Source organism: Marichromatium sp. AB32, from assembly GCF_003718675.1.
GTDB classification, from domain to species: domain Bacteria; phylum Pseudomonadota; class Gammaproteobacteria; order Chromatiales; family Chromatiaceae; genus Marichromatium; species Marichromatium gracile.
Window position 1 is genome coordinate 1 of sequence record NZ_RHFJ01000019.1, and the last position, 56540, is coordinate 56540.

At 69.1% G+C, this 56540-nt stretch carries 48 protein-coding genes (1 of these 48 running past the window's edge); 21 read left to right on the forward strand and 27 right to left on the reverse strand.

The window, feature by feature from the left end:
• Positions 1-22: 22 nt before the first annotated feature.
• Complete coding sequence (locus EBL85_RS07785; RefSeq protein ID WP_223806095.1) at positions 23-475, reverse strand: RDD family protein; 453 nt, start codon at positions 473-475, stop codon at positions 23-25.
• A gap of 99 nt (positions 476-574) precedes the next feature.
• On the opposite strand from EBL85_RS07785, the gene EBL85_RS07790 reads away from it, so the two are divergent.
• Both EBL85_RS07790 and EBL85_RS07795 read left to right on the forward strand, forming a co-directional pair.
• Positions 575-3127, forward strand: coding sequence for an ATP-binding protein (locus EBL85_RS07790; RefSeq protein ID WP_123142591.1), 2553 nt, complete (start codon positions 575-577; stop codon positions 3125-3127).
• Positions 3117-3737, forward strand: a complete 621-nt coding sequence (locus EBL85_RS07795) for a response regulator transcription factor (protein ID WP_062271942.1) — start codon at positions 3117-3119, stop codon at positions 3735-3737. The genes EBL85_RS07790 and EBL85_RS07795 overlap by 11 nt, the downstream gene beginning before the upstream one ends.
• A gap of 511 nt (positions 3738-4248) precedes the next feature.
• Here the strand turns inward: EBL85_RS07795 and EBL85_RS07805 are convergent.
• Together EBL85_RS07805 and EBL85_RS07810 are read right to left on the reverse strand one after the other, a co-directional pair.
• The gene (locus tag EBL85_RS07805; protein ID WP_123142592.1) at positions 4249-4962 is read right to left on the reverse strand and encodes a class I SAM-dependent methyltransferase; all 714 of its coding nucleotides are present in this window, start codon (positions 4960-4962) and stop codon (positions 4249-4251) included.
• The gene (locus EBL85_RS07810; protein ID WP_123142593.1) at positions 4959-6155 is read right to left on the reverse strand and encodes a DUF3419 family protein; all 1197 of its coding nucleotides are present in this window, start codon (positions 6153-6155) and stop codon (positions 4959-4961) included. The genes EBL85_RS07805 and EBL85_RS07810 overlap by 4 nt, the downstream gene beginning before the upstream one ends.
• Before the next feature lie 239 nt (positions 6156-6394).
• Between EBL85_RS07810 and EBL85_RS07815 the strand changes: the two genes are divergently transcribed.
• Positions 6395-7378 (forward strand): aldolase catalytic domain-containing protein, encoded by a 984-nt coding sequence (locus EBL85_RS07815; RefSeq protein ID WP_062271937.1) that lies wholly within the window; start codon positions 6395-6397, stop codon positions 7376-7378.
• Between the two features lie 248 nt (positions 7379-7626).
• Positions 7627-8913: a citrate synthase gene (locus EBL85_RS07820; protein ID WP_123142594.1), complete on the forward strand. Its 1287-nt coding sequence runs from the start codon at positions 7627-7629 to the stop codon at positions 8911-8913.
• A gap of 43 nt (positions 8914-8956) precedes the next feature.
• Here EBL85_RS07820 and fdxB read toward each other — a convergent pair whose 3' ends face one another.
• The 9 genes from fdxB to uvrA form a co-directional block, all read right to left on the reverse strand.
• The gene (fdxB, locus tag EBL85_RS07825) at positions 8957-9265 is read right to left on the reverse strand and encodes a ferredoxin III, nif-specific (protein WP_123139639.1); all 309 of its coding nucleotides are present in this window, start codon (positions 9263-9265) and stop codon (positions 8957-8959) included.
• 103 nt (positions 9266-9368) lie between these two features.
• The gene (locus EBL85_RS07830; protein ID WP_062271915.1) at positions 9369-9578 is read right to left on the reverse strand and encodes a CCE_0567 family metalloprotein; all 210 of its coding nucleotides are present in this window, start codon (positions 9576-9578) and stop codon (positions 9369-9371) included.
• Positions 9579-9607: 29 nt separating this feature from the next.
• The gene (locus EBL85_RS07835) at positions 9608-10081 is read right to left on the reverse strand and encodes a NifX-associated nitrogen fixation protein (RefSeq protein WP_123139640.1); all 474 of its coding nucleotides are present in this window, start codon (positions 10079-10081) and stop codon (positions 9608-9610) included.
• A gap of 34 nt (positions 10082-10115) precedes the next feature.
• A complete protein-coding gene (locus tag EBL85_RS07840; RefSeq protein WP_123142595.1) occupies positions 10116-10535 on the reverse strand; it encodes a SoxR reducing system RseC family protein in 420 nt (139 codons plus the stop codon).
• On the reverse strand, positions 10523-11002 hold the full coding sequence (locus tag EBL85_RS07845; protein WP_123142596.1) for a NifB/NifX family molybdenum-iron cluster-binding protein: 480 nt from the start codon (positions 11000-11002) through the stop codon (positions 10523-10525). Before EBL85_RS07845 ends, EBL85_RS07840 begins: the two co-directional genes overlap by 13 nt.
• A gap of 790 nt (positions 11003-11792) precedes the next feature.
• A complete protein-coding gene (locus EBL85_RS07855) occupies positions 11793-12767 on the reverse strand; it encodes an ARPP-1 family domain-containing protein (protein WP_123142598.1) in 975 nt (324 codons plus the stop codon).
• 330 nt (positions 12768-13097) lie between these two features.
• Entirely contained in the window at positions 13098-13685 is a 588-nt protein-coding gene (locus EBL85_RS07860; protein WP_123142599.1) for a pseudouridine synthase, read from the reverse strand.
• A 4-nt stretch (positions 13686-13689) separates the two neighbouring features.
• Positions 13690-15876, reverse strand: a complete 2187-nt coding sequence (gene recQ, locus EBL85_RS07865; RefSeq protein ID WP_123142600.1) for a DNA helicase RecQ — start codon at positions 15874-15876, stop codon at positions 13690-13692.
• 58 nt (positions 15877-15934) lie between these two features.
• Positions 15935-18760 (reverse strand): excinuclease ABC subunit UvrA, encoded by a 2826-nt coding sequence (gene uvrA, locus EBL85_RS07870; protein WP_123142601.1) that lies wholly within the window; start codon positions 18758-18760, stop codon positions 15935-15937.
• 95 nt (positions 18761-18855) lie between these two features.
• Between uvrA and EBL85_RS07875 the strand changes: the two genes are divergently transcribed.
• The 7 genes from EBL85_RS07875 (at position 18856) to EBL85_RS07905 (ending at position 26201) form a co-directional block, all read left to right on the forward strand.
• Entirely contained in the window at positions 18856-20274 is a 1419-nt protein-coding gene (locus tag EBL85_RS07875; protein ID WP_123142602.1) for an MFS transporter, read from the forward strand.
• Positions 20275-20441: 167 nt separating this feature from the next.
• Positions 20442-21017, forward strand: a complete 576-nt coding sequence (gene ssb / locus EBL85_RS07880) for a single-stranded DNA-binding protein (protein ID WP_123142603.1) — start codon at positions 20442-20444, stop codon at positions 21015-21017.
• A gap of 22 nt (positions 21018-21039) precedes the next feature.
• Positions 21040-22095, forward strand: a complete 1056-nt coding sequence (rfbB, locus tag EBL85_RS07885) for a dTDP-glucose 4,6-dehydratase (protein WP_123139650.1) — start codon at positions 21040-21042, stop codon at positions 22093-22095.
• A 10-nt stretch (positions 22096-22105) separates the two neighbouring features.
• Complete coding sequence (gene rfbA / locus EBL85_RS07890; RefSeq protein ID WP_123142604.1) at positions 22106-22984, forward strand: glucose-1-phosphate thymidylyltransferase RfbA; 879 nt, start codon at positions 22106-22108, stop codon at positions 22982-22984.
• Positions 22984-23547 (forward strand): dTDP-4-dehydrorhamnose 3,5-epimerase, encoded by a 564-nt coding sequence (rfbC, locus tag EBL85_RS07895; RefSeq protein WP_123142626.1) that lies wholly within the window; start codon positions 22984-22986, stop codon positions 23545-23547. The genes rfbA and rfbC overlap by 1 nt, the downstream gene beginning before the upstream one ends.
• The gene (gene rfbD, locus EBL85_RS07900) at positions 23544-24455 is read left to right on the forward strand and encodes a dTDP-4-dehydrorhamnose reductase (RefSeq protein ID WP_123142605.1); all 912 of its coding nucleotides are present in this window, start codon (positions 23544-23546) and stop codon (positions 24453-24455) included. The genes rfbC and rfbD overlap by 4 nt, the downstream gene beginning before the upstream one ends.
• Positions 24456-24779: 324 nt before the next feature.
• Positions 24780-26201 carry a PLP-dependent aminotransferase family protein gene (locus tag EBL85_RS07905; protein WP_123142606.1) on the forward strand — a complete coding sequence of 474 codons (1422 nt, stop codon included), beginning with the start codon at positions 24780-24782 and terminating at the stop codon, positions 26199-26201.
• Between the two features lie 6 nt (positions 26202-26207).
• Here the strand turns inward: EBL85_RS07905 and EBL85_RS07910 are convergent, their stop codons facing one another.
• From EBL85_RS07910 to tal, 7 genes are all read right to left on the reverse strand, one after another.
• A complete protein-coding gene (locus tag EBL85_RS07910) occupies positions 26208-26831 on the reverse strand; it encodes a class I SAM-dependent methyltransferase (RefSeq protein ID WP_123142607.1) in 624 nt (207 codons plus the stop codon).
• 295 nt (positions 26832-27126) lie between these two features.
• Positions 27127-29142, reverse strand: a complete 2016-nt coding sequence (gene betT / locus EBL85_RS07915; protein WP_123139655.1) for a choline BCCT transporter BetT — start codon at positions 29140-29142, stop codon at positions 27127-27129.
• A 187-nt stretch (positions 29143-29329) separates the two neighbouring features.
• Positions 29330-31006, reverse strand: a complete 1677-nt coding sequence (betA, locus tag EBL85_RS07920) for a choline dehydrogenase (protein WP_123142608.1) — start codon at positions 31004-31006, stop codon at positions 29330-29332.
• A gap of 114 nt (positions 31007-31120) precedes the next feature.
• Positions 31121-32587 carry a betaine-aldehyde dehydrogenase gene (gene betB, locus EBL85_RS07925; protein WP_123142609.1) on the reverse strand — a complete coding sequence of 489 codons (1467 nt, stop codon included), beginning with the start codon at positions 32585-32587 and terminating at the stop codon, positions 31121-31123.
• A gap of 389 nt (positions 32588-32976) precedes the next feature.
• On the reverse strand, positions 32977-35427 hold the full coding sequence (lon, locus tag EBL85_RS07930; RefSeq protein WP_123142610.1) for an endopeptidase La: 2451 nt from the start codon (positions 35425-35427) through the stop codon (positions 32977-32979).
• Between the two features lie 38 nt (positions 35428-35465).
• Positions 35466-36275: a 16S rRNA (adenine(1518)-N(6)/adenine(1519)-N(6))-dimethyltransferase RsmA gene (gene rsmA, locus EBL85_RS07935; RefSeq protein ID WP_123139659.1), complete on the reverse strand. Its 810-nt coding sequence runs from the start codon at positions 36273-36275 to the stop codon at positions 35466-35468.
• A complete protein-coding gene (gene tal / locus EBL85_RS07940) occupies positions 36269-37234 on the reverse strand; it encodes a transaldolase (RefSeq protein WP_123142611.1) in 966 nt (321 codons plus the stop codon). Before tal ends, rsmA begins: the two co-directional genes overlap by 7 nt.
• Before the next feature lie 236 nt (positions 37235-37470).
• Between tal and EBL85_RS07945 the strand changes: the two genes are divergently transcribed.
• Positions 37471-39033, forward strand: a complete 1563-nt coding sequence (locus EBL85_RS07945; RefSeq protein WP_123142612.1) for a CHAD domain-containing protein — start codon at positions 37471-37473, stop codon at positions 39031-39033.
• A 120-nt stretch (positions 39034-39153) separates the two neighbouring features.
• Here EBL85_RS07945 and cysG read toward each other — a convergent pair whose 3' ends face one another.
• Positions 39154-40575 carry a siroheme synthase CysG gene (gene cysG / locus EBL85_RS07950; RefSeq protein WP_123142613.1) on the reverse strand — a complete coding sequence of 474 codons (1422 nt, stop codon included), beginning with the start codon at positions 40573-40575 and terminating at the stop codon, positions 39154-39156.
• Between the two features lie 95 nt (positions 40576-40670).
• Between cysG and EBL85_RS07955 the strand changes: the two genes are divergently transcribed.
• The 3 genes from EBL85_RS07955 to EBL85_RS07965 all read left to right on the forward strand — a co-directional run bounded on the left by EBL85_RS07955 (position 40671) and on the right by EBL85_RS07965 (position 41916).
• Positions 40671-40991 (forward strand): rhodanese-like domain-containing protein, encoded by a 321-nt coding sequence (locus EBL85_RS07955; protein WP_062271873.1) that lies wholly within the window; start codon positions 40671-40673, stop codon positions 40989-40991.
• A 146-nt stretch (positions 40992-41137) separates the two neighbouring features.
• Entirely contained in the window at positions 41138-41368 is a 231-nt protein-coding gene (locus EBL85_RS07960) for a sulfurtransferase TusA family protein (protein ID WP_062271871.1), read from the forward strand.
• Between the two features lie 68 nt (positions 41369-41436).
• Positions 41437-41916: a DsrE/DsrF/DrsH-like family protein gene (locus tag EBL85_RS07965; RefSeq protein WP_123142614.1), complete on the forward strand. Its 480-nt coding sequence runs from the start codon at positions 41437-41439 to the stop codon at positions 41914-41916.
• A gap of 105 nt (positions 41917-42021) precedes the next feature.
• On the opposite strand, the gene EBL85_RS07970 is transcribed toward EBL85_RS07965, so the two are convergent.
• On the reverse strand, positions 42022-43314 hold the full coding sequence (locus EBL85_RS07970) for an OmpP1/FadL family transporter (protein WP_123139664.1): 1293 nt from the start codon (positions 43312-43314) through the stop codon (positions 42022-42024).
• A 413-nt stretch (positions 43315-43727) separates the two neighbouring features.
• On the opposite strand from EBL85_RS07970, the gene EBL85_RS07975 reads away from it, so the two are divergent.
• The 5 genes from EBL85_RS07975 to EBL85_RS07995 all read left to right on the forward strand — a co-directional run bounded on the left by EBL85_RS07975 (position 43728) and on the right by EBL85_RS07995 (position 48295).
• On the forward strand, positions 43728-44645 hold the full coding sequence (locus EBL85_RS07975; RefSeq protein WP_123142615.1) for a LysR substrate-binding domain-containing protein: 918 nt from the start codon (positions 43728-43730) through the stop codon (positions 44643-44645).
• A 79-nt stretch (positions 44646-44724) separates the two neighbouring features.
• A complete protein-coding gene (locus tag EBL85_RS07980; protein ID WP_123142627.1) occupies positions 44725-45111 on the forward strand; it encodes a hypothetical protein in 387 nt (128 codons plus the stop codon).
• 11 nt (positions 45112-45122) lie between these two features.
• Positions 45123-46196, forward strand: a complete 1074-nt coding sequence (locus tag EBL85_RS07985; protein ID WP_123139666.1) for an AI-2E family transporter — start codon at positions 45123-45125, stop codon at positions 46194-46196.
• 69 nt (positions 46197-46265) lie between these two features.
• Positions 46266-47423 carry a S1C family serine protease gene (locus EBL85_RS07990; protein WP_062271861.1) on the forward strand — a complete coding sequence of 386 codons (1158 nt, stop codon included), beginning with the start codon at positions 46266-46268 and terminating at the stop codon, positions 47421-47423.
• Complete coding sequence (locus tag EBL85_RS07995) at positions 47423-48295, forward strand: DMT family transporter (RefSeq protein ID WP_123142616.1); 873 nt, start codon at positions 47423-47425, stop codon at positions 48293-48295. Before EBL85_RS07990 ends, EBL85_RS07995 begins: the two co-directional genes overlap by 1 nt.
• Positions 48296-48317: 22 nt before the next feature.
• On the opposite strand, the gene EBL85_RS08000 is transcribed toward EBL85_RS07995, so the two are convergent.
• The 5 genes from EBL85_RS08000 to ilvB all read right to left on the reverse strand — a co-directional run bounded on the left by EBL85_RS08000 (position 48318) and on the right by ilvB (position 53982).
• On the reverse strand, positions 48318-48578 hold the full coding sequence (locus EBL85_RS08000) for a zinc ribbon domain-containing protein (protein WP_123142617.1): 261 nt from the start codon (positions 48576-48578) through the stop codon (positions 48318-48320).
• A gap of 51 nt (positions 48579-48629) precedes the next feature.
• Entirely contained in the window at positions 48630-49196 is a 567-nt protein-coding gene (locus tag EBL85_RS08005; protein WP_123142618.1) for a protein disulfide oxidoreductase, read from the reverse strand.
• A 41-nt stretch (positions 49197-49237) separates the two neighbouring features.
• Positions 49238-49579, reverse strand: coding sequence for a TusE/DsrC/DsvC family sulfur relay protein (locus EBL85_RS08010; RefSeq protein ID WP_123142619.1), 342 nt, complete (start codon positions 49577-49579; stop codon positions 49238-49240).
• A gap of 196 nt (positions 49580-49775) precedes the next feature.
• On the reverse strand, positions 49776-51959 hold the full coding sequence (locus tag EBL85_RS08015) for a malate synthase G (protein ID WP_123142620.1): 2184 nt from the start codon (positions 51957-51959) through the stop codon (positions 49776-49778).
• A gap of 286 nt (positions 51960-52245) precedes the next feature.
• Positions 52246-53982: a biosynthetic-type acetolactate synthase large subunit gene (ilvB, locus tag EBL85_RS08020; RefSeq protein ID WP_123142621.1), complete on the reverse strand. Its 1737-nt coding sequence runs from the start codon at positions 53980-53982 to the stop codon at positions 52246-52248.
• Positions 53983-54505: 523 nt separating this feature from the next.
• Between ilvB and EBL85_RS08025 the strand changes: the two genes are divergently transcribed.
• Positions 54506-55183, forward strand: coding sequence for a hypothetical protein (locus EBL85_RS08025; protein ID WP_123142622.1), 678 nt, complete (start codon positions 54506-54508; stop codon positions 55181-55183).
• Between the two features lie 28 nt (positions 55184-55211).
• Here EBL85_RS08025 and EBL85_RS08030 read toward each other — a convergent pair whose 3' ends face one another.
• Positions 55212-56540: the 3' portion of an amylosucrase gene (locus EBL85_RS08030; RefSeq protein ID WP_123142623.1), read on the reverse strand. Its footprint extends 645 nt past the window's final position; the window shows 1329 of its 1974 coding nt (coding positions 646-1974); its start codon lies beyond the right edge, outside the window; it ends in the stop codon at positions 55212-55214.

Genomic DNA, 56540 nt, shown 5'->3' on the forward strand with positions numbered 1-56540 from the left:
GCGCGGCGCCCGGTGCGACGCTTCACTGCTTGGCGACCAGCACCAGTCGGGTCTGCGACTTGCGATCGTGCCAGGCGAGCTTGTCACCGTCGAACAGGCTCCACAGCAGCCCCAGGCCGACCGGCAGCAGGCTGACGAAGGCCCAGCCGAAACGCTTGATCGCCGCGCCGGTGGTCAGCGGCTGGCCCTCGTCGGTGAGCACGCGCAGGCGCCAGGCGCGCATCCCCAGGGTCTGACCGCCGTGGGTCCAGAAATAGACGAAGAAGGCGCCGACCACGGCCACCAGGATCAGGCGCATCAGGTTGAGCGCCAGGGCGTTGTGGTAGTAGTCGCTGCCGGTGATCAGCCCATAGGGGATGGAGACGAGCCCGGTGGCGATCATCAGGATGCCGACCAGCAGCAGGCCGTCGTAGCAGATCGCGCCGAGACGTCGCAGCAGGGAAGGGGTCTGGGCGCGGGTGATATCGAAGTCCATGGTGTCCATTGGTGTGTTTTGGTTGTTTGAGTTGAGTTGCCAAGCTTGAAGCGGATCGTCATTAAACCATTTTTGTTCCGTCTGTTGCGACGCGTGCCGATGCCACTGATCTCGATCGTGGTGGGGCTGACGGCGGGGCTCGTGGTGTGGGCGATGCTCGAGCAGATCCAGAGTCGGCAGGTCAACAAGATCTTCGGCCAGGAGCTCGAGGCACAGCTCGAACTGCGCGCCCGCGAGAGCCTGATCCGCTTCGATCGCTATCTCTCGAGCTATGCCGCCACCACCCGGCTGCTGGCCAACTATCAGCGTCTCTCGGAGTATCTGGAGCCCTTGTTCTGGTCGCGCGAGACGACCGACCCGCCAGTGCTCTACAAGGAGTTCCGCCCGCACTGGCTGCCCGACTTCTTCGAGCGCGACGCCCTCAGCCCGCCGAGCCATGTGCTGCTCACCGATGTCGAGGGTCGGGTGCGCGAGCTCTATCAGGCCGGCGAGCGCCCGGTGCCCGAGCGTCTCGCCGTACAGGTGCCCTCCAACCTGCTCGACACCCGCGAGGTGCGCACCGTGATCGATCGTCTCGGCGAGCAGCTCTATCTGATCGTCAGCGACTCGGTGATCGACGCCGGGGGCTACGACATGGGACATCTGGTGGTGCTGGTGCCGGTCGACGACGACTTCCTCGCCGCCTCGCAGCGCGGTGTCGACGTCGGTCGCGCCGCGGTGGCGCTGGTCGACGGCGACGACCAGCGCATCGTCGCCAGCCTCGATACCGCGAGCCTGCCGCCGGGCACCACGCTCGATCGTTGGCACGCGCTCTACGTCATCACCTCCCAGACCCTGCCCGAGTACGAGGGCGCCGATTCCAATCTGCTGTTCGCCACCTTCGTCTCGCAGGCGGCGGTGGAGAAGATGTCGCGCCACGTGAGCATCTTCGAGCGGCGCCAGCGCGGGATCGCCGCGGCGGTGTTCATCATCGTCTTCACCGCGGTGATCTATCTCGTCTCCTCGAGGCTGAACAAGGTGCTCAAGCGGATGACGCGCTTCTCCCAGCGCGCCCTCGGCATCGCCGAGCCCGGCTTCGACTACCATGGCGGCAACCAGCTGGTGCTGCTCGAGGAGTGGATCCAGCACTTCAGTCAGCTGGTACTGGCCGCGCGCGACGAGATGAACCGTCGTCATCAGGCCGAGATGCGCGAGAGCGAGGCGCTCAAGGCGGCGATGATGGAGGCCTCGCTCGATGCCATCGTCACCCTCGACCACGCCGGTCACGTCATCGAGTTCAACCCCGCCGCCGAGCGTCTGCTCGGCCATCGTCGTCAACATGCGTTGGGGCTGGTGTTCGTGCGCGACTGTCTGCCCGAGACCGCACGCGAGGGCTTCAGCGTGTTGCTCGAGCGCTCGCGTCGTCCCGACGCCGGACCCCAGGGGCGCGGCGAGCTGCGCGCGCTGCGCGCCGACGGCGAGCAGGTGCCGGTGGAGATCTCGATCGCCCCGATCGTGCTCGAGTCCGAGCGGTTCTACACCCTCTATATCCACGACATCACCGAGCGCAAGCAGGCCGAGCAGGAGATCAAGGGGTTGGCGCGCTTCGCCAGCGAGAGCCCCAACCCCATCCTGCGCGTCACCGCCAGCGGGCTGCTGGTCTATGCCAACAACGCCTCGCGTCCGCTGCTCACCGCCTGGGCAGCGCAGCCCGGCGACCTGCTCCCCGAGCCGTGGCGCGCCGAGGTCGCCCAGGCGCTCGATGACGCCGAGCAGCGCGAGTGCGAGCTCGAGGTCGCCGGTCAGCTGTTCTCGCTGCTGTTCGCGCCCATCGCCGACCTCGGCTATGTCAACATCTACGCCCGCGACATCACCGCGGTGCGCCGTGCCGAGCAGGAGTCGCGCCAGCACCAGGCCGAGCTGGTCCATGTCTGTCGTCTCAGCACCATGGGCGAGGTGGCCACCGGCATGGCCCATGAGCTCAACCAGCCGCTCGCGGCGATCGTCAACTATGCCAGCGGCTGCACGCGGCGGCTGCAGGGCGGGGCGGGCGAGACCGAGGCGCTGATCGGCGCCATGGGGCAGATCACCGCCCAGGCGCAGCGCGCCAGCGAGATCATCCGCCGGCTGCGCGCCCTGGTCGGCAAGCAACCGCCGATCCGCGCCCAGGCCGATCTCAACCACCTGGTGCGCGAGGTCTGCTCCTTCGTCGAGTTCGAGACCCGGCGCCTGGATCTGGCGATCGCGCTGGCGCTGGCCCCCGAGCCGATCCCGGTGCGGGTCGATCTGGTCCAGGTCGAACAGGTGCTGCTCAATCTGGTGCGCAACGCGCTCGACGCCCTCGAAGAGGTCGACGCGTTCACGCGGCAGCTGAGCATCCGCACCTGGCAGGAGGGCGGCGAGGCGCGGGTAGCGATCCGCGACAGCGGCCCGGGCATCGTCCCGGAGCGCATCGAGGAGCTGTTCGACGCCTTCGTCACCACCAAGGAGAGCGGCATGGGGATGGGGCTGGCGATCAGCCAGACCATCATCGAGAATCACGAGGGCCGCATCTGGGCCGAGTCGATGCCCGGGCGCGGTTCGACCTTCTTCATCGCGCTGCCGCTCGCCGCCGCCGAGGCGGAGGAGACGGCGCAGCAACCATCGCAAGTTGGGAATAGCAATGCATCATGACGCGACCGTGTTCGTCGTCGACGACGACCAGGCCATGCGCACCTCGTTGCAGTGGCTGATCGAGTCCACGGGGATGTCGGTACAGACCTTCGAATCGGCCGACGCCTTCCTCGCCAACCACTACCCGGGGCGCGCCGGCTGCCTGCTGCTCGACGTGCGCATGCCGGGGATGAGCGGGCTGGAGCTGCAGAGCTATCTCGCCCGCGAGGGTTACCGTCTGCCGGTGATCCTGATCACCGGCCACGGCGACGTGACCATGGCGGTCAAGGCGATGAAGGCCGGCGCCTTCGACTTCATCGAGAAGCCCTTCCACGACGAGGACCTGCTCGACAGCATCCGCAACGCCCTCGACTACGACGAACGCCATCGCGCCTCCCAGGCCACCCGCGCCCAGATCGCCATGCGCCTGGCCGAACTCACCCCGCGCGAGCACGAGGTCATGGCGATGGTCACCGACGGCAAGTCCAACAAGGAGATCGCCGCCGCGCTCGGCGTCAGCGCCAAGACCGTCGAGGCCCACCGCGCCCGGGTGATGGAAAAGATGCGCGCCGGCTCACTCGCCGAACTCGTCCGCATGGCCCTGATCGCCGCCCCCGAAGCGACGCTCTGAGCGTCTGTGTCGGGTTAACCGTCGACGAGCGTCGCTGGCTCGTCGATGGGGCGGTGGACGGACGGTTGACCCAAGCCGCCAGCCGCCAGCCGCCAGCCGCCAGCCGCCAGCCGCCAGCCGCCAGCCGCCAGCCGCCAGGATTGAACCGCAAAGCCGCGAAGCACGCAAAGTGAGTGATGTGTGATGTCGGCGTGAGGCCACAGGCGGCGCGGGTCTGCGCCCACTGGCGGCTGATCGCTGACGGCTGGCGGCTTATTCCCCTTTGCGTCCTTGGTGTCTTTGCGGTTCGAACCAGCTTCCAGCGATCAGCCTCCAGCCGCCAGGATTGAACCGCAAAGCCGCGAAGCACGCAAAGTGAATGATGTGTGATGTCGGCGTGAGGCGCAGGCGGTGCGGGTCCGCACCCACTGGCGGCTGATTGCTGACGGCTGGCGGCTTATTCCCCTTCGCGTCCTTGGTGTCTTCGCGGTTAAGTCTTTCCGGCTGGTGGCTGGTGGCTGGTGGCTGTCCGCTACTTGCGCCCGACGAAGCGGTAGTAGGGCACGCGCAGGCCGGGGAGGTAGGGGACCGGGGCGAGGTGTTCGTCGAGCTGGTGGTCGGGGAGGTGGTCGCGCAGCCAGCGCAGCGGCTCGGGGCTGGGGTGGACGCCGTCGTGGGCGAACCAGCGGGGCCAGAAGGCGCGGGCGAGGGTGCCGTGGCGGGCGTTGCCGGGGCCGCCTCGGGCGTCGGAGATGTAGAAGTCGACCACCCCCAGGGTGCCGCCGGGGCGGAGCATGGCGAGGGCGTTTGCGAGCACCGCCCGCCAGTTGGGCATCATCGTCAGCGAGTAGGCGCAGTAGACGCAGTCGACCGGCCCCTCGGGGCGATAGTCGGCGGCGTCGGCTTCGATCACCCGCACCCTGGCGAGGCCGGCGGTGCGCCGGCGTGCCTCGTCGAGCAGCGCCGGACAGAGGTCGACGAGGTCGATCCGGCCGAGGCTGTCGAGCCGTTCGCCGAGATAGAGCAGGTTGTGCCCGGTGCCGGCGCCGAGTTCGACCAGATACGCGCCGGGCGTCGGGTCGAGCGCGGCGATCAACTGCGCGCGCCCGTGCAGCAGGCGCTCGCGGAAGCGGTCGTAGTGTGCCGCCTGGGGGGCGTAGAAGTGCTGTAGCCGTTCGGCGTGCGAGCCCTGGCGACGCTGGCCACGCAGCAGGTGGAGGAGGATGCGCGCGTCGCTGCCGATCATGCGCGCACGTCCGCGATGTGGAAGCCGGCGTAGGTGTGTACGCGGTCGAGGCGGTTGAGCGCGGCGGCGCGCTCGGGGTGGAAGCGCAGACGCTCGCTCAAGCGGGTACGCTCGGGACCGAGTTCGAGCCGTTCGAGATAGCGCGGCGCGACATGGGCGCTGCGGAAGATGATCCGCGCATCGGCGCTGGCGCGGTCGAGGATCGCCTGCCACTCCTCGGCGAGCGCCTCGGGGTGGTAGGAGCTCATCCAGTCCATGTGATCGAGCAGCACGTACCTGGAGATCGACTCGTCGGTGGCGTGGAGGAACTCGGTGACGGTGCAGGTGTGCGGCACGATGCGCTCGACCAGCCCGGCCTTGAGCGCGGCGAAGTTGTCGCGCTTGAGATACTCGGGGCAGCACGCCGGGGTGTAGCGACCGCGCAGATAGACCGACCAGAAGTAGTTGTCGGCGATCGGCAGTTGGCGCAGCACGTATTCGAGCGCCTCGCGGATGAACCCGGCGACGCCCTGGGCGTGCTGTGCCTGGACCTCCTTGCGCTGTGGGTGGGGGACGCCGAGCAGGCTCATGGTGAGCTGGCGCGAGAGCGTCCAGTTGAGCGCCGGGGTCCAGAACAGCGGCTGGACGCGGGTGTCGTAGATCTCGCGCTGATGATCGAGATCGGCGCTGGCGAACAGCGCGCGCACGCTGTCGGCGAGCCGGGGCCGGGCGCGCAGATAGGCGTGGAAGAGCCGTGCGACGATGCCCGACAGGCCGTGGAAGTAGAAGCTGCCGTCGGGGTTGCCGAACCAGGCCGCGCGCCGGTCCCAGAAGGCGCGGGCGAAGGGCGAGAGGGTCTGGCGCAGGGCGTCGTGGTAGAGGTCGCGGAACGCCGGGTGGTAGCCGTGCCCGAAGACGGCGAAGAAGTCGTCGAAGTCGAGTGCGCGGATGCCGGCGAGCTTGAGTTCGAGCAGTGCGTTCTGGCGCGGGTTGGCGTCCACCGCGTGGATCCGTCGCGGCCCGGTGAGGGCGTAGTCGAGCACGTTGCAGCCGGCGCTGGTGATCACCAGCAGGGTGTCGTCCGGGGTCAGCTCGAGGGCCAGCCGGTCGACCGCCGGGTCCTCCCAGCAGGTGTTGTAGACCAGGGCGCGCGAATAGATGGCGTCGAAGACCCGTTGGTCGATGCGGTCGGCGAGTGTCGGTGCGGTTTTCAAGCGTGGGCTCCAGGCGGGTGGACCGGATCGGGTTTTCGCAATGCGTGTTCACGCAGGTCGCGTCAGGATAGATTGGGGAAGTGACCGTGGCGTGGCGCGTCCGCGACGGGACGGTTGCGGATCGATTGCGGCGGGATTGCCCCGCCCCTGCGACCACCCTCGGCCAGATCGGTTTGATCGGCGGGCCGGGGCGCTCAATAATGATCTGTCAACCATTGGAATTCGCGGAGATACGAACGATGTCCGAAAAGGCCCCCTGGATCACCTTCCGGCCTGAACTCAAGGTCCTCGACTGCACGGTTCGGGACGGGGGGCTGGTGAATGCCCATCGCTTCGACGATGCCTTCGTCAGCGCCGTCTATCACGCCTGTATCGATGCCGGGATCGACTACATGGAGATCGGCTACAAGAACTCGAAGCGGGTCTTCCCCAAGGACAAGTTCGGCCCCTGGCGTCACTGCGACGAGGCCGACATGCGTCGTATCGTCGGCGACCACGACGCCGAGAAGACCGGGCTCAAGCTCGCGGCCATGGCCGATGCCGGCAAGAGCGACTGGGAGCAGGACCTGGTGCCGGCGGCCGACAGCCCGCTGTCGATGATCCGCGTGGCCTTCTATGCCCACCAGGTCTCCGAGGCGGTGGACATGATCCACCACGCCCACGAGCTCGGTTACGAGACCACCGCCAACCTGATGGCGGTCTCCAACATCACCGAGGAGGAGATCGACAAGGTCCTCGAGGCCGTCTCCCACACCCCGGCCTCGACCATGGTCATCGTCGACAGCTTCGGCTACCTTTACCGCGAGCAGATCGACCGGCTCTACCACAAGTACACCGATGCGCTCGCCGGCAAGGGCATGGAGATCGGCATCCACGCCCACAACAACCTGCAGCTGGCCTTCGCCAACACCATCGAGGCGATCATCCTCGGCTGTAACCGCGTCGACTCGACCATCTACGGCTTCGGCCGCGGCGCGGGCAACTGCCACACCGAGCTGCTGCTCGGCTTCCTGCGCAATCCCAAGTTCGACGTTCGTCCGATCGTCGAGGTGATCCAGAAGTACATGTTGCCGCTGCGCAAGGAGCTCGACTGGGGTCCTTCGCTGCCCTACAACCTCACCGGTCAGCTCAATCAGCACCCGCGCTCGGCGATCGAGTGGCGCGAGGGTCCGACCCCGGAAGACTTCCTCGGCTTCTACGACAAGCTCGTCGCCGAGATCTGAAAGGCACGGGGCGCGGCCGGTCGCGCCCGCGACATGGCGGCCTTCGTCAAGGTGATGACCTAGCCTGTTCGCGGCGCCGGCCCTCGGGCCGCCGGCCGACGCCCCAAGGGGCCCTGCGATCGCCCCGCCATCCGGCCTCTTGCCAGACGGGCGCGATCGCGCTACACCATCGACTCCGATCCCGAGCGCGCGCGCCCTCTCCGGGGCGCGCCACCTGGTCCCTGTGTATCTTCTCGGAGTCTCTCTCCATGTCCGACCAAGCGACCCTGATCCTGGGTGACGCGCACCACTCACTGCCCATCGTCACCGGCAGCGCCGGCGAGCGCGCGCTCGACATCCAGACGCTGCGCGCCCGCACCGGGCTGATCGCACTCGATCCGGGCTATGCCAATACCGGCAGCTGTCGCAGCGCCATCACCTATATCGACGGCGAACGGGGCATCCTGCGCTATCGCGGCATCCCCATCGAGCAGTTCGAGCACAGCCCGAACTTCGTCGAGGTCGCCTGGCTGCTGATCTTCGGTCATCTGCCCAATGCCCGCGAATACGCCGACTTTTCCGCCGAACTGACCGCCTGCGCCAACCTCGACGAGGGCATGAAGCATCACTTCGAGGGCTTCCCGCGCGCCGCACCGCCGATGGCGATCCTCTCGGCGATGATCAACGCGCTCTCCTGCTTCCACCCCGAGCTGTTCGAGCTGGAGGACGAGCAGCGCTTCCGCGCCGCCGCCGCCGGGCTGATCAGCCGTATCCGCACCATCGCCGCCTACGCCTATCGGCACTCCATCGGGCGGCCCTATATCTATCCCCACCCCGAGCAGCGTTATGTGCCCAACTTCCTGCACATGATGTTCTCCGACCCCTATGCCGAGTACGTCTGCGAGCCGCTGGTGCGCGACGCGATCAACCTGGTGCTGCTGCTCCACGCCGATCACGAGCAGAACTGCTCGACCTCGACGGTGCGCATGGTCGGCTCCAGCCAGGCCAACCTGTTCGCCGCCTGTGCCGCCGGGGTGTGCGCGCTGTGGGGACCCTTGCACGGTGGCGCCAATGTCGCGGTGCTGCAGATGCTCGAGGAGATCCATCAGGGGCGGATCACCCCCGAGGAGTACGTGCGTCTGGCCAAGGACCGCGACAGCAAGGTGCGGCTGATGGGCTTCGGTCACCGGGTCTACAAGCAGTTCGACCCGCGCGCGCAGATCCTCGCCCGGGTGGCCGAGCGGTTGCTCGCCCAGCTCGGGCGGCGCGATCCGCTGCTCGACATCGCCCGTCGGCTCGAGGAGATCGCGCGCGAGGATCCCTACTTCGTCGAGCGCCAGCTCTATCCCAACGTCGATTTCTACAGCGGCATCATCCTCCGCGCGGTGGGCATCCCCACCAACATGTTCACGGTGATGTTCGCGATGGGGCGGCTGCCGGGCTGGATCGCCCACTGGTGGGAGCAGGCCGGCGCGGGCGGGCGCATCGCCCGGCCGCGTCAGCTCTATGTCGGACCCGAGTCGCTCGACTATGTGGCGATGGGCGAGCGCGACTGAGTCCGGGAGTGAGGGACGCGGACCCGCCGGGTCCGCGTCGGGCTCAGGCCGCCACCGGGCTCGGCTGGTGGCTGAGACAGCCCTTGGGACAGACCCGCGAGCAGGAGGCGCAGCCGATGCAATCGAGCGCATCGGCGAGATTCATGACCATGCCGGGCGCGTCGTCGAAGTCGTCGTCATCGTCCTCGATCTCGTCGAGATCGAGTTCGTCGCGATCGATCAGCTCGAAGACCTCGCGGGGACAGACCTTGTAGCAGCGGCCACAGCCGATGCAGCTGGTCTGGTCGATGGTGATGACGAACGACGGTGTCCACTCGACCCCGCCCCGGGTGATACCGGTGATGACAGTCATGGTGCAGTGCTCCCAATCCGCGGCTCTCGACCGGCCGCGCGGTACGGTTGGCGCGATCGGCGCCGGGCCGGTCGCGTGTTGATCCTCGATGATCGCGACGGGGTCAGGCCCCGTCGGCGGCCTTGAGTCTGGCGTCGGCCTCGGCCCACGCCAGACAGGCGTCGTAGGTGGCCTGGGCGAGCGCCGGCAGCTCGGCATAGGCGCCGGGCAGGCGCTCCTCGACCAGATCGTGCAGCTCGGCGGCGCGCTCGTTGGCGATGCGCTTGGCCTTGCGCGCGGCGCGCTCGAGCCCCTGACGGTGTTGTGGATCCATGGTCTCTGTCTCGTCTGTGTCAGGGCGGCTCAGAGTCCGGCGACCTTGGGGTGTTCGCCGATCAGCTCGATGGCGACGGAGAGATACTTGTCGGCCTCGTCCTTCATCCGCGACAGGCTGGGGAAGCCGAAGCGGTGCACGTCGCGCAGGGTGCGGTCGAGCACCACCAGCTTGCCGGTGGTGATCAACACCCGACCGAAGCCCTCGTGACTGAGGTGCACCAGGGGCACCGCCATCAGCCCGCACTCGGCCTCGATCAGCGCCGCGATGGCGTTGTAGAAGGCCTTGACCCGCTCGACCACGATCTCGTCGGGATCGCCGACGATGGGGATCTCGCGGCGCATCTCCTTGGTGAGCACGAAGGGTTCGAGCAGGTCGGCGTTGGCGAGGTGCTCGTACTGGCCATAGGCGTCGAGCGCGCGCATCTGGCGCACCATCTCGACCATGAAGTCGCTCTCGAGCAGCCCGCGGGTGGGCAGTGGCGCGGCTGGGGTGTCGCTCATCGTGTTCTCTCCTGCTGGGATCTGGGGGGTGGGGTCAGGACAGGCGGCGTAGCACCACCGGGCGTGGCGCGTCGCGCCCGAGCCGCTCGGCCAGCCACAGCCCGGCGCCGAGTGCCAGCAGCGCGCCGCCGAGCGTGGCCCACAGCGGCAGCGCGAAGCGGGTGCCGGCCCAGGCGGTCGCGGCCAGCGCCAGCAGCGGCAGCAGATAGGCGAGGGTGGCGGCGCGCAGCAGCCCGGCGCCGGGGATGCCGATCACCACCGACTCGCCGGGGCTGAGTCCGAGCGGGTCGTCGATGACGATCTGCCGGCCGCGTCCGCGGCGTCCTGTCGTGGCGCCGGCGCAATAGCCCGACTGGGCGCAGCCGGAACAGGCGCTGGCGTTGCCGGGCGCGACCCAGGCGCGTGGCGGGGCGCTCGCGGTCACCACCGCGACGGTCTCGATCATTCGCTCCATCCCTCGGCCTCCATCTGGTCGACGCGTGCGTGTTGCGCTTCACCGCGCCTGGGCGGGGCGAGCGCGCGCGCCAGCCAGGGGCTGGGCCGCCCGCGCAGCTCGCCCTGCAGGGCGGCGATCTGGGCGCGGATCCGGGTGCCGTGTGGGACCTTGACCGGCTGGACGCCGACGGCACGGAGCTGCCTGACCGCCGAGGCGCCGATCGCCTCGCAATAGACGGCGAGACAGCCCTCGAGCGCGGCGATGCGCTCGCCGAGCTTGTCCTCGTTGCCGTCGAGCACGCCCGTCTTGAACTCGATGACCTCCAGCAGCCGGTGGCTGGTGCGGTCGACGCCGTGGATGGTGAAGGCCCGGGCGGCGCCGAAGTGCTGGTCGATCCGCGCGCGATCGCTGCTGGCGAAGGCCACGCGCAGCGGGTGCTCGGTCGTTGCGGTGGCGCTCTCGAGCAGCCTCAGTCGTCGTTGCATCCGTGCCTCCCGGCCAGGCCGCCGTGCGTTCGTGCTCGGACCACTGCTTGAGGTGCGAGCGATAGGGATGGAGCTCGCCGCGCTCGCGTTCGAGCGCCAGGTTGGCGAGTTCGAAGCGGGTGTCGCGAGTCCAGCGGTCGCCGATCCAGGTGCGGTGGCAACCGTCGAGCCGATCGGGTTGCGGGAAGCCGTTGCGCAACAGCGCGATGCCGAGCCGTGCGGCGCTCTGCGCGCCGTGGGCCTTGGTCACCAGCAGCTCGGCGCGCGGTCCCGGCCTGTCGTCCGAGGTCCTCGAGATCGCCGGTGCGGATCTCGGCGCACCGGGCGCGGACGAGCACCGGGACATTGCCCGGGGCGACCGCGGTCATGGTCTCGGCGCCGACCCCGACGAGCAGCTCGGTCCAGCCGACCAGCAGGTCGGCGGCGGTCGCTCCCGGCTTGGGTCGCGCGCATCCCGACTTGCTCTTGTGGTTGTGCGCGCAGGCCGGCGCGTCGAGCAGCGCGGCGATCTCTCTCTGCTTCATCGGTCACTCCTGGCGAGATCCTCTTGCAGGAGAGTGGGAAGCACGGAGTGTGCCGTATCCTAACCACATGAATCGAAAGCGTAATCGTCGCGGCCGCTGCACTGTGCTGTAGGACACTCGACGTCTTTGCGGGGTTTGCGACAAGGCGACGGGGAAGTCAGCCGCCAGCCTTCAGCGACCAGCCGCCGGTCAGCGCGTGTCTCTGACGGCGATGGTGGGGTCGGGCACCCACTGGCGGCTGGCGGCTGGAAGCTCGTCGCCGTCCCTCAGCCGTTGAGCTGTGGTGGTGCGCTCGGAGGCTCCTCGGGCTGAGCGGGGAAGGGGCTGCGATAGGCGTGCAGGTGCAGCAGTCGTCCCTCGGCGATCAGTGCGCCGCCGCTCAGCCCCGGCGCGGCCAGACGCAGCAGTTCGCTGTCGGCGCCGAGCGGCAGGGGCATCACCGGGGCGCTGCTCAGGGCGTCGAGCAGGGTGCCGGGGTTCTCCGGCCGGGGACGCCGGAGGGTGAAGTTCAGGCACTCGATGGCATCGAGCGCATAGCTGGCGATGATCCGCGGCAGCAGCTCATGGAGGATGGCCGGATGGGCGAAGAGCTCGAAGCCGCAGACCCGACCATTGATGGCGAGGATGGCGCCGATCTGGTCGGGTCGCGGCGGCAGGGCCGCGACGTATTGCGCGATGAACTCCGCATACTCGTCGTAGAGCGCCTCCAGGCCGGGGCGCGCCGGATCGTCACAGTCCATGCGCGCGCGCTTGTGCGCAACCTCTTCCCACAGCTCCTGTGGCCGTCCCGGATAGGGGGGCTCGCCGAACAGTCGGGTGCTGAGCCGCGCGGCGCTGCGCGCGCGCGCGCTGGCGAACAGCAGCTGACCGGAGGATCGGGGGCGGTTGCCCGGTTGCTGGGCGGATGACCGTCCGAGCGGCGAGAGGGCGAGCCCGATGGTGCTGCGTGGCGGTACCAGCAGGCTGTGATCGAGGACCTGATCCCGCGCTGCGCCGCTGAGCGACTCGCCCTCGAGCAGCAGCAGCGGACGCGTGCTCTGGTTGTCGAGTCTCGCCCCTGGCGATTGGGCGCGGGCGTCGTGCGTCTGCAGGTGCGCCTGACCGGTCTTGATCGCGGCGCTCAGGGTGAGATGGTCGGGTGCGCTCGGGCGCGGGTCGCAGATCGGGGTGAGGCCGATGTTGAGATGATGCAGCGGGTCGCCGAGGGCGAGCGCCGGGAGATGGTGATGGAGCCTGTCCATGAAGGCGTTCTCCTTGTGCCGGAAACACTTGATGTCCTGACTTCGGCCAGATGCGGCGGTCGTCTCCTTCCTGAGAGCGTGCCGGGCAGGGGCGCACGGGCCCCGGTCTTCGCATCCGGTATGCAGCTGTCGACCCAGGTCTCCGCGGCGGGACGCTGGAGACCGGGGCCTTGGTTGAGCAGGGCGCGGGCCGCTTCGGCAGCGCCCTGGGCGCCCAGTGTATGACGATCGGGGTGGGTATCCTGGGAGATGCGTCGATTTATTGCGTTTACGCAATACCGCGGCGGGTCGCATGCATCCGTGTCGGGGATTGTGGTGGCGTCGGTTGGCTCAGCGGGGACGCCTTGCGGTCCTGCGACGCGCATTCGAGCGACGGCCTGTGGCCGGCAGGTCGAGCACGCGAAAGCATCCGGGCTCGAGACCGTCGAGCCGCCACTGGCCGATGGCCATGCGCACCAGACGCAGGGTGGGCAGCCCGACGGCGGCGGTCATGCGCCGCACCTGGCGGTTGCGGCCCTCGTGGATGGCGATCTCGATCCAGGCGGTGGGCACCGACTTGCGAAAGCGCACCGGCGGCTCGCGCGGCCACAGCGCGGGCTCGGCGATGGCGCGCACCCGTGCCGGACGGGTCGGGCCGTCCTTGAGGGTGACGCCGGCGGCGAGTGCGTCGAGTTGTGCGGCCTCCGGGGTGCCCTCGACCTGCACCCAGTAGGTCTTCCAGGCCTTGTGTCGGGGGTGGCTGATGCGGTGCTGGAGCTGGCCGTCGTCGGTGAGCAGCAGCAGCCCCTCGCTGTCCTTGTCGAGCCGCCCGGCGGGATAGACGCCGGGCAGCGGGACGTGGTCGCCGAGGGTTGGGCCCTCGCCGGAGAACTGGCAGAGCACGCCGTAGGGCTTGTTGAGCAGGATCAGTCGGGACATCGGATCAATCACGCTCCAGGGCGGCGCGCACGCACTGCAGCACGCCGTAGTCGAACTCACCGCCGAGGGCCTCGTGGAGCGCGCGCAGCGGGCTGATGGCGTTCTCGGGCAGCGCGGCGAAGGCCGTCTCGATGCGCTTCAGGCTGGCCGCGTCGAGCCCGGTGGCGGTGGCCGCGTCGAGCTCGCCGGCGGCCACCGCGCGGGCGAGATGACCGTGGATGGTGCGCGGCTTGAGACCGCGGCGCGCGGCGATGGTGGCAACATCGGCGCCGGTGCGCACCAGCGTCAGGGTCTCGCGCTCGCTGTCGCCGAGCCCGCGCGGTGCGCGGGGCCGGGGCGTGGCGCGCGGTGGCGGCGCAGCGGTGCCCTCGGGGCGGCCGTGTTCGGCGGCATGGGCCCCGAGCACGGCGAGCAGTCCGGCGCCGAAGCGTTCGAGCTTGGCCTCGCCGAGCCCGCTGATGCGTGCGAGTTCGTCGAGATCGCGCGGGCGGTGGGCGAGCAGCTCCTGCAGGGTAACGTCGTTGAAGATCACATAGGCCGGGACGTTGTTGGCCTGGGCCAGTTCGCGACGATGGCCGCGCAGCGCCTCCCACAGCGCCTGGGCCTCGGCGTCGCGCGGCGCGGTCTCGACGGCGCCTTGGCGGGCGCGCTGGGCGCGTCGCGGCTCGGGGTCGCGGCGCAGCTCGATGCGGGCCTCGCCGCGCAGCAGCGGGCGGCTGCGCTCGGTGAGGCGCAGCGCGCCGTGGCCCTGGTGGTCGACCTCGACCAGCCCGGCGGCGACCAGCTGGCGATAGACCGAGCGCCACTGCGCCGCGCCGAGTTCCTGGCCGATGCCGTGGGTACTCACCCGGTCGTGACCGAAGCGGCGGATGCGCTCGTTGTCCTTGCCGAGCAGCACGTCGGTGAGATAGGCGCTGCCGAAGCGCTGGCCGGTGCGATAGATGCACGAGAGCGCCTTGCGCGCGGCCTCGGTGCCGTCCCAGGTGTCGACCGGCTCGAGACAGGTGTCGCAGTTGCCGCAGGGCTCGGCGAGGTGCTCGCCGAAGTACTCGAGCAGCACCTGACGGCGACAGGCGATGGTCTCGCAGTAGCCGAGCATGCCGTCGAGCTTCTGTCGCTCGATGCGCTTGAAGCGTTCGTCGGCCTCGGAGTCCTCGATGATCCGTCTGAGGGTGACCAGGTCACCGATGCCGTAGGTCATCCAGGCATCGGCGGGCAGGCCGTCGCGCCCGGCGCGGCCGGTCTCCTGGTAATAGGACTCGAGGCTCTTGGGCAGGTCGAGATGGGCGACGAAGCGCACGTCGGGCTTGTCGATGCCCATGCCGAAGGCGATGGTGGCGACCATCACCACCGCCTCCTCGCGCAGGAAGCGGGCCTGATGGGCGCGGCGCTGCTCGGCGGCGAGCCCGGCGTGATAGGGCAGGGCGGTGAAGCCCTCGGCGGCGAGGAAGGCGGCGGTCTCCTCGACGCGCTTGCGCGACAGACAGTAGACGATGCCGGCGTCCTGGGGGTGTTCGCGGCGGAGGAAGTCGAGCAGCTGCTGGCGCGGGTTGGCCTTCTCCACCACCCGGTAGCGGATGTTCGGGCGGTCGAAGCTGGAGACGAACTGGTGCGCCCGCTCCAACCCCAGGCGCGAGACGATCTCGGCGCGGGTGGGCGCATCGGCGGTGGCGGTGAGGGCGATGCGCGGCACCTCGGGCCAGCGCGTGTGGAGCAGCCCGAGCTGGATGTACTCGGGGCGGAAGTCGTGCCCCCACTGCGAGACGCAGTGCGCCTCGTCGATGGCGAAGAGCGCGATGCGCGCCTCGCCGAGCAGAGCGAGGAAGCGCTCGGTGAGCAGCCGCTCGGGGGCGACGTAGAGCAGATCCAGGGTGCCTGCGCGCAGCGCCTCCTCGACGCCCTGCGCCGCCTCCGGGTCGAGGGATGAGTTGAGATAGGCGGCGGCGACGCCGAGCTGGCGCATCGCGTCGACCTGATCCTGCATCAACGCGATCAGCGGCGAGACCACGATGGCGGTGCCGGGGCGCAGCAGCGCCGGGATCTGATAGCACAGCGACTTGCCGCCGCCGGTGGGCATCAGTACCAGCGCATCGTCGCCGTCGAGCAGGCGGTCGATGATCTCGGCCTGATCGCCGCGGAAGCGCTCGTAGCCGAAGACGCGGTTGAGGATCTGCAGGGGTGTCTCTTGCACCTGGGAATGGACTCCTCGCCGGCCTCGGTGTGCCGGCGTCGTGTGAAGCGGGTCTCGGCTACCAGCCGCGCGCGAGCAGCGGGGCGAGGAAGCGCCCGGTGTGCGAGCGCGGTTCGGCGGCGATCGCCTCGGGGTTGCCGGTGGCGACGATCTCGCCGCCCTTGTCGCCGCCCTCGGGGCCGAGGTCGATGATCCAGTCGGCGGTCTTGATGACGTCGAGGTTGTGCTCGATCACCACCACGGTGTTGCCCTGGTCGCGCAGCCGGTGGAGCACCTCGAGCAGCTGGCGCACGTCGTGGAAGTGCAGCCCGGTGGTCGGCTCGTCGAGGATGTAGAGGGTGCGCCCGCTGCCGCGTTTGGCCAGCTCGCGACTGAGCTTGACGCGCTGCGCCTCGCCGCCGGAGAGGGTGGTGGCGCTCTGACCGAGGCGGACATAGGCGAGGCCGACGTCGACCAGGGTCTGCAACCGGCGCTGGATCAGCGGGATGGCGGCGAAGAACTCCAGCGCCTCGGCGATGGTGAGGTCGAGCACCTCGTCGATGCGCTTGCCCTTGTAGCGGATCTCCAGGGTCTCGCGGTTGTAGCGTCGGCCCTGGCAGGTGTCGCACTGGACATAGACGTCGGGGAGGAAGTGCATCTCGACGCGGATCAGCCCGTCGCCCTTGCACGCCTCGCAGCGTCCGCCCTTGACGTTGAAGCTGAAGCGCCCCGGGCCATAGCCCCGGGCACGCGCCTCGGGGACGCTGGCGAACAGCTCGCGCACCATGTTGAACAGCCCGGTATAGGTCGCCGGGTTGGAGCGCGGGGTGCGCCCGATCGGGCTCTGGTCGATGTCGATGACCTTGTCGAAGTGCTCCAGCCCCTCGATCGCGCCGTGCGGGCGCGGGCGCAGGCTGGCGCCGTTGAAGTGACGCGCGGCGACCGGGTAGAGGGTGTCGTTGATCAGCGTCGACTTACCCGAGCCCGACACCCCGGTGACGCAGCACAGGGTGCCGACCGGGATGGCGACATCGACCGCGCGCAGGTTGTTGCCGCGCGCGCCGAGGATGCGCAGCTGGCGCTCGGGGTCGGGGGGGTGGCGCTGTGTCGGGATGGCGATGCGCTCGGCGCCGCTGAGATAGCGTCCGGTGAGCGAGGCGGGATCATCGGCGATCTCCGCGGCGCTGCCCTGGGCGATCACCCGACCGCCGTGGGTGCCGGCGCCGGGGCCGAGGTCGACGACCTGGTCGGCGGCGCGGATCGCGTCCTCGTCGTGTTCGACCACGATCACGGTGTTGCCGAGGTCGCGCAGATGGGTGAGGGTGCGCAGCAGCCGGGCGTTGTCGCGCTGGTGCAGCCCGATCGAGGGCTCGTCGAGGATGTAGAGCACCCCGACCAGCCCGGCGCCGATCTGGCTGGCCAGGCGGATGCGCTGGGCCTCGCCGCCGGAGAGGGTGTCGGCGCTGCGCTCGAGGGTGAGGTAGTCGAGTCCGACATCGACCAGGAAGCGCAGCCGGGTGGCGATCTCGTCGATCACCTTGGCGCCGATCTCGCCGCGTGCGCCGGCGAGCCTGAGCCCTTCGAAGAAGCGCAGCGACTCGCCCACCGGCAGCGCGGTCAGCGCCGGCAGGTTGTACTCGCCGAGAAAGACGTGACGCGCCGCCTGGTTGAGTCGCGAGCCCTGACAGGCGGGGCAGGGCTGGTGGGAGAGATAGCGCGCCAGCTCCTCGCGCACGGTGTTCGACTCGGTCTCGCGGTAGCGCCGCTCCATGTTGCGGATCACCCCCTCGAAGGGGCGCTCGCGCCCCGGGCCGCGCTCGTTGGGCAGGCGTACGCGAATGCGCTCCTCGCCGCTGCCGAACAGCACCCGCTCGCGCACCGTCTCGGGCAGCTCGCGCCAGGGGGTCTCGACGTCGAACCCGTAGTGCGCGCCGAGCGCGCGGATCAGCCCGAAGTAATAGGCGTTGCGCCGGTCCCAGCCGCGCACCGCGCCGCCGGCGAGGCTCAGCTCGGGGTGGATCACGACCTTGTCGGGGTCGAAGAACTGCTCGATGCCGAGACCGTCGCACTCCGGGCAGGCGCCGGCGGGGTTGTTGAAGGAGAAGGCGCGGGGTTCGAGCTCGGTGATGCTGTAGCCGCAGTGCGGGCAGGCGAAGTTGGCCGAGAAGGTGAGCAACGGCTGATTGGGCGCGTCGAGGGCGACGAGGCTGGCGACGCCCTCGGTGAGCGCCAGCGCGGTCTCGAAGGACTCGGCCAGACGGCTGGCGAGGTCGGCGCGCACGCGGAAGCGATCGACCACCAGGGCGATGTCGTGTCGGCGCTTGGCATCGAGCGCCGGCAGTGCGTCGAGCTCGTGGATGGCACCGTCGATCAGCGCGCGCACGAAGCCCTGGGCGTGCAGCTCGCCGAGCAGGCGCTGGTGGTCGCCCTTGCGGTTGCGCACCACCGGGGCGAGCAGCATCAGCCGCTCGCCCTCGGGGCGGGCGAGCACCTGATCGACCATCTGGCTGACCGTCTGGGCGGCGAGCGCCACGCCGTGGGTGGGGCAGCGCGGCTCGCCGGCGCGGGCGAAGAGCAGGCGCAGATAGTCGTAGATCTCGGTGATGGTGCCGACGGTCGAGCGCGGGTTGTGCGAGGTGGTCTTCTGCTCGATCGAGATCGCCGGCGAGAGCCCCTCGATGTGGTCGACGTCGGGTTTGTCCATCACCGAGAGGAATTGCCGGGCATAGGCCGAGAGCGACTCGACATAGCGCCGCTGACCCTCGGCGTAGAGGGTGTCGAAGGCGAGTGAGGACTTGCCCGAGCCCGATAGCCCGGTGAAGACGATCAGCCGCTCGCGCGGCAGATCGAGGTCGATCCCCTTGAGGTTGTGGGTGCGTGCGCCGCGGATGCGGATGGTGTCCATGGGCTGGCCGCAGAGGTCTCGATGTCGATGGCGGGCGACGCGATCGCCGTCGCGCCGATGGTCCGGCCTGCGCCGGCCCGGGGCAAACTGCTATTATGCGAAGCTTCGCGTACCAGAAGCAAAGGCCAGCGGCCGTGAGCCAGACAGAGATACCGAGCCCGCCCCTCTCACCCACCGAACGGCGCGCCGCCGCCGGACTCGCCGCCATCTTCTCCACCCGGATGCTGGGTCTGTTCATGATCCTGCCGGTGTTCGCGCTCTATGCGCACGAGCTCAGTGGCGCCACCCCGCTGCTGATCGGGCTGGCGATCGGCGCCTACGGGTTGACCCAGGCGCTGCTGCAGATCCCGCTCGGGCTGCTCTCCGATCGCATCGGGCGCAAGCCGGTGATCCTCGGCGGTCTGCTGCTGTTTGCCGCCGGCAGCGTGGTGGCGGCGCTGGCCGACAGCATCCACTGGGTGATCGTCGGTCGGGTGCTGCAGGGCAGCGGTGCGATCGCCGCGGCGATCATCGCGCTGACCGCCGATCTCACCCGCGAGGAGGTGCGCACCAAGGGCATGGCCGCCATCGGCATCAGCGTGGCGCTGTCCTTTGCCGCGGCGCTGGTGCTCGGCCCGGTGCTGGCGCGCTGGATCGGGGTCTCGGGCATCTTCTGGCTCACCGCGGTGCTGGCGGTGGCGGGGATGGTGTTGCTCTACACCCTGGTGCCCGATCCCGAGCGCTCGCAGCTCCATCGCGACGCCCAGCCGGCGCTCGATCAGCTGCGCGGGGTGCTCGCCAACCCGACCCTGCTGCGGCTCGATCTGGCGATCTTCATGTTGCACCTGACCATGGTCAGCCTGTTCGTGGTGCTGCCGCTCTCGGTCGAGGCGGCGGGGCTGGAGGCGGCCTCGCACTGGCGGCTGTACCTGCCGGTGGTGCTGTTGGCGATCCCGGCGATGGTGCCCTTCATCGTCCTCGCCGAGCGCCGTGGTCAGGCGCGCGGGGTGCTGCTCGGCTCGGTGATCGCGCTCGGCGCGGCGATGCTCGGCTTCGCCCTGTTCGGGCAGTCGCTGTGGGTGCTCGGCGCGCTGCTGGTGGTGGTCTTCACCATCTTCAACCTGCTCGAGGCGGTGCTGCCCTCGCTGGTCTCGAAGAGCGCGCGCGCCGGTGCCAAGGGCACCGCCATGGGGGTGTTCTCCAGCGCCCAGTTCGTCGGCGCCTTCCTCGGTGGCGTGCTCGGCGGCTGGGCACACGAGCGCTTCGGCCCGGATGCCGTCTATCTGGTCGGTGTGCTGGTGTCGCTGGCCTGGGTCGCGCTGGTGGCGGGGATGCGCATGCCCGAGGACCTGGGGCGGCGGGTGCTGACGCTGGCGCCGGGGGCGGGGGATGCGGCGGCGCTGGAGCGGCGGCTGCTCGCCGAGCCCGGGGTGCGCGAGGCGGTGGTGGCGCTCGACGAGGGCGTGGCCTACCTGAAGGTGGACAGTCGTCGACTCGATTGGGCAAGATTGCAGACCCTTTCGGCCGGCGCCTGAGATCCGACCCCGCGCAGGCCCCGCAGGGTCATCGCCCGCGGCGGTGACGACGGAGACGAACCGAATATCGGATCGGTGCCGCCCGGGGACGGGCGCGCGTCGATCCTCCTGTATCACTCGAAACGAATGCAACACGCCCGGCGCGCCGCGTCAGGCGGGAGGAAGAGATGGCGACACGTGGTGTCAACAAGGTGATCCTGATCGGCAACCTCGGGGCCGACCCCGAGATCCGCTACATGCCCAGCGGCGACGCCGTGGCCAACCTGCGTCTGGCCACCAGCGAGAGCTGGCGCGACCGCGCCACCGGCGAGACCCGCGAGCGCACCGAATGGCACAACGTGGCCATCTTCGGCAAGGTCGCCGAGGTCGCCAAGCAGTATCTGCGCAAGGGCTCGAAGGTCTATATCGAGGGCAAGCTGCGTACCCGCAAGTGGCAGGGCCAGGACGGCCAGGACCGCTATACCACCGAGGTGGTGGTCGACATCAGCGGTACCATGCAGATGCTCGATGGTCGCGCCGGCGGTGGCAGCGGCTACGGCAGCTCCGCGCCCTTCGACGACGAGCCGCCGCGCGGCGCGCCCCAGGGCGGCGCCCGCCAGGGGGGGGCTCAGGCCGCGCCCCAGGGCGGTGGCTACTCCGGTGGCGGCTATGCCGGCGGTGGCAGCGGCGGCGCACCCTCGGGTGGTGCACCCGCGGGCGGGTTCGGCGGCGGGGCGGACTTCGACGACGACATCCCGTTCTGATCCGAACCTCAAGGAGAGATCCATGCAGACCCTGCTCGTCACCGGTGGTGCCGGTTTCATCGGTAGCAACTTCGTGCGCCTCGCGCTCGCCCAGTCCGATGTCCGGGTGGTCAACCTCGATCTGCTGACCTATGCCGGCAACCTCGACTCGCTCGCCGACCTCGGGGACGAGCCGCGTCATCATTTCGTGCAGGGCGACATCGGCGACCGCGAGCTGGTCTCGCGGTTGCTGCGCGAGCATCAGGTCGACGCGGTGGTCAACTTCGCCGCCGAGAGCCATGTCGATCGCTCGATCGACGGCCCCGGCGACTTCGTGCAGACCAACCTGGTCGGCACCTTCAATCTGCTCGAGAGCGCGCGCGCCTACTGGGCCGAGCGCGGCGAGCCGGAGGGCTTCCGCTTCCTCCATGTCTCCACCGACGAGGTCTATGGTTCGCTCGGCCCCACCGGGGCCTTCACCGAGACCACGCCCTATGCCCCCAACTCGCCCTACTCGGCGAGCAAGGCCGGCTCCGATCACCTGGTACGCGCCTGGTTCCACACCTACGGCCTGCCGGTGCTCACCACCAACTGCTCGAACAACTACGGGCCCTATCAGTTCCCCGAGAAACTGATCCCGCTGATGATCCTCAAGGCCAGCCGCGGCGAGTCGCTGCCGATCTACGGCGACGGCGGCAACGTGCGCGACTGGCTCTTCGTCGAGGACCACTGCCGGGCGATCTGGCGGGTGCTCGAGGCCGGTACCCCGGGCGAGGTCTACAACGTCGGCGGCAACAGCGAGCGCACCAACCTGGAGGTGGTCGATACCCTCTGCGCGCTGCTCGACGAGCTGCTGCCCGACGCCCCGCACCGCCCCCACGCCGCGCTCAAGACCTTCGTCAAGGACCGCCCCGGTCACGACCGTCGCTATGCGATCGACGCCTCCAAGCTCCGGCGCGAGCTCGGTTGGACGCCGCAGGAGACCTTCGAGAGCGGGCTGCGGCGCACCCTCGAGTGGTATCTCGGCCACCCTGAGTGGTGCGCACGGGTGACCGACGGCAGCTATCGCGGCGAGCGTCTCGGTGGTGCCGACAACTGAGGAGCGACGCATGAACAGAAAGGGAATCATCCTCGCCGGCGGATCCGGCACCCGTCTCTATCCGCTCACCCGGACCCTCAGCAAGCAATTGTTGCCGGTCTACGACAAGCCGATGATCTACTACCCGCTGGCGACGCTGATGCTGGCGGGGATTCGCGACATCCTGATCATCTCCACCCCGCGCGATCTGCCGCACTTTCGCGCGCTGCTCGACGACGGCAGTCAGTGGGGCATCAAGCTCTCCTACGCCGAGCAGCCGAGCCCGGACGGACTGGCGCAGGCCTTCCTGATCGGCGAGGAGTTCATCGCCGGCGACCCCAGCTGCCTGATCCTCGGCGACAACATCTTCTACGGTCACGGTCTGGTCAATCAGCTCAAGGCGGCGAGCGCCCGCGAGTCGGGGGCGACGGTGTTCGGCTACTACGTCTCCGATCCCGAGCGCTACGGCGTGGCCGAGTTCGACGGCGATGGCCGGGTGATCGGGCTGGAGGAGAAACCCACCGACCCCAAATCCAACTGGGCGGTGACCGGGATCTATTTCTACGACGGCAAGGTCTGCGAGCTGGCGCGCACGCTGCGTCCCTCGGCGCGCGGCGAGCTCGAGATCACCGATCTCAACTCGCGCTATCTCGAGCACGGCGAGCTCTATCTCGATCGCATCGGTCGCGGTACCGCCTGGCTCGACACCGGCACCCACGAGTCGCTGATGCAGGCCGGGCAGTACATCGAGACCATCGAGAAGCGCCAGGGGCTGAAGATCTGCTGTCCGGAGGAGGTCGCCTATCTCAACGGCTGGATCGACGCCGCGGCCCTGCGCGCCACCGGTGAGGCGCTGCGCAAGAGCGGCTATGGCGAGTATCTGTTGGGACTGCTGAAACGGGTGCAATGATGCAGGTGATCGAGACCGAACTGCCGGGCGTGCTGATCCTCGAACCCAAGGTGTTCGGGGACGCGCGCGGCTACTTCCTGGAGACCTATCGCGCCAACCGCTATGCCGAATTCGGCATCCCGCCGCTGGTGCAGGACAACCAGTCCTATTCGACCCACGGCGTGCTGCGCGGCCTGCACGTGCAGCACCCGCACGCCCAGGGCAAGCTGGTACAGGTGCTCGAGGGCGAGGTGTTCGACGTCGCCGTCGACATCCGCCGCGGCTCGCCGCACTTCGGCCGCTGGACCGGGGTGACCCTCTCGGGCGAGAACAAGCGCCAGTTCTGGGTGCCGCCGGGCTTCGCCCACGGCTTCGCGGTGACCGGCGAGCATGCCCTGTTCGTCTACAAGAACACCGACTACTACAGTCCCGAGACCGAGTTCAGCGTCCGTTGGGACGACCCCGCGATCGGTATCGAATGGCCGCTCGAGGGCGCGCCGTCGCTGTCGCAGAAGGACGGCGCGGCGCGCTGTCTGGCCGATATCCCGGCGGATCGTCTCCCCGGCTACGAGGATTACGCATGAGTCACAAACACCAGACCCCCGAGCGTCCACGCCTGCTGCTGATCGGCGCCAACGGCCAGGTCGGCTGGGAGCTGCGTCGCACCCTCGCCGGGCTGGGCGAGGTGGTGGCCGCCTCGCTCGAGGGCGAATACGGGCCGACCATCGATCTGATGGACCCGAAATCGCTGGCGCGGCTGGTCGACGAGGCGCGTCCCGACGCGGTGATCAACGCCGCGGCCTACACCGCGGTCGATCGCGCCGAACAGGACCGCGACAGCGCCCAGCGGATCAACGCCGATGCCGTCGGTGAACTCGGCGTGCTGCTCGCCAAGCGCGCCGTCCCGGTGGTGCACTACTCGACCGACTTCGTCTTCTCCGGCACCCTCGGGCGTCCCTACACCGAGGATGACCAGCCCGATCCGCTCAACGTCTACGGCGAGACCAAGCTCGCCGGCGAGCGCGCCTTGCTCGACGCCGGCGCCCGCGCCCTGGTGTTCCGCACCAGCTGGGTCTATGGCGCGCGCGGCGCGAACTTCCTGCTGACCATGCGCCGGCTGTTCGCCGAGCGCGACGAGCTGCGCGTGGTCGACGACCAGATCGGTTCGCCGACCTGGAGCCGGATGCTCGCCGAGATGACCGCCCAGGTGCTCTACCGGGTGCTGCGCGGCGAGCTCGACCTCGACGAGGTCGGCGGTCTCTATCACCTCACCGGCGGCGGCGAGGTGAGCTGGTACGGCTTCGCCTGCGCCATCCTCGAGGCCTGTGGCGAGGGCTGCAACCTCACCCCGATCCCCTCCTCGGAGTATCCCGCGCCGGCGCCGCGTCCGGCCTACTCGGTGCTCGACAACGGTCACTTCGAGCGCACCTTCGGGCTGGCGATGCCGCACTGGCGCGACTCGCTGGCGCAGTGTCTCGAGGAGCTCGACTGAGCCACCGTTCCGGCGGCGGCATCGCCCGCCGGACACTGCTCAGGGACAGGCGCGGCACGTGGGGCTTGCCTCCCCGGCCACTGGCGGGCCGATCTCCGTGCCCAGCGCGACGATGGCGAGCAGTGCCGCGAGCGCTGCGAACCATCCCAACGCCTGTCGTCCCTTCGATGTCGACATCCCGTGTTCCTCCTGCCTAAGCTTGCGAGTCATTAGGCTAGGCGGCACGCTGCGGCGGGCACAGAGACAAATCCAAGGAAAATGACCGATACAGTTGTCGCTCTCGCGCCATCTGTACCGGTCGGTTGTCGGGAAACTGTACCTGTTATGTCGACATCCTATCGCTATGCCGAGATCGCCGGCGCGCTGGAGGCGCGGATGCGCGACGGGCTCTACCGCCCGGGCGAGCGGCTGCCCGGGGTACGCCGGCTGGCACGCGAGTTCGAGGTGAGTATCGGCACCGTGCTCGAGGCGCTGCACCGGCTCGAGGCGCAGGGGCGGGTGCGGGCGCGGGCACGTTCGGGCTATTACGTGCAGGCGCCGACCCGCTCGGCCCAGCCGGCGATCTCGACGCCACCCCCGGCACCGGCGCCGGTGCGCGGGCAGGACATGGTGTTGCGGCTGCTGCAGGCGGCCAACGACCCGGCCTTCGTCCAGCTCGGCGCGGCGGTGCCCGATCCCCGACTGTTGCCGCGCAAGGCGCTGGCGCGGGCGGTGGCCAGCGCCTACCGGCGCTATCCCGACGCGGCGATCGACTGCGCCTTCCCGCCCGGACTCGAGGCATTGCGTCGCCAGGTCGCCCGCCACCTGAGCGCACACGGTACCCCCTTGCACCCGGACGCGCTGCTGATCACCAGCGGTTGTCTGGAGGCGGTGACGCTGGCGTTGCGCGCGCTCACCCGTCCCGGCGACGTGGTGGCGGTGGAGTCACCGACCTACTACGGGCTGCTGCAGGCGCTCGATGCGCTCGGGCTGCAGGCGCTGGAGATCCCCACCGATCCGGCCCAGGGCATCAGCCTGGAGGCGCTCGGTTTCGCCCTGGAGCAGTGGTCGGTGGCCGCCTGTATCGTCACCACCAACTTCAGCAACCCGCTCGGCGCGGTGCTCTCGAGCGCGCGCAAGCGTGCCCTGAGCGAGCTGCTGGCCGCTCATGGGGTGGCGCTGATCGAGGACGACATCTACGGCGATCTGGCCTTTTCGGGTGTGCGCCCGGACACCGCCAAGTGTTATGACCGGGAGGGGCGGGTGATCTACTGCGGCTCCTTCTCCAAGACCCTGTCGCCGGGGATGCGGGTGGGCTGGGTCGCGCCGGGCGTCGAGTTCGAGCGCATCGAATTCCTCAAGTACGCCACCAACCTGGCCGCACCTTCGGTGCTCCAGCTCGCCCTCGCCGAGCTGCTCGCCAGCGGTGCCTATCTGCGTCATCTGCGCGAGGTCAGCGCGGGGTTTGCGCTGGCGGTGGGGCGGATGCGTCATGCCGTCGAGCGTCACTTCCCGCCCGGCACCCGGGTGACGCGACCGAGCGGCGGTTTCCTGCTGTGGCTGCAGCTGCCGGCGGGGATCGACAGCATGGCGCTGCACGCGCGCGCCCATCGCGAGGGGATCAGCATCGCCCCGGGGCCGATGTTCTCGGCCAGCGGCAAGTATCGCGACTGTCTGCGGCTCAATGCCGCGGTGCCCTGGACCCCGGCGGTGGAACGGGCGCTGCGCCGGCTCGGCGCGCTGGCGCGCGAGCTGGCCGGCGACTGAGGGCGATCAGGCGACGCGGTAGAGACAGACCTGACCCTGCGAGCCCTCCTCGCGGATATAGTCGGTGGTGCGGGTCTCGATCTCCTGCCACCGCCCGGCGTCGGTGATCGCGGCGATCTCGCGGGCGTAGTCGTCCTCTGCCCAGGCGCGGTCGCGCACGGTGAAGCAGATGTGACCGCCGGGGCGGGTGATGCGAATCAGCTCGTGCAGCGCCTGCGGACCGACATGGCCACAGGTGAAGGTGCCGACACAGAGCACGGCATCGTAGCGGTCGTCGGCGATTGCCAGGCGGCTGGTCAGGTCGCCCTGGTCGAGGCTGCGATAGATGCCCTTGGCGCGGGCCTGTTCGAGCATGTCGACCGAGTAGTCGAGACCGTCGAGTAGGCGGTAGCCCGCCCGATGGAGGCAAGCGCCAGCGAGTCCGGTGCCGCAACCGGCGTCGAGCACCTCGGCGCTCGGGTCGTCGAGGTGTTCCATCAGCAATCCCCCGGCGATCGCCGGGGCGACATAGTCCATCTTGCCGGTGAGATCGGCGTCGTACTTGGCCGCCCACTCGCGATAGGCGCTGGTGATCGCGTCCTTGTCGCCGGAGGCGAGTGCGCGTTCGAGGATGTCGTGGTGGTCGCTCATCGAGGACTCCTGGAGGCTGGACGAGCGCGGGCATTCCCGCGACTCGGGACGCGTGCTTGTGCGTCCGGGTGATGATGCGTCCTGGCCTGGTGTGACCGGGTCATGGATGGTGCGGCACGCGCTTGGTGCCGGATGGGACGCATCGGATATGTCCCCGTCATCCTGTCGAGTCGGCGCGGCGGTTGTCAAATCGACGCCCGGGTGGTCGCGATCCGCGCCGGGGAGGGCGAGTGGCCCCGGCGCCGCTGGGCGCCGGAGCTGGACACCCGCGCCGGGCGCGCGGGTGCGGGGGGGGTCAGCGGTCGAGATGCAGGAACTGCATGTGCCGCTCGTACTGGTTGAGGATGTCGTTGATCACCTGGGCCTTGCTATAGCCGACCAAGTCATACTCCTGGCCCCCCTCGCGGAGGAAGACCTCGGCGCGGTAGTAGCGCTCGTTCTCGTGGTGCGCGGCAATGTTGCCGGACTGGCCGAGCGCGAACACAGGCTTGGCGGAGCCGATCAGGTTGACCATGTAGAAGAAGTCCATCTCGTTGCCGTGCTTGACCTGCAGGCACAGCCGGTGGTCCTCGGTGTCATGGCTCAGCTCGGTGTCGAGTCCGCGCTGATTGAGCGCCTGCGAGACCTCCGCCATCGCCGGCTCCACGGTCTCGTGCAGGAATTGTTCGACGAACTGGCGCGAGGGGAAGTGGACGATGCGCGAGAGCCGCTCCTTCCAGCCCAGCCCCTTGTCCGAGATCGCCGGGGCGAAGTCGATGTTCTCGGCCTTCCGCTTGGTCGCCTCCTGACGCAGGCTGTAGTGCAGCGACCACATGAACAGCAGCAGGATCACCGAGAAGGGCAGCGCCGAGACCACCACCACCGACTGCAGCGAGTTGAAGCCGCCGGCGAACAGCAGCCCGAGGGTGATCAACCCGGTGAGCGCGGCCCAGAACAGGCGCAGCCAGATCGGCGCATCCTGCTCCGAGGTCAGGCCCTTGGTGCTGAGGTTGGCCAGCACCAGGGCGCCGGAGTCGGCCGAGGTGATGAAGAAGATCAGCCCCAGCACCACCGCCAGGCCGGACCACAGCGAGGCGGCCGGATAGTGGTCGAAGAAGGCGAACAGGCCCATCGCCGGGTCGTTGACGGCGATCTCGCCGAGTTCGACGGCGCCGTTGTTGACCAGGTCGATGGCGCTGTTACCGAAGATCGAGAACCAGGCGAAGATGAAGCCGAGCGGGATGAACATCGCCCCGAGCACGAACTCGCGCAGCGTGCGCCCGCGCGAAATGCGCGCGATGAACAGCCCGACGAAGGGCGACCAGGCCAGCCACCAGGCCCAGAAGAACACCGTCCAGCCGGCCTTCCAGGAGGCCCCTTCGGCGCCGTCATAGGCGTAGACGTCGAAGGTCTTGCCGATCAGGCCCTGGAAGTAGTCGCCGATGTTCTGCACCAGACCGTTGAGCAGGTACAGCGTCGGTCCCATCAACAGCAGCGCGATCAGCAGCAGGGTGGCGAAGCCCATGTTGATCTCCGAGAGTCGGCGCACGCCGCGCTCGACCCCGGAGATCGCCGACAGGCCGGCGAGGATGATGACGGTGACGATGATCGCCGCCTGGACCAGCTTGCTCGACTCGATGCCGAAGATGTGGGTCATGCCGGCGTTGGCCTGGAGCACGCCGATACCGAGGCTGGTGGCGATGCCGAACAGGGTGCAGACCACGCCGAAGGTGTCGACGGTGTGACCGATCCAGCCGGCGGCGCGCTTGCGCCCGATCAGCGGCACCAGCGCCGAGCGCAGCGCCAGGGGCATCTTGTGGCGATAGGCGAAGTAGGCCAGCGCCATGCCCATCAGGGCGTAGAGCCCCCAGCCGTGCACCCCCCAGTGGAGGAAGGTCTGGGCGATGGCGGCGCGCTCGGCCGGTTGCAGCGCGGTCTCCGCGCCGCCGGGCGGGGTGAGGAAGTGGGCGAGCGGCTCGGAGGCGCCGAAGAACAGCAGGTCGATGCCGATGCCCGCCGAGAACAGCATTGCCGCCCAGGTGACATAGTTGAAGTCCGGGGTGGCGTGATCCGGGCCGAGACGGATGTCGCCGTAGCGCGAGAGCGCGATGAACAGCACGAAGCCGCTATAGGCGGCGAGCGCGAGCATGTAGTACCAGCCGAAGTGGTCGGAGACCCAGCCGAGCGCGAGCCCGAGCAGTGCCTCGGTCCTGGCGGGGAAGAGCATGGTGATGGCGATCAGCAGCGCGGTCAGCGCCGCCGAGGCGATGAACACCGTGCGATTGACCTCGAGCGGCCGCTGGCCGTGGTCGTCGTCGATGAAGCTTTGCATGGTTGATGGTATCGATTGCTGGAAGGGATCGGTCCCTGACCGGACCCTCGCTCGGTGCCGGGAAACGCGTCCCGTCGCGGTGACGGAGCGCGTTTCCTCGACCCGCCGATGGGTCGGGCTGATGGCCGCGGGGCCACGGGACCGGATGGCGGGCGTGACGTCGCGGCGTCACGCCCCGGACGCCGGATCAGGCGTCGCGTCGCGGAGCCGCGCCCTGGGCCTGGTAGTAATCCACCTCGGCGCGTGGCAGCGGGTCGATTCCGCGAATACGGTCGGCGATCTTCTCGGCGAGCATGATGGTGGTCGCGTTGAGATTGCCGGTGATGATCTGCGGCATGATCGAGGCATCGACCACGCGCAGCGCCTCGAGCCCGTGCACCCGGCCCTGGCCGTCGACGACGCTGTCGGGGCCGCTGCCCATGGCACAGGTGCAGGAGGGGTGATAGGCGGTCTCGCCGTGGGCGCGGACGAAGGCGTCGAGCTCGGCGTCGCTCTGCAGCTCGGCGGTGGGCGCGATCTCGCGGCCGGTGTAGGGGGCGAGCGCCGGCTGGGCGAAGATCTCGCGGGTGATGCGGATGGCGGCGCGGAACTCCTCCCAGTCCTGCGGCTGCGACATGTAGTTGAAGCGGATGCTCGGGGCCGCCTTGGGGTCGCGCGAGTTGAGCTTCACCCGGCCGCGGCTGGGCGAGCGCATCGAGCCGACATGGGCCTGGAAGCCGTGGGCCTTCACCGCGTTGCGTCCGTCGTAGCGCACCGCGATGGGCAGGAAGTGGTACTGGATGTTGGGCCACTCGAAGCGTGCGTGGGAGCGGATGAAGCCGCCGGCCTCGAACTGGTTGCTCGCGCCCAGTCCGCTGCCGGCGAACAGCCACTCGGCGCCGATGCGCAGCTGGTTCCAGGGCTTGAGCGCCGGGGCGATGGAGACCGGCTGGCGGCACTCGTACTGGATGTAGAGTTCGAGATGGTCCTGGAGGTTGTTGCCGACGCCGGGCAGGTCGAGCACCTCGGGGATGTCGTGCTCGGCGAGCCAGGCGCCGGGGCCGACCCCGGAGCGCTGCAGGATCTGCGGCGAGGCGATGGCCCCGGCGCAGAGCAGCACCTCGCGGCGGGCATGGGCCTGTTGCTGTTTGCCGCGATGCTCGAAGGCGACGCCGACGGCACGCTTGCCGGAGAACAGGATACGGTCGGTGGTGGCGCGGGTGAGGATGTCCAGGCCGGGGCGGTGACGGGCCATGTCGAGATAGCCGCGCGCGGTGCTCGCCCGCCGCCCCTGCGGGGTGACGAAGCGGTCCATCGGGCCGAAGCCCTCCTGCTGATAGCCGTTGAGGTCGTCGGTGCGCGCATAGCCGGCCTGTACCCCGGCCTCGATCATCGCCGCGAACAGCTCGTTGTTGCCGGCCTTGGGCGTGGCCACCCCGATCGGGCCGCTGGCGCCGTGATAGTCGTTGCCGCCGATGTCGCGCGACTCGGCCTTCTTGAAGTAGGGCAGGCAGTCGCTGTAGGTCCAGTCCTCGAGTCCGTCGCGCCGGGCCCAGTGGTCGAAGTCGAGGGCGTTGCCGCGGATGTAGCACATGCCGTTGATCAGCGACGAGCCGCCCAGCCCCTTGCCGCGTCCGCAGTCCATGCGGCGATTGTCCATGTGCGGCTCGGGGTCGGTCTGGTAGCCCCAGTTGTAGCGTCGGCCCTGCAGCGGGTAGGCGAGGGCGGCGGGCATCTGGGTGCGGAAGTCGAGTCGGTGATCGCGTCCGCCCGCCTCGAGCAGCAACACCGAGACCCCGGCCTCTTCGGTCAGTCGCGCGGCCAGGGTGTTACCGGCCGAACCGGCACCGATGATGATGTAGTCGTATTCGTTGTTCTCGTGCATGGGGGCTCCTGTGGTGGCGAGCGCTCCCGCGCCGGCCGGCTGGGCACGGTCGGGGGGAGCGCAGGCTTGGGATGGTGGTCGTCGAGGGGCGGCGCGGGGCCGCCCGGGCGCAGGTCAGAACACCGACTCGAAGGTGTCGAGTTCGACCTGGACGGATTTGGTGCGGGTGTAGTGCATCAGGGTCTCGATACCGTTCTCGCGACCGATGCCGGAGTGCTTGTAGCCGCCCACCGGCATCTGTGCCGGCGACTCGCCCCAGGTGTTGATCCAGCAGATGCCGGCCTCGAGACGGTGGATCAGACGATGGGCGCGCTTGAGGTCGGGGGTGACCACGCCGGCGGCCAGGCCGTAGTCGGTGGCGTTGGCGCGGGCGACGGCCTCGTCCTCGGTGGCGTAGCCGAGGATGCTCATCACCGGGCCGAAGATCTCCTCGCGGACGATGCGCATGTCGTCGCGACAGTCGCTGAACACCGTCGGCGCGACATAGGCGCCGTCTCCCAGCGCGCCGGTGGTGAGCCGTTCGCCGCCACACAGCAGCCGCGCGCCCTCGCGCTTGCCGGCGTCGATATGATCGAGCACCTGGGCCATGTGCTCGAAACCGACCAGCGGGCCGAAGTTGGTCTCGGGGTCGAGCGGGTCGCCGACGCGGATGCGTGCGACGCGCTCGAGCACCGCCGCCTCGAACTCGGCCAGGCGCGCCGTCGGCACGAACACCCGGGTGCCGTTGGTGCAGACCTGACCGGAGCTGTAGAAGTTGGCCATCATCGCCACGTCGGCGGCGAGCGCGAGGTCGGCGTCCTCGCCGACGATCAGCGGCGACTTGCCGCCGAGCTCCATGGTGACCTCCTTGAGCGTGGAGCCGGTGGCCGCCGCCGCGACCCGCTTGCCGGTGTCGACGCCGCCGGTGAAGGAGACCTTGTCGATGCCCGGATGGGCGGTGAGCATGGCGCCCACCGCGCCGTCGCCCTGGACGACGTTGAACACCCCCTCGGGCAGTCCCGCCTCGGTATAGATCGCCGCCAGCTCGAGCGCGCTCAGCGGGGTGACCTCGCTCGGCTTGAACACCATGGCGTTGCCCGCGGCCAGCGCCGGGGCGGACTTCCACAGCGCGATCTGGATCGGATAGTTCCAGGCGCCGATGCCGGCGACCACGCCGAGCGGTTCGCGCCGGGTATAGACGAAGCTGGTCTCGCGCAGCGGGATCTGCGTGCCCTCGATGGCGGCGGCCAGCCCGGCGTAGTACTCGAGCACGTCGGCGCCGGTGACGATGTCGACGGCCAGGGTCTCGGAGAGCGGCTTGCCGGTGTCGCGGGTCTCGAGTTCGGCGAGCGCGTCGTTGCGCTCGCGCAGCAGCGCCACGGCGCGCTGCAGCACCCGGGCGCGCTCGACGGCGGTGTAGCCGGCCCAGATGCGTTGACCGGCGCGGGCGCCGGCCACCGCGGCTTCGATCTCGGCGGCGTCGGAGGACTGGACCTCGGCGAGCACCGAGCCGTCGGCTGGGTTGATGGTCGCGAAGCTGGCCTGGTCGTCGCGGCGCGGGGTCGGACGACCGTCGATATAGGCGGTATGCGTCTGGCGCATGATCGATGCCCTCTGCAATGTCGGATGATGGTGACGCCGCCGCTGGCCGGGATCGGGCCGGGACGGGCGTGCGATCGTGGTGCGAGATGGTGGTCTCACGGGATCGGGCGCGTTTGCTGCGGGGGGACCCGGGGCCGTCGGTATGGCGGGCGGATCGGGGAGCGCGCCGGGAAGACACTGAGATGGGCGGCTGTCGTCCCGAGTCGCGCGGTGGCACGGGGACGGCTCCTGGCCACGCTGAGTTCATCCCTGAAGGAGTCCCTCAGCGTCTTCCGGATGGGGTCAGTCGTGGCAGGGTGGACGGAGCGCCGGGGCGTCGCTCGGACGCCCGTCACCGCAGCCGGCGACGAGCGCGCGGACCAGGCGCCGCTCGATGGTCTGGAGCGGCATCAGCGACGCGTGCCCCGGCGCGTGCCGCGCCGCTTGGTCGACGGCTCGAAGAGCAGCGCCAGCAGGTCGTCGAAACGCGAGGCGAAGTGCACCGTCAGGCCCTTGCGCACATGCTCCGGGACCTCGTCGAACTCGCCGCGGTTGTCGGCCGGGAGCACGATCTCCTTGATCCCGGCACGGCGCGCGGCGATCAGCTTCTCGCGGATGCCGCCGACCGGGAAGACCTCGCCGGTGAGGGTGATCTCGCCGGTCATGGCGATGCGCCGTACCGGCTCGTCGCGTGCCAGCGAGAGCAGCGCGCTGGCGATGGTGATGCCGGCCGAGGGGCCGTCCTTGGGGGTGGCACCGGCGGGGACGTGCAGATGGATGAAGGACTGCTCGAAGAACGCCGGGTCGACGCCGAAGCGCTCGGCGTTGCCGACCAGGAAGCCGTAGGCGATCTCGGCCGACTCCTTCATCACCTCGCCGAGCTGGCCGGTGAGCTTGAAGCCGCGATTGAAGCCGTGGGTGCGCGCCGCCTCGATCGACAGGGTGGCGCCGCCCATCGCCGTCCACGCCAGCCCGGTGACCACGCCCGGTCCGGAGAGCTTGCGCTCGTCGCGGAACACCGGACTGCCGAGATAGCCCTGGAGCTGGTCGCGACCGACCGCGACCGGGGCCTCGGCGTCCTCGAGCAGCTCGACGGCGACCTTGCGCACGATCTTGCCGAGCTGTTTCTCGAGCCGGCGCACCCCGGCGTCGCGGGCATAGCCCTCGATCAGCGCGCGCAGGGTGCGGGTGTCGAGCTTGACCGCACCCTTCTCCAGACCGGCACGTTCGATCTGGCGCGGCAGCAGGTACTTGCGCGCGATCTGCAGCTTCTCCTCGGCGATGTAGCCCGAGAGCTGGATCACCTCCATACGGTCGAGCAGCGGACCGGGGATGGTGTCGAGCTGGTTGGCGGTGCACACGAACAGCACCTTGGAGAGGTCGAAGCGCAGGTCGAGATAGTGATCGAGGAAGTCGCCGTTCTGCTCCGGGTCGAGCACCTCGAGCAGCGCCGAGGCCGGGTCGCCGTGGTAGGAGGCGCCGATCTTGTCGATCTCGTCGAGCAGGATCACCGGATTGGCGGTACCGGCATCCTTCATCGCCTGCACGAACTTGCCGGGCATGGCGCCGATATAGGTGCGCCGGTGGCCCTTGATCTCGGCCTCGTCGCGGATGCCGCCGACCGAGAAGCGATAGAAACGTCGCCCCAGCGCATCGGCGATGGAGCGCCCGATCGAGGTCTTGCCGACCCCGGGCGGGCCGACCAGGAGGATGATCGAGCCGGCGATCTCGCCGCGATGGATGCCGACGGCGAGGAACTCGAGGATGCGCCGCTTGACGTCCTCGAGCCCGTAGTGGTCGCGGTCGAGGATGCGCCGTGCGCGCTTGAGGTCGAGCTTGTCGGTGGAGTGACGGCCCCAGGGCAGCAGGCTCACCCAGTCGAGATAGTTGCGGGTGACGGCGTACTCCGGCGAGCCGGTCTCGAGGATGCGCAGCTTGTCGAGTTCCTCCTCGACACGCTTGGCCGCCTGCTCGGTGAGATCGAGCTCGGCGATGCGCGCCTCGATACGATCGATCTCGGCGGTGCGGTCGTCCTTGGCGATGCCCAGCTCCTTCTGGATCGCCTTGAGCTGCTCGCGGAGGAAGAACTCGCGCTGATGCTTCTGCATCTTCTCCTCGACGCTGCGGCGGATCTTCTGCTGCGCGCGCGCCAGTTCGAGCTCGGTGTTGAGCAGCGCCAGCACCTTCTCCATGCGCGGCAGCAGCGGCAGGGTCTCGAGCACCTCCTGGAGCTGCTCGGCGCTGGAGGTGGTGAGGCTGGCGGCGAAGTCGGCCAGTCGCGATGGATCATCGGGGCCAAAGCGGTCGAGGAACATGCGCAGCTCCTCGACATAGAGCGGATTGAGCGGGAGCAACTCCTTGATGGTGTTGATCACCGCCATGGCATAGGCCTTGACCTCGCTGTCGGGACCGCCGTCGGGCTCGGGCAGATACTCGACCCGGGCGCTGAACGGCGCCTCGCGCGCGAGCCAGCCGGCGAGGCGGAAGCGCTGCAGGCACTCGACGAGCACCTGCAGCTGGCCGTCCTGGTGATGGATGCGGTGCACCCGGCAGGCGGTACCGATGGCGTAGAAGTCATCGGCGGTGGCGTCCTCGGAACGCTCGACCCCGACCAGCACCACGCCGAGGATCTTGTGCTCGCTGTCGGCCACCCGCTGCAGCGTCGGCGCCCAGTGCTCGGCGCTCATCGTCAGCGGCACCGCCTGGGCGGGGAAGAAGGGGCGGGCGGCGACCGGGAGCAGGGGCAGCTCGGTCGGCAGGACGTCGTTGGCGCGCGCCAGCGTGACGGTCTCGAGTCCGGAGGATGTCTCCGCCTCGGCCTCGATCACGTCATCGCTGTCGTCCAGTCGCTCCTCCGGCATGTCGGTACCTCGTTTCGCGTCGCTGCTCGAAAAACCCTTTAGTTTTCTGTTTTTTGTCCGTCTTGGCAAGTCGCGGCATTGGCCAGGGTGGCGTATTCGGTCACCGAGAGGGTCTCGGCGCGGCGCATCGGATCGATCTCGGCGCGCTCGAACTGCTCGGGCGTGACCAGCCCGGAGAGGCTGTTGCGCAGGGTCTTGCGTCGCTGGCCGAAGGCGGCGGCGACGATCCGGGCGTGGCGTTCGGGATCGGCGAGCGGATACAGGTCCGCGACCGGCTCCAGACGTACCACGGCCGAGTCGACCTTGGGGGCTGGAGTGAAGGCGCCGGGCCCGATGCGCAACAGGCTGCGCGCCCGGCACTGGGTCTGCACCATCACCGAGAGCCGGCCATAGATCTTGCTGCCGGGCTCGGCGACCATGCGATCGACCACCTCCTTCTGCAGCATCAGGTGCAGGTCGGCGAGACAGTGCGACTGGGCGAGAAAGTGGAACAGCAGCGGTGTGGAGATGTTGTAGGGCAGGTTGCCGACCACCCGCACCCGCTCCTCCGGCCCCTGGCGCAGCGCGCAGAGGTCGAACTTCAGCGCGTCGACATTGTGGATGCGCAGGGTGCCGCGCCCGCCGAGTCGCGCGCGCAGCGGCTCGATCAGGTCGCGATCGAGTTCGACCACGTCGAGCTCCCCCACGGCCTCGAGCAGTCCGGCGGTGATCGCCCCCTGGCCGGGACCGATCTCGACCAGGCGTTCGCCGGGGCGCGCGGCGATGGCGGCATGGATACGGGCGATCACGCCCTGGTCGTGGAGGAAGTTCTGCCCGAAGCGCTTACGGGGCTGGTGTGGTGTCAGCAATGTTGACAGACCTCGCGGGTGAACTGCTCGAGCTTGCGGGTGTCGGCGGCGAACAGTCGGATGCCCTCGGCGAGCTTCTCGGTGGCCATGGCATCCTCGTTGAGCGCCCAGCGGAAGCTGGTCTCGTCGAAGCTGACCCGTTCGATCTCCATGCCCTGGGCACGCTCGGGGTCGAGTCGGCGGCAGACCTCGCCGTCGGTCGAGGCCAGCTCGCCGAGCAGCGCCGGGGAGATGGTCAGCAGGTCGCAGCCGGCAAGCTCGAGGATCTCGTCGAGATTGCGGAAGCTCGCGCCCATCACCGCGGTCTCGTAGCCGTGACGCTTGTAGTAGTTGTAGATACGGGTGACCGAGCACACGCCCGGGTCCTCGTCGGCGGGGTAGCCGGCGACGTTCTCGGCGTTCTTGTACCAGTCGAGGATGCGACCGACGAAGGGCGAGATCAGGGTGACCCCGGCCTCGGCGCAGGCCACCGCCTGGGCGAAGCTGAACAAAAGGGTTAGATTGCAGTGGATGCCCTGGCGCTCGAGTCGCTCGGCGGCGCGGATGCCCTCCCAGGTCGAGGCGATCTTGAACAGCACCCGTTCGCGCGGATCGACGCCGGCGGCCTCGTAGAGCTCGACCAGGCCCTCGGCACGACGCACCGTGGCCTCGGTGTCGAACGACAGTCGCGCGTCGATCTCGGTGGAGACCCGGCCGGGGACGATCTTGAGGATCTCGGTGCCGAAGTTCACCGCCAGCTTGTCCATGGTCCAGCGGGTGCGTTCCTCGCCCTCGCCCTTGGTCTGGCCGAAATCGAGCGCGTCCTCCACCAGCTCGCGGTACTGCGGCATCTGCGCCGCCTTGTAGATCAGCGAGGGGTTGGTGGTGGCGTCCTGGGGGCGGTACTCGACGATCGACTCGAAGTCGCCGGTGTCCGCGACCACGGTGGTCATGGAGCGCAGTTGATCGAGCTTGCTCATGATGCGATGTCCTTGTATGGATTTCGGGATGAGGTCGATGGATTTAGGGCGCGTCGCCGCGCCGCCGGTTCCATTGACCCTAGCCCAAAATGGTGACGATTCCGATTCTGCGGGCCGGACCGGCACACCCTTGCCCGGAAAATTTTCCATAATGACACCGACACCCCGTTGAATGCACGCCTCGCGCCAGCGGTTGCTGTGTCAATCGGGGCCGGTGCCGTCTGCAGGAGCTGTTCATGCGCGAATCGGAATCTGATGACTATCTGTTGCCCGCGGATGTCTCGCTCGCACGTCTCGAGACCTGGGTCCGGGGGCAGGGGCGGCTGGCGCCGTCCTCGACCGAATCGACCCGACGAATCCATTACGACACCTTCGATTGGGCGGTCCATGGCGACGGCGCCATGCTCGCCTGTCAGGGGCGCGGCCCACGCTGGCACCTGATCCGCCTGCCGCTCGATCCGCGCGAGCGCCAGCTGGTGCTCGAGCTCGACGCGCCACCGGACTTCCCGGCGCATCTCCCGGCGGGGGCGCTGCGCGAGCGGCTGCTCGGTTGCTGCGGGGTGCGTCGTCTGTTGCCGCTGATACAGCTCGACACCCGGGCCGAGATCCATCGCGTGCTGGGCGATGACGATCATACCCTGCTCAGGTTCGCCATCGAGCGCACGCGGTATCGCGACCCGAACGGCGCGGCGGCGGGGGCCTTGGCGCCGCGGTTGCGGGTGCTGCCCGGTCAGGGCGCGCGGCGCCAGCGCGAGCGTCTGATCGACGGGCTCGAACGGACGCTCGCGCTGCGCCCGGCCAGGGTCTCGGTGGTGGTCGAGGCGCTCGCGGCGATCGGACGCTATCCGGGCGATTATTCCTCCAAGCTCGATCTCGACATCGCTCCCGAGACCCGTGCCGAAGAGGCCGCGCGCGCGGTGCTGCGCGAGCTGCTCGGGACGCTCGAGGCCAATGTCGAGGGCGCGCGCGAGGCGATCGATCCCGAGTTCCTCCATGATCTGCGGGTGGCGACCCGGCGCACCCGCTCGGCGCTCGGTCAGTTCGGGGCGATCTTCCCGGAGACGCGGCTGCGGCCTTTTCGCGAGGGGTTTGCCTGGCTGCAGCGGGTCACCGGGCCGGTGCGCGATCTCGACGTCCAGCTCGAGCAGTTCGCGCACCAGCGTGCCGGGCTGCCCGAGGCGCTGCGCGGCGCCCTCGATCCCCTGGGTGAGCGTCTGCACGCCGATCACGCCGCGGCGCAGCGGGCGCTGGCCGACGAACTCGGCGGCGAGACGTGCGCGCGTCTGCTCGCCGACTGGCACGACTTCCTCGACACCCCGCTCGCGCCCGAGGCGCTGGGTCCCGCCGCGCGGCGCCCGGTCAAGGCGGTGGTCGACGCCCGGCTGCGGCGGCTGGCGCGCCAGGTGTTGCGCGAGGGCGCGGCGATCGGCGCGGACTCACCGCCGGAGGCGCTGCACGCGCTGCGCAAGCGCTGCAAGAAGCTGCGTTACATGATGGAGTTCTTCCACAGCCTCTATCCGCGTCGCGAGATCCGCAAGGCGATCCGTCAGACCAAGGACCTCCTTGACAACCTCGGCGGTTTCCAGGATCGGGCGGTGCAGGCCGAGCGTCTGCGCCTGTTGGCGCGACGGATGTTCGAGGCGGGCGAGGCCGACAGCGACACCCTGCTCGCCATCGGCGCCCTGGTCGGCCAGTTGCTGGCGCAGCAGCGCGACGATCGCGCCGCCTTCGACGAGGTCTTCGGGGCGTTTCGCGCGAAGTCGTCGCGGGCGCGGTTGAAGGCGCTGTTCGGGGGCTGACCCGGCTGCGGCCTCAGTCGTTGTGCTGGCGCCGCTGGGGTGCGAGCGGCGGCGCTCGCCGAACCCGAGACGATCAGGCCGTCGAGCCGCGCCCGCTGGCGTGGCTCGGTGCGCGAACGCTCAGGGGATCGGCGCGCTGGTGGCCGGGGCGGCGGTCTCGGGCGGTTCGAACCAGCCGAGCTTGTCATGGAGGCGCACCACCTCGCCGACGATGATCAGCGTCGGCGGCTCCGGCGGATCGGCGGCGAGCTGCTCGACGATGGTCGAGAGCGTGCCGGCATAGACCCGGTGCATGTGGGTGGTGCCCTGTTGCACCAGCGCCACCGGCATGTCGCCCGCCACGCCGTGCTCGCGCAGTCGCTCGACGATCACCGGCAGCCCCGCCAACCCCATGTAGAAGACTACCGTCTGGTTGGGCTGGGCGAGCGCCGGCCAGTTGAGGTCGATGGTGCCGTCCTTGAGATGCCCGGTGACGAAGGTCACCGATTGCGCGTAGTCTCTGTGGGTCAGCGGGATGCCGCTGTAGCAGGCGCAGCCGGAGGCGGCGGTGATCCCGGGGATGACCTGGAAGGGCACGCCCTCGGCGGCGAGGGTGTCGATCTCCTCGCCGCCGCGCCCGAAGATGAAGGGATCACCACCCTTGAGACGCAGCACCCGGTGCCCGTCCTTGGCCAGCTCGGCGAGCAGCCGGTTGATCTCCTCCTGACGCATGGCGTGATGGTTGCGCTGCTTGCCGACATAGATGCGGCGCGCGTCGCGGCGGGTCATCTCCAGGATCGGGGTGGAGACCAGACGGTCGTAGACCACCACGTCGGCCTGCTGCATCAGCCGCAGCGCGCGGAAGGTGAGCAGATCGGGGTCGCCGGGACCGGCGCCGACCAGATAGACCTCGCCCAGCTCGCTGTGCTCGGGGTCGGCGTCGAGCTCCTGGCGGATCAGTCGCTCGGCGGCGTCCTGCTGGCCGGCGAAGATACGCTCGGCGACCCCGCCGAGCAGCACCCGGTCCCAGAACCGGCGTCGGTCGCGGGCGTCGTCGAAACGTTGCTTGACCGGCGTGCGGTAGCGGCGACAGAGTTCGGCGAGCCGCCCGTAGCCGGCCGGGATCAGCCCCTCGAGCCGGGTACGCAGCAATCGGGCGAGCACCGGCGAGGCGCGCCCGGTGGAGACGGCGATCACCACCGGCGAGCGATCGACGATCGAGGGCAGCAGGAAGCTGCAGGCCTCGGGGTCGTCGACCACGTTGACCGGGATGCCGTGTCCCTTGGCGATCTCGGCGATGCGATGATTGGTGTCGCGGTCATCGGTGGCGGCGATCACCAGCCGGTTGCCGGGGATGTCCTCGGGCGCGAAGCAGCGCGCGAGATGGCGCAGTCGGCCGCTCTCGGCCAGCTCGGCGAGTTCATCGCTCAGGGTCGGGGAGATCAGGGTGAGCTCGGCGCCCGCGCGCAGCAGGTTGCCGGCCTTGCGTGCCGCCGTGGTGCCGCCGCCGACCACCAGACAGGGCTGCCCCTGCATGTCGAGAAAGATGGGGAGAAGTTCCATGGTCATCTCAGGGGTTTAGGCCCCACAGCGTCATTGAGTTGGTTGTCAAAAGTCATTAATATACTTAAATACTTAGAATTGTGGTAGAAGCCCCGGTGATCAACGAGATCGACTCCGAATCATTACAGCAACGCATCAGCGATGGAGCGGATCAGTTACTGGTCGACATCCGCACGCCCGCCGAAATGGCACAGGGCATGATTCCCGATGCGATGCAATTGCCGATGCACCTGATCCCGCTGCGTCTCGCCGAACTGCCGCGCGATCGCGATATCGTGCTCTACTGCCGCAGTGGTGCGCGTTCCTATCAGGCCTGTGCCTACATGCAGCAGCAGGGCTATGACCGCGTCATCAATCTGCGTGGCGGGATCATTGCCTGGGCACGCCACGGTTATCCGGTCGCGCCACCTGCATGAAGCTGGCGTCAGGGCTTTGCTGATCAGGAAACGGTTGACTCATCAACCTGATATGTTGCCTTTTTAATTGGGGTTCGCCTATGACGCCGAACCCTCGGATTCACACCCGTTCTTTCACCCACCAGCCCCTGAACCGGAGGTACCCGATGGCAGACTTCGACCAAGAACTGGACGCGAGCGGCCTCAACTGCCCGTTGCCGATCCTGCGCGCCAAGAAGACCCTGAACGCGATGAGTGCCGGTCAGGTACTCCATGTGGTGGCGACCGATCCGGGCTCGGTGCGCGACTTCGACGCCTTTGCCAAGCAGACCGGCAATGAGCTGATGGAATCCAAGGAGGATGGTGGCAAGTTCCACTTCCTGATCAAGAAGTCCTGACGGTTTCGACGCCGGCTGTATCGCGCGCGACGCACGCGCGCCTCGATGTGACCCACGAGGAGGACTGAATGGAAGACAAGAAGTTGGCGATCATCGCCACCAAGGGTTCGCTCGATTGGGCCTATCCGCCCTTCATCCTGGCGTCCACCGCGGCGGCACTGGGCTACGAGACCCAGATCTTCTGCACCTTCTACGGGCTGCAGCTGTTGAAAAAGGAGCCGAAGCTCGAGGTCACGCCGCTGGGCAACCCGGGGATGCCGATGCCGCTGGGCATGGACAAGTGGTTCCCGGTGCTGGGGCTGGCGCTGCCCGGTATGCAGGGCATGATGACCGCGATGATGAAGAAGAAGATGCAGAGCAAGGGCGTGGCGAGCATCGAGGAGCTGCGCGAACTCTGTCTCGAGGCCGAGGTCAAGCTGGTTGCCTGTCAGATGACCGTCGATCTCTTCGACATGGACACCGATGACTTCATCGATGGGGTCGAGTACGCGGGGGCCACGTCCTTCTTCGAGTTCGCCGGCGAAAGCGATATCTGTCTTTATATCTGACTCGGCGAACCCTTGCCGCTGTCTTCGAACGCCGCCCGCACGGGCGGCGTTTTTCGTTTCCGGCGCGGGCCGACGATCGGTCCCCGCGCCCGGCTCCTGACGCTCCTAGAAGACCTTGACCAGCTCGAGACCGAAGATGTGGGCATCCATCTCGTAGTCGCCGTCGAGGGCATCGGTACCGTTGACGCCGTGGCCGCTGTAGGCGGTGTTGCTGCGATAGTTGCGATCCTCGGCCATCACGTACATGTAGCCGGCCTCGAGCGAGAGGCCGCGGTCGAGGCTGTGCGCCACGCCGATGCTGAACAGATGACGATCGTTGTCCGGCACACGGGCGCTGAAGTGGTCGTCGCCCTGTCCGGTCTCGTCGAAGGCGTAGCCGAAGCGCAACTGGGTGTCGGGACGCAGCTGATAGGTCACGCCGAGACGGTAGGCGTTGGTGTCGGTCCAGCCGTTGGTGTCGGCGAAGATCAGATCGCCGGTGGTGCGGCCCTTGATCTCCAGGGTGTCGAACTCGGTCCAGCCGGTGCGGGTCCAGTCGAACTCGACGGCGAGCTGCGGGTTGAACTCATAGCGCACGCCGAGCTGCAGGCGCCAGGGCAGGTCGAAGTCGATCTTGGCCGCCTGGCTCTGCTCGGCTGCGCCGATCGCGACCAGGGTCTGGCTGTTGGCGACATAGTGACCGTCGAGACCGACGCTGGAGGCGGAGTGGAAGGAGGCGCCCAGGCTCCAGGGGCCCTGGACGTAGAGCGCGCTGAGGTTGAAGCCGACCCCGGCGCCGTCGCCGCTGAGCTGTCCGGCGGTGGAGTTGAGCTTGGCGCTCTTGCCCCAGTAGAGATCGAGTCCGGCCGAGACGCTGAGCGCGTCGTTGACCCGGTAGGCCACCGTCGGGGCGATCTGGATCACCTCGAGCTTGCTCGCGGTCGGCTGGCCGAGCGGAACCTCGGGGTCGAGCGGTGCCGGGACGGCGAGGGTGCGGGTGCCGCTGACCGCCGGGAAGGTGCCGTCCTCCCAGCGGGTCTCGAGCCCGAAGGGTGCACTCACCCCGAGTCCGAGGCTCCAGCGCTCGTTGATCCGTGCGGCGATCTGCATCTGCGGGGTGGCGAGCCAGTCGGCGCCCTGGCTCTCGTGCTCGCCGCTGGCGGTACGCACCGAGAAGGACGGGCTGATCAGCAGCCCGCCGACGGCGATGCTGGAGTTGTCATGGAAGGCGATCGCCGCCGGGTTGTAGGCGAAGGCGCCGGTCTCGTCGGGGTTGGCGACCATGGCGTTGGCGGTACCGAGACCGGCGATCGATGCCTCGGGCAGGGCGAAGCCGGCGGCCTGTGCCGGGGCCTGGACGGCGAATGCGCCGACGGCTGCGGTCAGGGCGACCGCATGGGGGAGCTGGCGTTGGAACATGGATATCCCTCTGTGCTTGCTGTCTCTGGATGAGGTCGAATCGACGATGATCTCTGTTGGCCGGTGACCGTGTCGGTGCCGTCTCGGGACGGTCTTCTCGACCGCGGAGCCGGTCGGGCGAAACAGCAGCGGGTTCGCGAGAACCGCCGACATGCAGCGGGCGCACGGACGGGATACGGGTTGCGCCATGTTGCCGTTCTGTTACTCCCGGGCGGCGGCGCACAACTGTATGCGAAGCGCTGACGCTAATCCACCCATGGATTGAGGGAATCAGCGGTGCGTGCGCTGCCCGAATACCAAGGGTGTACGGTGGCGCCGTTCGGGCGGAATGGCTGATCTCGGGGGTGTGGATATCAGCTCATTGTGATATAAGCATTTTTTATTCAGGCAAATCGGATCAGGCCCGGATCGAGATGGCGGATCGCAGACTCCAGGTGTTCCATACGGTTGCACGCTTGTTGAGTTTCACCAAGGCAGCCGAGGCCTTGCACATGACCCAGCCGGCGGTCACCTTTCAGGTGCGTCAGCTCGAGGAGCAGTTCGACACCCGGTTGTTCGATCGTACCCATAACCGCATCAGCCTGACCGACGCCGGGCGGGTGGTCTTCGAGGCCGCCGACCGCATCTTCGAGCTCTATGCCGAGATGGAGAATGCGGTGCGCGAGATCACCGGCGAGGTCAGCGGCACCCTCACCATCGGCGCCAGCACCACCATCGCCGAGTATCTGCTGCCCCCCTTGCTCGGCGAGTTCAAGGCGCGTTATCCCGACGTCTCCATCCAGCTCAAGGTCGCCAACACCGACACCGTGGTCTCGCTGGTCGAGACCAACGCCATCGATCTCGGTATCGTCGAGGCCCCGGTGGGCAACAAGAATCTGGTCGTCGAGTCCTGTCAGCGCGATCGCCTGGTGGCGATCATGCCCCCGGGACACCCGCTCGCCGCGCTCGAGGCGGTCCCCTTCGAGCGCCTGCTCGAACATCCGTTTATCTGTCGCGAGGAGGGTTCGGGGACGCGCAACGTGATCCGCGAGTACCTGCGCGAACAGGGCTTCTGTCTCGAGGCGCTCAAGGTGGTGCTGGAGCTGGGCAGCCCGGAGGCGGTGAAGGGTGCGGTCGAGGTCGGGATGGGGGTCTCGGTGCTCTCCAGCGCCACCATCGCCAAGGAGCTCAAGCTCGGCACCCTGGCGGCCGTTCCGCTTGACCCCCCGCTCTATCGTCCGTTCTCATTCGTGCACCAGAAACAGAAGTTCCGGCTGCGCGTGGTGGATGAGCTGTTCGACTTCGCGCGCACCTACTTCCAGGTCCACTATCAGTCCCAGGACGAATCATGACTCTGCTCCACGTCCGCCGTGCCGCGTCGAGCGAGCCGGCGCGGTGCGCGCGACGGTGCTCCGGGCGGGGCGCGCGTGTATGCTGACGCCGATCACCCCGCGCTCCGCACCCGCCACCCGGCTGCTGCGACTGTTCCGTGCGCTGCCCGCCGCCGAGCGCGAGACCCTGCTCGCCTTCGCCGAGTTCCTGGCCGATCGCGCCGCTCGCCTCGACGAGACGGCCGTCCTCGAGCCCGAACCCGCCCCCGAGCCGCGCCCCGAGGGCGAGAGCGTGGTGGCGGCGATCAAGCGGCTGTCGCGCGGCTATCCCATGCTCGATCGCGCGGCCATGCTCGAGGAGACCTCGGCGCTGATGTCCGAGCACGTGCTGCAGGGGCGCCCGGCGCCGGCGGTGATCGACGACCTGGAGGCCCTGTTCGAGCGTTACTATCAGCAACTGCGGGCCAGTGAGCCCGTGCAGGATTGAGCCCCCGACCCATGAACATCATCACCGACTGGTTCCGTCGTCATTTCTCCGACCCTCAGGTGGTGTTTCTCGCGCTGCTGCTGCTGGTGGTCTTCGCCGTGGTCTTCTTCCTCGGCGACGCGCTCGCGCCGGTGCTCGCGAGCATCGTCATCGCCTATCTGCTCGAGGGGCTCGCCGGCTATTTCGAGCGCCGCGGCATGCCGCGCCTGCCCGCCGTGCTGGTGGTCTACCTGCTGTTCATCGCCTTCGTCGCCCTGGTGCTGTTCGGGGTGATGCCGCTGGTCTCGCGCCAGATCACCGAGCTGGTCCAGCAGCTGCCCTCGATGATCGCCGAGGGCACCGACGCGCTGCTGGCGCTGCCGCAGCAGTACCCCGAGCTGGTCACCGTCGAGCAGGTCGAGGAGCTGATCGCGGCGATCCGCTCCGAGGTCATCTCCTTCGGCCAGCAGGTGCTGTCGTGGTCGCTGGCGAGCGTGGTCGGGGTGATCACGGTGATGGTCTATCTGATCCTGATGCCGCTGCTGGTGTTCTTCTTCCTCAAGGACAAGGACCTGATCCTCGACTGGTTCCGTCGTCTGCTGCCGCGTCATCGCGGCATCGCCGGGCACGTGTGGAAGGACGTCGATCGCGAGATCTCCAACTATGTGCGCGGCAAGGTGTGGGAGATCCTGGTGGTCTGGGGGGTGAGCTATGCCACCTTCTACGCCTTCGGCCTGAACTACGCGATGCTGCTCTCGCTGCTGGTGGGGCTGTCGGTGATCATCCCCTACATCGGCGCCTCGGTGGTCACCGTGCCGGTACTGCTGGTGGCCTGGTTCCAGTGGGGCTGGGGACCGTCCTTCGCCTGGCTGACGGTGGCCTATTTCATCATCCAGGCGCTCGACGGCAACGTGCTGGTGCCGCTGCTGTTCTCCGAGGTGGTCAACCTGCACCCGGTGGCGATCATCGTCGCCATCCTGGTGTTCGGCGGGCTGTGGGGTTTCTGGGGGGTGTTCTTCGCCATCCCGCTGGCGACCCTGGTCAAGGCGATCCTCTCCTCCTGGCCGCGGCGCGGCGTCGAGGATGGTCCGCCGAGCCCGGCCTGAGGCCGAGAGGCCACCGGCGAGCGGCTGCGGTATACAATTGCTGACCGAAGCAACCGGCCGGCCATCGCCATGCACGCCTTCGCGCTCTCCCGCTTTCTCTTCTGGTTCGTGGTCTTCTTCCTGGTGGCGCTGTTTCTGCGCCCCTGGGTCGAGGACCTGATCTTCGCCCACTACGCCGAGCCGCGCGAGATCGAGGCGCGCGGCGAACTCGCCGCCGACGAGCGCACCACCATCGCGATCTTCGAGCGCGCCAACCCCTCGGTGGTCTATATCACCACCTCGGCGCGGGTGCTCGACCTGCTCACCCGCAACGTGCTCGAGGTGCCGCGCGGTACCGGCTCGGGCTTCGTCTGGGACCGCGCCGGGCATGTGGTGACCAACTATCACGTGGTCGCCGACATCGAGGCGGCCTATGTCCGTCTCTCCAATCAGCGCACCTATGCCGCGCGGCTGGTGGGGGTCAGCCCCGAGCACGACATCGCCGTGCTGCGCATCGCCACCTCGATCGCCGGTCCGCCGCCGCTCTCGCTCGGCAGCAGTCACGACCTGCGGGTGGGGCAGAAGGTGTTCGCCATCGGCAACCCCTTCGGGCTCGACTACACCCTCACCGCCGGGGTGATCTCGGCGCTCGATCGCAGCATCCCGGGCGACGACGGGCGCACCATCGATCACCTCATCCAGACCGATGCGGCGATCAACCCCGGCAACTCCGGCGGCCCGCTGATCGACAGCGCCGGGCGTCTGATCGGCATGAACACCGCGATCTTCAGCCCCTCGGGCAGCTTCGCCGGGATCGGCTTCGCCGTCCCGGTCGATACCATCAACCGGGTGGTGCCGCGGCTCATCGCCCAGGGGCGCTATCTGCGCCCGACCCTGGGGGTGGTCACCAACCGCGCCCTCAGCGAGCGCGTCGGCGCGCTGCTCGGCACCGCCGGCGTGGTGGTGCTCAAGGTCGACCCCGGCTCGCCGGCGGCCACCGCCGGGCTGCGCTCGGCGCTGATCTCGCGCGAGGGCGAGCTGGTCGCCGCCGATCTCATCGTCGCCGCCGCCGGGCGGCGGGTGCGCTCGCTCGATGACCTGCTCGACGTGCTCGACAACTATGCCCCGGGCAATCGCATCGAACTCGAGGTGGTGCGCGGTGGCGAGCGCTTCTCGTTGCCGGTGACCCTCGGCGAGGGTCTGCCCCAGACCGGGGTCGGGTTGCCGCGAGACCTGCCGCACGCCTGATGCCGGCCGCCGCCCCCGTCATCGCTGAACGGCGCCGGGCGCTGCTCGCGCTGATCCTCGGCGCCACCCTGTGCGGGCTCTACTGGCTGCCGCTGCGGCTGGTGGCTGGCGCCGGGGTCGACGGGCCCTGGGCGGTGGCACTGTTCTACGGCGGCGCGGCGCTGGTCGGGCTGTGGTTCGCCCGCGATCAGCTGGCGGTGGCGCGGCGCGCGCCCTGGCGGCTGCTCGGCATCGGCGCGAGCGCCGCGGGCTCGGTGCTCGCCGTCAGCCTCGGGGTGCTCGAGGGCGCGGTGGCGCCGGTGCTGATCCTCTTCTATCTCGCCCCGCTGTGGACCCTGCTGCTCGGTTGGGCGCTGCTCGGCGAGCGCCCGAGGCGCCGCACCCTGGCGGCGCTGGTGGTGGCGCTGCTCGGGGTGTGGACGCTGCTCGGCGGTGCCGCGCTCGCCGAGGACGATGCCGGGCGGGGGGCCGCCCTCGGCTTGGTCGCCGGGGTCGGTTTCGCGCTGACCACGGTGCAGGTGCGCGCCGCGCGCGCGCTGCCGGCGGCGGTGCGCAACCTCGCCGCCTGGGCGCTGGCGCCGCCGCTGGCGGTGGGGTTGGCGCTGGTGCTGGGGACCCCGCCGCCCTCGGCGCTCGTGCCGGTGTTGGTCGCGCTGTTGATTGGCGCGCTATGGGTGGGGCTGATGATGGCCGCGCTGCAGTACGGCATGGCGCGCCTGCCGTTGGCGCTGTCGGCGCTGGTGCTGCTGCTCGAGCTGGTGGTGGGGGTGGCGTCCGCGGCCTGGCTGGCCGGCGAGGCGCTGGGCTGGCGTGAACTGCTGGGGGGCGGGGCGATCCTGCTCGCCGGGTGGCTGGTGGCGCGCGGACGCTGAGCGCCCGGCGCCGTGGCGCGGCTCAGAGCCCGCACATGCCGTTGCTGCAGCAGCCGCCGGCGCTGGGGCAGCAGCTCGGGGCGGTGCCGCTGCCGAGGCTGCTGCTGGTCACCAGGTTGCCGCCGGTGGCGAGACGGTGTACCGGCGCCTCGGGCGCGGTGTCGCCGGGCTCGATGCCGGCGCGCGCGCACAGCTCGCCCCAGGTCGAGAGGGTTTCGCTCATGCGGTGGCTGACTTCGATCACCCGGTCGTTGGCGTCACAACGGTAGTCGTAGGTCGGCATCGCTGCACTCCGTGTCTGGTCTGGTATATCGATGAATGCTAATGCGGGCGATTATAGGCGAGCCGCGGGGGGCGGCAAAGTCTCCGCCGCGGGTGCGCCCTGCGCCGCCGCCCACAGTCGGGCGCGCAGCCCCGGGGCGGTGCTCAGCCCCATGGTCGAGCTGTGGATGGCGCCCGTGGCGTCGAGCACGAAGCTGGTCGGCACCGCGCCGACGCCCCAGCGCGCGGCGATCGCCCCGTCGGGGTCGGGGATGACCACGAGATCGAGCCCCTGGGCGTCGAGATAGGCGGCGATGTCGGCGTCGCTGCCTGACTGCATCGCCACCGTCAGTACCTGGTGGTCCTCGGCGACGGCGGCGATCGCGCCCTCGCTGACCCGGCAGATCGGGCACCAGCTCGCCCAGAAGTGCACCAGCAGCGGCGCGCCGCGATAGTCGGCGAGCGTGCGTCTCTCGCCGTCGAGGGCGATGCCCTGCAGCGGTGGCGCCTCGCCGCTCGGCAGCGGCCGGGTCTTCCACCAGTCGATCGCCTGGAGCGCGGCGACGAACAGCAGCAGGTTGAGGGCCCAGCGCCACAGCTGGCGGCGGCGTGGTTTCTTCGCGTCGGTGGGTGTGGTCATCGGCTCGGGCCGGGGCGCGTCGCGCGCCCCGGCTCATCGGGTCAGCAGGAGTGACAATAGTAGCGCGGCAGTCCGGCGATCCGGCAGGCCTGCTTGCAGCCGCCGCCGGGGAACAGCCCCTCGAGGTGCTTGCGGGTGCAGGGGACGTGGGCCGAGACCTCGCTGCCGATGCTGCGGATCACGACCTTGGGCGAGGGCGGGATCTCGTGCATCGCGTAGTAGGCGCGGAGAAATTCGATCACCTTCCAGTGGCACTCGCCGAGGGTCAGTCCTTCCTCCTCGGCCAGGGCCTCGGCGAGTTCGCGGTCCCAGTCCTCGAAGTGCACCAGGTGTCCCTTGTTGTCGAACTCCAGCGCGCGACCGGCGATCTGGGTAGCGGTCATGGCTTGGCTCCTGTGGTGGTTGGCTGCCGCCCGTTGTCGCTGATGGCTCTTCCCTGATGGACGCCTCCCCGCGGGCCAGGCTGGGGCGACCCGCGCCGGTCGCGCGGCGGGTGGCGGACCGGGACCGGTACCGACTTAGTGTAGGCGCGGGCTGGAGATGTTCCGCCCCGACGCGCGGTCGGGGCGGTGGGCGGGTTCAGACGGCGGTCTGCTGCGTCTTGAAGCGCCGGCGCATGGCATGGAGGGTGGGTTCGGTGTAGCCGCTGGGCGCCTCGCGTCCGGCGAAGATCAGCTCGCAGGCGGCGGTGAAGGCGACGCCGTCGAAATCGGGCGCCATCGGCCGGTAGTCGGGATCGGCGGCGTTCTGGGCGTCGACCACCGCGGCCATGCGTTCGAGCGCGGCGCGCACCTGGGCCCGATCGACCACCCCGTGATGCAGCCAGTTGGCCAGGTGCTGACTGGAGATGCGCAGGGTGGCGCGGTCCTCCATCAGTCCGACGTCGGTGATGTCCGGCACCTTGGAGCAGCCGACGCCCTGGTCGATCCAGCGCACCACATAGCCGAGGATGCCCTGGCAGTTGTTGTCGAGCTCCTGCTGGATCTGCTCCGGGGTCCAGTCGGCGGGGTCGCCGAGCGGGATCTCGAGGAGCTGTTCGAGCCGGGCGCGCGGGCCGTTGGCGGCAAGCTCGGCCTGCACCGCGGCGACGTCGATCTGGTGATAGTGCAGCGCGTGCAGGGTGGCGGCGGTGGGCGAGGGCACCCAGGCGCAGTTGGCGCCGGCGGCGGGGTGGGCCTGCTTGGTCTCGAGCATGGCGCGCATCTCGTCGGGCATGGTCCACATGCCCTTGCCGATCTGGGCGCGTCCGCGCAGCCCGCAGGCCAGCCCGACGTCGACGTTCCAGTCCTCGTAGGCGCGCAGCCACTCGGCCTGCTTCATCTCCGCCTTGCGCAGCACCGGCCCGGCCTCCATGTCGGTGTGGATCTCGTCGCCGGTGCGGTCGAGGAAGCCGGTGTTGATGAAGATCACCCGCTCGCGCGCGGCGCCGATGCATGCCTTGAGGTTGAGCGTGGTGCGCCGCTCCTCGTCCATGATGCCGATCTTGAGGGTGTTGCGCGCCAGCCCCAGGGCGTCCTCGATGCGGGCGAACAGCTCGACGGCGAAGGCGACCTCCTCGGGGCCGTGCATCTTCGGCTTGACGATATAGAGGCTGCCGGCGCGCGAGTTGCGGTGGCGGCCGTGCTCGGGGTGGATGTCGTGGAGCGCGCACAGTGCGGTCACCATGCCGTCGAGCATGCCCTCGGGCACCGGCTCGCCGGCGGCGTCGAGCACCGCGTCGGTGGTCATCAGGTGGCCGACGTTGCGCACCAGCATCAGCGCCCGCCCGGGCAGGGTCAGCGCGGCGCCGTCGGGGCGGGTGTAGTGACGGTCCTCGGCGAGACTGCGCTCGAGGCTGCGTCCGCCCTTGTCGAAGCGTGCCGTGAGCGTTCCCTTCATCAGCCCCAGCCAGTTGCGATAGACCCCGACCTTGTCCTCGGTGTCGACCGCGGCGACCGAGTCCTCGCAGTCCTGGATGGTGGTCAGCGCCGACTCCAGCAGGACGTCGGCGAGCCCCGACTTGCTCTCGCGCCCGACCCCGCGCTCGGGGTCGATCACCAGCTCGATGTGGAGCCCGTGGTTGACCAGCAGGATCGCCTCGGGCTGATCGGGGTCGCCGCGATAGCCGGCGAACTGGGCGGGGTCGCGCGGCATCGTCTGGCTGTTGTCGGGGAGGTCGACGAGCAGCGTGCCGTCGAGCACCCGATAGCCGCAGGCGTCGCTGTGCGAGCCGCGGTTGAGCGGCACGGCCTGATCGAGCAGCTCGGCGGCGCGCGCCACCACCGCCGCGCCGCGCTTGGGGTTGTACTCGGCGCCGCGCGCGCAGCCGTCGTCCTCGGCGATGGCGTCGGTGCCGTAGAGCGCATCGTAGAGGCTGCCCCAGCGGGCGTTGGCGGCGTTGAGCGCATAGCGGGCGTTGCTCACCGGGACGACCAGCTGGGGGCCGGCGAGCGCGGCGATCTCGGGGTCGACGTCGCGGGTCTCGACCTGGACGTCCGGCCCCTCGGGCTGGAGATAGCCGATCTCGGTGAGAAATGCCTGGTAGGCCGCGGCGTCGTGCGGCTGGCCGCGACGGGCGCGATGCCAGTCGTCGATCTGGCGTTGCAGCCGGTCGCGGGTGGCGAGCAGCGCGCGGTTGCGCGGCGTCAGGTCGCCGACCAGCTCGGCGAAGGCGTGCCAGAAGGCCTCGGGGTCGATCCCGGTGCCGGGCGCGATCTCGTCGCGGACCAGCGCGTACAGGGGCGTGGCGATGCGCAGACCGCCGATCTCGATGCGTTCGTTCATCCTAGCTACCTCTCCCTCCCTCGTGCGACGAGGGGCGATTCGATGATCCTCGGTGTCGCCGTCGGGCCGACCGGGGCGCACGCTCGCGGCACGCCGCACGCCCGGGACGGGCACGCATGGCCTGTCCGACCCAGGGTCAGCAGTAGATCAGGTCGCTTTTCGCAGGTGCAACAATCCAGTGATTGATTCTTTCAAGCTTGAGGATTCGCAATGACAATGCAATGGTGTCGGACGGGCGGGGCGGGGCAAGTCGCCCCGGGCGCGCGGCCCGGGGACGGGGGCGGACTCAGCAGTCGATGATCATCTCGTTGAGACCCTGGCCCGGCGGCACCATGGGCACCACGTTCTCGGCCTTGTCGATCCACACGTCGACCACCACCGGGCCGGGCTCGGCGAGGGCCTCGGCGATGCCCGGGAGCAGCTCGTCGACATGCTGGATGCGGATCGTCTTCAACCCCGGGTAGACGTGCTTGAGCCCGCTGAGATCGGGGATCTGGCGGCGGCAGGTCTGGTCGAGCTCGGTGCAGTCGGGCGGACAGTCGATGTTGCGCGCCAGACAGGTCTCGTAGTGCAGACCGCCGTCCATCATGTCCTCCCACTGACGCACCATGCCGAGGAAGCTGTTGTTGAGCACGAACATCTTCAGCGGGATGCGGTTGGCGACCACGGTGCCGAGCTCCTGGATGTTCATCTGGAAACTGCCGTCGCCGTCGATCAGCACCGCCGGGTGCTCGGGGTCGGCGTACCAGGCGCCGATCGCCGCCGGCAGGCCGAAGCCCATGGTGCCGAGACCGCCGGAGCTGATCCACTGACGCGGACGGCGGAAGCGGTAGTACTGCGCCGCCCACATCTGGTGCTGACCGACGCCGGTGGAGACGGTGGCCAGGCCCTCGGTGAGCTCGGAGATCACCTCGATGGCCGCCTGCGGCTTGATGTAGTCGCCCTCGCCGTAGGACTTGGGCATCTGCTCGCGCCATGCGCTGACCTGCGCGAGCCACTCGGCGTGGCGGGCCGAGCGGTTGGTGGCGAGCGCGTGGTCGAGGAAGACGTCGAGCGGCGCGACCAGGTTGAGATGACTGGAGATGGTCTTGTCGATCTCCGAGGGGTCGATGTCGATATGGGCGATGCGCTTGCCGGCGGCGAAGCCCTTGACCGCGACGCGGTCATCGAAGCGACCGCCGAGACTGAGGATGAAGTCGGCCTCGCGCAGTGCATAATTGGCCGGGATGGTACCGTGCATCCCCGGCATGCCGAGGTTGTGCGGCATCTCGAAGGGCAGGGCGCCGAGGGCGTTGAAGGTGGTGGTCACCGGCACCTCGAAGCGCTCGGCCAGCTGCGCCAGCCGGGCGGCGGCATCGGCGTGGATCACCCCGCCGCCGGCCTTGATCACCGGGCGCTCGGCGCTGGCCAGCGCCTCGAGGATGGCATCGGCCCGCGCGGTGTCGAAGGCCGGCTGCTCGCGGTGACGGATCCGCGGCGGGTTGATGCTGGTGCGCTCGGTGAGCTGGACGTCCTTGCACAGATCGATCACCACCGGGCCGGGGCGGCCATGGGTGGCCAGTTCATAGGCTTCGCGCAACACCCATTCGAGATCCCCGACATCCTTGATCAGATAGTTGTGCTTGGAGATCGGTCGGGTCATGCCGACGGTGTCGACCTCCTGGAAGGCGTCGGAGCCGATCGCCGCGCTCGGCACCTGACCGGTGATGAACAGGGTCGGCAGCGAGTCCTTGTAGGCGTCGGCGATCGGCGTGGCGAGATTGGTCGCGCCCGGGCCGGAGGTGACGATGCAGACACCCACCCGACCGCTGGCGCGGGCATAGCCCTCGGCGGCATGCCCGGCGCCGCCCTCCTGGCGACAGAGGACGAACTGCGGCGTCGCCTGGCCGGCGCGCATGCGTCGGTTGAGTTCGACGTGCAGCGGGATGATGGCACCGCCGGTGTGCCCGAACAGGTGCTCGACCCCGAGATCGGCGAGCACGTCGAAGAAGATGGAGGCACCTGTCTGGGATGGGTTCGTCATGGCGGCGTCTGCTCGAAGGTCTTGATCGTGGGAAACCTTACATAATAACGCTTCCGTCCACGAAGGGTAGAGGGCGGCCGGCGACCTGCGGGATTGATCCGCGAGGTCGCGGAACGCGCAGAGGGCTTTTTTCGATATCCTGGCGCCAGCTCCCCGCTGGTCGCTGGCTGTTGCTCCAGCGTCGTAGACTGGGATGCGTGACCGCGCGACCAGACTCCCGCTCGGCCTCAAGTCGTGCTCTGTCACTCGCTTCGCCCGGTACGGCCCGGACCGCCGTACCCCCGAGGGGGGGGGCGGTCAGGGGCCGCCACGACGGGAGAGAGACCGCTGGCGGGGCTTTGAGCGTCGAGCCCTTTGTGTCGCTGGCGGCTTCGCGGTTCAATCCCCGGTGCCGGCGGCCTGGTCGTCGGACACATTCACCCGAAGAGATAGCGCCGATCACGATGGAGGTAAGCGAGAGAGGCCGCCTGCGGGCGGGAGCTATCCCCCTGGTCTGTCGGACCGGGTTCTCGCGACGAGAGTGATGAAACAGCTGTTGAATCTGTTCGACCGTCTGCGCCGGCTCGACTGGGAGCGGTTGCTGGTGCGCACGGTGCTGGTGGCGACCCTGCTCGGGGGCGTCTACGTCTATCTGGTGGACTTCCATCCCGAGTGGTGGACGCAGGCGAAGCGTGAGGCACCGTCGCTGGCGCCGATCGGCCGTGTGGTGCATGCCCCGGAGGTCGTGCCGGCGGTAGAGACGCAGTCTGCCAGCGAGACGCCGGACGTCGATGCCGAGCCGGAAGCCTCGGCGCTGGTCGATGAGATCGAGCCGGCGCAGAGCGAGGAGACGGGTCGCGCCGCCGCTGTGGAGGTCGCCGCGCCCGACCCCGACCCCGAGACGCGCGATGACGACGGTGAGACGCTCGAGACGCTGACGGTGAAGACGGAGGCTGTCGAACCTGCGACCAGCGTCGACACGAGCACCGATCAGTCCGATACCTCCGGGGCGGCGGCGGATGGGGCCGTTGCCCTCGAGCCGACCGAGGACGCCGTCCCCGCCGCGCCCCCGGTCGCGCCGCAGACGCCCTGGTATCCGCCGCAGGGTTACTACCCGCCGCGTCATCCCGCCGCGCCCTATCCACCGCATGGCGGGATGCCGGCGCCCTATCCGCCGCACCACCCGGTCCAGCACCCCCACCCGGGGGGCTGGGGGTATTGAGCCGATTCGCGTCGGTGTGTCGCCCGGCTCAGAGCTGGGCGCGTGCGCGCTGGTTGGTGAGCCAGTAGAAGTGGAACGGCGGGATCACCATGCGGTTGTTGAACAGCGCCGGTGACTCGCCGGTGATCAGGTCCTCGATCTGGCCCTGGCGGAACAGCCCGCGCTGATTGAGCACGTCGAGGTCGAGGAACTGCGGGTTGGCGTCGAAGTTGGCCGCCACCACCACCGCGCCGCTCTGCAGCGTCGGGTGGGCGCGCAGGAAGACGAACAGGTGCGGGTTGGCGACCTCGATCAGCTCGCGGTTGTTGAAATCGGCGAACGCCGGGGTGTGCTTGCGTACCTCGATCAGCTGTCTCAGCCCGTCGAAGATGCGTTGCTCGACCGTCCCCGGCTGATGGCGGCGCTCGGCGCGTCCCCAGTCGATGCGCGGGCGATGGATCCAGCGGCTGTCGCCGGCCTTGGTGGCGTCCTCGAGGAAGGAGTTGTCGTTGAGGGTGCCGAGCTCGTCGCCGTACCAGATCAGCGGGATGCCGCCGAAGGAGAGGATCATCGCGTGCAGGGTGAGGATCAGGTCGACGGCCTGGTCGATGGCCTGCTGATCGCCGCTCTCGAGCGCGGCCTCCAGCCCGGCGAGCGAGGCCAGCGCCCCGGAGATGCGCGCATCCCCGGTCTTGGGGTTGACGCCGAAGGGGCGTCCGCGCCCCGGCGAGCCTTCGTAGACCCCGGTGAACCAGTCGATGAGGAAGCGCCGGTGGTGATAGGGGTCGTAGTCGCTGGCGCGGATGTCGGCGTCGTCGAAGCCGAGCCCGATGTCGTCGTGACAGCGCACATAGTTCAGCCAGGTGGCGCGGTCGAGCTTGTGCGGCAGGCTCTGGATGCCCTGGTTGAGCAGCTTGGCGTTCTTGGTCGCCACCGCGTCCCACAGCAGTGCCATGAAGGTCGCGTTGTAGGCGATCTCGCACTCCTTGGCGATCACCGCGTCCTCGCCGAAGTACTTGATGATCTCCGAGGGCGAGACGATCGCCTCGGCGATGAACAGCGGCCCCGGCGCGACCACCTGACAGCAGTCCTTCATCAGTTGCAGGATCAGGTGCGCCTCGTGCTCGTTCTGCGAGGTGGTGCCGATCTTCTTCCACAGGAAGGCCACGGCGTCGAGGCGGATGATATCGGCGCCCTGGTTGATCCAGAACAGGATGATGTCGAGCATCTCGATGAACACCGCCGGGTTGGCGTAGTTCAGATCCCACTGGTAGTTGTTGAAGACGGTCATCACCCAGCGCTGCATCTCGGCGTCCCAGGTGAAGTTCCCCGGCGCGGTCTCGGGGAAGATCTCCGGCATGGTCGCCTCGAACATGTC

Bases quoted from the DNA above. Each gene is read 5' to 3' on its own strand.
- EBL85_RS07785 (WP_223806095.1), bottom strand. From the start codon at position 475: ATGGACTTCGATATCACCCGCGCCCAGACCCCTTCCCTGCTGCGACGT.
- EBL85_RS07790 (WP_123142591.1), top strand. From the start codon at position 575: ATGCCACTGATCTCGATCGTGGTGGGGCTGACGGCGGGGCTCGTGGTG.
- EBL85_RS07795 (WP_062271942.1), top strand. From the start codon at position 3,117: ATGCATCATGACGCGACCGTGTTCGTCGTCGACGACGACCAGGCCATG.
- EBL85_RS07805 (WP_123142592.1), bottom strand. From the start codon at position 4,962: ATGATCGGCAGCGACGCGCGCATCCTCCTCCACCTGCTGCGTGGCCAG.
- EBL85_RS07815 (WP_062271937.1), top strand. From the start codon at position 6,395: ATGTCCGAAAAGGCCCCCTGGATCACCTTCCGGCCTGAACTCAAGGTC.
- EBL85_RS07820 (WP_123142594.1), top strand. From the start codon at position 7,627: ATGTCCGACCAAGCGACCCTGATCCTGGGTGACGCGCACCACTCACTG.
- fdxB (WP_123139639.1), bottom strand. From the start codon at position 9,265: ATGACTGTCATCACCGGTATCACCCGGGGCGGGGTCGAGTGGACACCG.
- EBL85_RS07830 (WP_062271915.1), bottom strand. From the start codon at position 9,578: ATGGATCCACAACACCGTCAGGGGCTCGAGCGCGCCGCGCGCAAGGCC.
- EBL85_RS07835 (WP_123139640.1), bottom strand. From the start codon at position 10,081: ATGAGCGACACCCCAGCCGCGCCACTGCCCACCCGCGGGCTGCTCGAG.
- EBL85_RS07840 (WP_123142595.1), bottom strand. From the start codon at position 10,535: ATGGAGCGAATGATCGAGACCGTCGCGGTGGTGACCGCGAGCGCCCCG.
- EBL85_RS07845 (WP_123142596.1), bottom strand. From the start codon at position 11,002: ATGCAACGACGACTGAGGCTGCTCGAGAGCGCCACCGCAACGACCGAG.
- EBL85_RS07855 (WP_123142598.1), bottom strand. From the start codon at position 12,767: ATGGACAGGCTCCATCACCATCTCCCGGCGCTCGCCCTCGGCGACCCG.
- EBL85_RS07860 (WP_123142599.1), bottom strand. From the start codon at position 13,685: ATGTCCCGACTGATCCTGCTCAACAAGCCCTACGGCGTGCTCTGCCAG.
- uvrA (WP_123142601.1), bottom strand. From the start codon at position 18,760: ATGGACACCATCCGCATCCGCGGCGCACGCACCCACAACCTCAAGGGG.
- EBL85_RS07875 (WP_123142602.1), top strand. From the start codon at position 18,856: ATGCGAAGCTTCGCGTACCAGAAGCAAAGGCCAGCGGCCGTGAGCCAG.
- ssb (WP_123142603.1), top strand. From the start codon at position 20,442: ATGGCGACACGTGGTGTCAACAAGGTGATCCTGATCGGCAACCTCGGG.
- rfbB (WP_123139650.1), top strand. From the start codon at position 21,040: ATGCAGACCCTGCTCGTCACCGGTGGTGCCGGTTTCATCGGTAGCAAC.
- rfbA (WP_123142604.1), top strand. From the start codon at position 22,106: ATGAACAGAAAGGGAATCATCCTCGCCGGCGGATCCGGCACCCGTCTC.
- rfbC (WP_123142626.1), top strand. From the start codon at position 22,984: ATGCAGGTGATCGAGACCGAACTGCCGGGCGTGCTGATCCTCGAACCC.
- rfbD (WP_123142605.1), top strand. From the start codon at position 23,544: ATGAGTCACAAACACCAGACCCCCGAGCGTCCACGCCTGCTGCTGATC.
- EBL85_RS07905 (WP_123142606.1), top strand. From the start codon at position 24,780: ATGTCGACATCCTATCGCTATGCCGAGATCGCCGGCGCGCTGGAGGCG.
- EBL85_RS07910 (WP_123142607.1), bottom strand. From the start codon at position 26,831: ATGAGCGACCACCACGACATCCTCGAACGCGCACTCGCCTCCGGCGAC.
- betT (WP_123139655.1), bottom strand. From the start codon at position 29,142: ATGCAAAGCTTCATCGACGACGACCACGGCCAGCGGCCGCTCGAGGTC.
- betA (WP_123142608.1), bottom strand. From the start codon at position 31,006: ATGCACGAGAACAACGAATACGACTACATCATCATCGGTGCCGGTTCG.
- betB (WP_123142609.1), bottom strand. From the start codon at position 32,587: ATGCGCCAGACGCATACCGCCTATATCGACGGTCGTCCGACCCCGCGC.
- lon (WP_123142610.1), bottom strand. From the start codon at position 35,427: ATGCCGGAGGAGCGACTGGACGACAGCGATGACGTGATCGAGGCCGAG.
- tal (WP_123142611.1), bottom strand. From the start codon at position 37,234: ATGAGCAAGCTCGATCAACTGCGCTCCATGACCACCGTGGTCGCGGAC.
- EBL85_RS07945 (WP_123142612.1), top strand. From the start codon at position 37,471: ATGCGCGAATCGGAATCTGATGACTATCTGTTGCCCGCGGATGTCTCG.
- cysG (WP_123142613.1), bottom strand. From the start codon at position 40,575: ATGGAACTTCTCCCCATCTTTCTCGACATGCAGGGGCAGCCCTGTCTG.
- EBL85_RS07960 (WP_062271871.1), top strand. From the start codon at position 41,138: ATGGCAGACTTCGACCAAGAACTGGACGCGAGCGGCCTCAACTGCCCG.
- EBL85_RS07965 (WP_123142614.1), top strand. From the start codon at position 41,437: ATGGAAGACAAGAAGTTGGCGATCATCGCCACCAAGGGTTCGCTCGAT.
- EBL85_RS07970 (WP_123139664.1), bottom strand. From the start codon at position 43,314: ATGTTCCAACGCCAGCTCCCCCATGCGGTCGCCCTGACCGCAGCCGTC.
- EBL85_RS07975 (WP_123142615.1), top strand. From the start codon at position 43,728: ATGGCGGATCGCAGACTCCAGGTGTTCCATACGGTTGCACGCTTGTTG.
- EBL85_RS07980 (WP_123142627.1), top strand. From the start codon at position 44,725: ATGCTGACGCCGATCACCCCGCGCTCCGCACCCGCCACCCGGCTGCTG.
- EBL85_RS07985 (WP_123139666.1), top strand. From the start codon at position 45,123: ATGAACATCATCACCGACTGGTTCCGTCGTCATTTCTCCGACCCTCAG.
- EBL85_RS07990 (WP_062271861.1), top strand. From the start codon at position 46,266: ATGCACGCCTTCGCGCTCTCCCGCTTTCTCTTCTGGTTCGTGGTCTTC.
- EBL85_RS07995 (WP_123142616.1), top strand. From the start codon at position 47,423: ATGCCGGCCGCCGCCCCCGTCATCGCTGAACGGCGCCGGGCGCTGCTC.
- EBL85_RS08000 (WP_123142617.1), bottom strand. From the start codon at position 48,578: ATGCCGACCTACGACTACCGTTGTGACGCCAACGACCGGGTGATCGAA.
- EBL85_RS08005 (WP_123142618.1), bottom strand. From the start codon at position 49,196: ATGACCACACCCACCGACGCGAAGAAACCACGCCGCCGCCAGCTGTGG.
- EBL85_RS08010 (WP_123142619.1), bottom strand. From the start codon at position 49,579: ATGACCGCTACCCAGATCGCCGGTCGCGCGCTGGAGTTCGACAACAAG.
- EBL85_RS08015 (WP_123142620.1), bottom strand. From the start codon at position 51,959: ATGAACGAACGCATCGAGATCGGCGGTCTGCGCATCGCCACGCCCCTG.
- ilvB (WP_123142621.1), bottom strand. From the start codon at position 53,982: ATGACGAACCCATCCCAGACAGGTGCCTCCATCTTCTTCGACGTGCTC.
- EBL85_RS08025 (WP_123142622.1), top strand. From the start codon at position 54,506: ATGAAACAGCTGTTGAATCTGTTCGACCGTCTGCGCCGGCTCGACTGG.